This window comes from Blastococcus sp. SYSU D00669, assembly GCF_054050715.1.
In genome coordinates, this window is the sequence record NZ_JBJGZV010000017.1 from 55,748 (window position 1) to 104,873 (window position 49,126).

At 75.0% G+C, this 49,126-nt stretch carries 53 protein-coding genes, 1 rRNA gene, 1 pseudogene and 1 riboswitch (1 of these 56 only partly in view); of the genes and pseudogenes, 41 read left to right on the forward strand and 14 right to left on the reverse strand.

What is annotated here, in order from left to right:
• From ACI8AF_RS13800 to ACI8AF_RS13810, 3 genes are all read left to right on the forward strand, one after another.
• Positions 1–374 carry the end of a tyrosine recombinase XerC gene (locus ACI8AF_RS13800; protein WP_456540289.1) on the forward strand. It extends 562 nt beyond the left edge of the window, so the window shows 374 of its 936 coding nt (coding positions 563–936); the start codon falls outside the window, past its left edge; its stop codon occupies positions 372–374.
• Between the two features lie 79 nt (positions 375–453).
• The gene (gene whiG, locus ACI8AF_RS13805) at positions 454–1,257 is read left to right on the forward strand and encodes an RNA polymerase sigma factor WhiG (protein ID WP_456540290.1); all 804 of its coding nucleotides are present in this window, start codon (positions 454–456) and stop codon (positions 1,255–1,257) included.
• Positions 1,257–1,685: a hypothetical protein gene (locus ACI8AF_RS13810; protein WP_456540291.1), complete on the forward strand. Its 429-nt coding sequence runs from the start codon at positions 1,257–1,259 to the stop codon at positions 1,683–1,685. The genes whiG and ACI8AF_RS13810 overlap by 1 nt, the downstream gene beginning before the upstream one ends.
• A 7-nt stretch (positions 1,686–1,692) precedes the next feature.
• On the opposite strand, the gene ACI8AF_RS13815 is transcribed toward ACI8AF_RS13810, so the two are convergent.
• From ACI8AF_RS13815 to ACI8AF_RS13825, 3 genes are read right to left on the reverse strand one after another with little or no spacing between them, the layout of a single operon-like run.
• Positions 1,693–1,971, reverse strand: coding sequence for a hypothetical protein (locus tag ACI8AF_RS13815; RefSeq protein WP_456540292.1), 279 nt, complete (start codon positions 1,969–1,971; stop codon positions 1,693–1,695).
• 32 nt (positions 1,972–2,003) lie between these two features.
• Complete coding sequence (locus ACI8AF_RS13820; protein WP_456540293.1) at positions 2,004–2,609, reverse strand: TMEM175 family protein; 606 nt, start codon at positions 2,607–2,609, stop codon at positions 2,004–2,006.
• A gap of 9 nt (positions 2,610–2,618) precedes the next feature.
• Positions 2,619–3,134: a M23 family metallopeptidase gene (locus ACI8AF_RS13825; RefSeq protein WP_456540294.1), complete on the reverse strand. Its 516-nt coding sequence runs from the start codon at positions 3,132–3,134 to the stop codon at positions 2,619–2,621.
• A gap of 302 nt (positions 3,135–3,436) precedes the next feature.
• On the opposite strand from ACI8AF_RS13825, the gene rpsB reads away from it, so the two are divergent.
• From rpsB to ACI8AF_RS13850, 5 genes are all read left to right on the forward strand, one after another.
• Positions 3,437–4,357 carry a 30S ribosomal protein S2 gene (gene rpsB / locus ACI8AF_RS13830; protein WP_456540295.1) on the forward strand — a complete coding sequence of 307 codons (921 nt, stop codon included), beginning with the start codon at positions 3,437–3,439 and terminating at the stop codon, positions 4,355–4,357.
• A gap of 42 nt (positions 4,358–4,399) precedes the next feature.
• Positions 4,400–5,215 (forward strand): translation elongation factor Ts, encoded by an 816-nt coding sequence (gene tsf, locus ACI8AF_RS13835; RefSeq protein WP_456540296.1) that lies wholly within the window; start codon positions 4,400–4,402, stop codon positions 5,213–5,215.
• A gap of 188 nt (positions 5,216–5,403) precedes the next feature.
• Positions 5,404–6,183 (forward strand): UMP kinase, encoded by a 780-nt coding sequence (gene pyrH, locus ACI8AF_RS13840; protein ID WP_456540297.1) that lies wholly within the window; start codon positions 5,404–5,406, stop codon positions 6,181–6,183.
• 67 nt (positions 6,184–6,250) lie between these two features.
• A complete protein-coding gene (gene frr / locus ACI8AF_RS13845; RefSeq protein ID WP_456540298.1) occupies positions 6,251–6,808 on the forward strand; it encodes a ribosome recycling factor in 558 nt (185 codons plus the stop codon).
• A 19-nt stretch (positions 6,809–6,827) separates the two neighbouring features.
• Positions 6,828–7,922 (forward strand): phosphatidate cytidylyltransferase, encoded by a 1,095-nt coding sequence (locus ACI8AF_RS13850; protein ID WP_456540299.1) that lies wholly within the window; start codon positions 6,828–6,830, stop codon positions 7,920–7,922.
• Here the strand turns inward: ACI8AF_RS13850 and ACI8AF_RS13855 are convergent.
• Complete coding sequence (locus ACI8AF_RS13855) at positions 7,889–9,022, reverse strand: GNAT family N-acetyltransferase (protein WP_456540300.1); 1,134 nt, start codon at positions 9,020–9,022, stop codon at positions 7,889–7,891. The genes ACI8AF_RS13850 and ACI8AF_RS13855 overlap by 34 nt on opposite strands.
• A gap of 18 nt (positions 9,023–9,040) precedes the next feature.
• On the opposite strand from ACI8AF_RS13855, the gene ACI8AF_RS13860 reads away from it, so the two are divergent.
• Together ACI8AF_RS13860 and ACI8AF_RS13865 are read left to right on the forward strand one after the other, a co-directional pair.
• Positions 9,041–10,024, forward strand: coding sequence for a DUF2332 family protein (locus tag ACI8AF_RS13860; protein WP_456540301.1), 984 nt, complete (start codon positions 9,041–9,043; stop codon positions 10,022–10,024).
• Positions 10,021–10,665, forward strand: coding sequence for a TrmH family RNA methyltransferase (locus ACI8AF_RS13865; RefSeq protein WP_456540302.1), 645 nt, complete (start codon positions 10,021–10,023; stop codon positions 10,663–10,665). The genes ACI8AF_RS13860 and ACI8AF_RS13865 overlap by 4 nt, the downstream gene beginning before the upstream one ends.
• 1 nt (position 10,666) lies before the next feature.
• Here ACI8AF_RS13865 and ACI8AF_RS13870 read toward each other — a convergent pair whose 3' ends face one another.
• Positions 10,667–11,431, reverse strand: coding sequence for a polyphosphate kinase 2 family protein (locus ACI8AF_RS13870; RefSeq protein ID WP_456540303.1), 765 nt, complete (start codon positions 11,429–11,431; stop codon positions 10,667–10,669).
• 143 nt (positions 11,432–11,574) lie between these two features.
• Between ACI8AF_RS13870 and ACI8AF_RS13875 the strand changes: the two genes are divergently transcribed.
• A complete protein-coding gene (locus tag ACI8AF_RS13875) occupies positions 11,575–12,729 on the forward strand; it encodes a hypothetical protein (RefSeq protein WP_456540304.1) in 1,155 nt (384 codons plus the stop codon).
• A gap of 7 nt (positions 12,730–12,736) precedes the next feature.
• Here ACI8AF_RS13875 and ACI8AF_RS13880 read toward each other — a convergent pair whose 3' ends face one another.
• Both ACI8AF_RS13880 and ACI8AF_RS13885 read right to left on the reverse strand, forming a co-directional pair.
• Positions 12,737–13,396 (reverse strand): response regulator, encoded by a 660-nt coding sequence (locus tag ACI8AF_RS13880; RefSeq protein WP_456540305.1) that lies wholly within the window; start codon positions 13,394–13,396, stop codon positions 12,737–12,739.
• Positions 13,393–14,535, reverse strand: a complete 1,143-nt coding sequence (locus ACI8AF_RS13885; RefSeq protein ID WP_456540306.1) for a sensor histidine kinase — start codon at positions 14,533–14,535, stop codon at positions 13,393–13,395. Before ACI8AF_RS13885 ends, ACI8AF_RS13880 begins: the two co-directional genes overlap by 4 nt.
• A gap of 143 nt (positions 14,536–14,678) precedes the next feature.
• Here ACI8AF_RS13885 and ACI8AF_RS13890 point away from each other — a divergent pair, with 143 nt between their 5' ends.
• The 3 genes from ACI8AF_RS13890 (at position 14,679) to ACI8AF_RS13900 (ending at position 17,062) form a co-directional block, all read left to right on the forward strand.
• Positions 14,679–15,086 (forward strand): hypothetical protein, encoded by a 408-nt coding sequence (locus ACI8AF_RS13890; RefSeq protein ID WP_456540307.1) that lies wholly within the window; start codon positions 14,679–14,681, stop codon positions 15,084–15,086.
• Positions 15,087–15,170: 84 nt separating this feature from the next.
• On the forward strand, positions 15,171–16,346 hold the full coding sequence (gene rlmN / locus ACI8AF_RS13895; RefSeq protein WP_456540308.1) for a 23S rRNA (adenine(2503)-C(2))-methyltransferase RlmN: 1,176 nt from the start codon (positions 15,171–15,173) through the stop codon (positions 16,344–16,346).
• Entirely contained in the window at positions 16,343–17,062 is a 720-nt protein-coding gene (locus tag ACI8AF_RS13900; RefSeq protein ID WP_456540309.1) for a VIT1/CCC1 transporter family protein, read from the forward strand. The genes rlmN and ACI8AF_RS13900 overlap by 4 nt, the downstream gene beginning before the upstream one ends.
• 87 nt (positions 17,063–17,149) lie before the next feature.
• On the opposite strand, the gene ACI8AF_RS13905 is transcribed toward ACI8AF_RS13900, so the two are convergent.
• Positions 17,150–17,470 (reverse strand): DUF2631 domain-containing protein, encoded by a 321-nt coding sequence (locus ACI8AF_RS13905; RefSeq protein WP_456540310.1) that lies wholly within the window; start codon positions 17,468–17,470, stop codon positions 17,150–17,152.
• Positions 17,471–17,614: 144 nt separating this feature from the next.
• Here ACI8AF_RS13905 and dxr point away from each other — a divergent pair, with 144 nt between their 5' ends.
• The 6 genes from dxr (at position 17,615) to ACI8AF_RS13935 (ending at position 24,844) form a co-directional block, all read left to right on the forward strand.
• Positions 17,615–18,814 carry a 1-deoxy-D-xylulose-5-phosphate reductoisomerase gene (gene dxr / locus ACI8AF_RS13910; RefSeq protein ID WP_456540311.1) on the forward strand — a complete coding sequence of 400 codons (1,200 nt, stop codon included), beginning with the start codon at positions 17,615–17,617 and terminating at the stop codon, positions 18,812–18,814.
• Between the two features lie 43 nt (positions 18,815–18,857).
• Entirely contained in the window at positions 18,858–20,192 is a 1,335-nt protein-coding gene (locus tag ACI8AF_RS13915) for a M50 family metallopeptidase (RefSeq protein ID WP_456540338.1), read from the forward strand.
• Positions 20,193–20,257: 65 nt separating this feature from the next.
• Positions 20,258–21,418 (forward strand): flavodoxin-dependent (E)-4-hydroxy-3-methylbut-2-enyl-diphosphate synthase, encoded by a 1,161-nt coding sequence (ispG, locus tag ACI8AF_RS13920; protein WP_456540312.1) that lies wholly within the window; start codon positions 20,258–20,260, stop codon positions 21,416–21,418.
• A 7-nt stretch (positions 21,419–21,425) separates the two neighbouring features.
• Positions 21,426–22,277, forward strand: coding sequence for a GNAT family N-acetyltransferase (locus ACI8AF_RS13925; protein WP_456540313.1), 852 nt, complete (start codon positions 21,426–21,428; stop codon positions 22,275–22,277).
• 125 nt (positions 22,278–22,402) lie between these two features.
• Entirely contained in the window at positions 22,403–22,885 is a 483-nt protein-coding gene (locus ACI8AF_RS13930; RefSeq protein WP_456540314.1) for a GyrI-like domain-containing protein, read from the forward strand.
• Between the two features lie 60 nt (positions 22,886–22,945).
• Positions 22,946–24,844 (forward strand): penicillin-binding transpeptidase domain-containing protein, encoded by a 1,899-nt coding sequence (locus ACI8AF_RS13935; protein WP_456540315.1) that lies wholly within the window; start codon positions 22,946–22,948, stop codon positions 24,842–24,844.
• Positions 24,845–24,908: 64 nt separating this feature from the next.
• Here the strand turns inward: ACI8AF_RS13935 and ACI8AF_RS13940 are convergent, their stop codons facing one another.
• From ACI8AF_RS13940 to ACI8AF_RS13950, 3 genes are all read right to left on the reverse strand, one after another.
• Positions 24,909–25,631 carry a hemerythrin domain-containing protein gene (locus tag ACI8AF_RS13940; RefSeq protein WP_456540316.1) on the reverse strand — a complete coding sequence of 241 codons (723 nt, stop codon included), beginning with the start codon at positions 25,629–25,631 and terminating at the stop codon, positions 24,909–24,911.
• Between the two features lie 93 nt (positions 25,632–25,724).
• A complete protein-coding gene (locus tag ACI8AF_RS13945; protein WP_456540317.1) occupies positions 25,725–26,186 on the reverse strand; it encodes a ferritin-like domain-containing protein in 462 nt (153 codons plus the stop codon).
• A gap of 3 nt (positions 26,187–26,189) precedes the next feature.
• On the reverse strand, positions 26,190–26,678 hold the full coding sequence (locus ACI8AF_RS13950) for a hypothetical protein (RefSeq protein ID WP_456540318.1): 489 nt from the start codon (positions 26,676–26,678) through the stop codon (positions 26,190–26,192).
• 258 nt (positions 26,679–26,936) lie between these two features.
• On the opposite strand from ACI8AF_RS13950, the gene rimP reads away from it, so the two are divergent.
• The 11 genes and pseudogenes from rimP to truB all read left to right on the forward strand — a co-directional run bounded on the left by rimP (position 26,937) and on the right by truB (position 36,479).
• A complete protein-coding gene (gene rimP, locus ACI8AF_RS13955; protein WP_456540319.1) occupies positions 26,937–27,542 on the forward strand; it encodes a ribosome maturation factor RimP in 606 nt (201 codons plus the stop codon).
• Complete coding sequence (gene nusA, locus ACI8AF_RS13960) at positions 27,539–28,657, forward strand: transcription termination factor NusA (RefSeq protein WP_456540320.1); 1,119 nt, start codon at positions 27,539–27,541, stop codon at positions 28,655–28,657. Before rimP ends, nusA begins: the two co-directional genes overlap by 4 nt.
• Before the next feature lie 41 nt (positions 28,658–28,698).
• Positions 28,699–29,067 carry a YlxR family protein gene (locus ACI8AF_RS13965; protein ID WP_456540339.1) on the forward strand — a complete coding sequence of 123 codons (369 nt, stop codon included), beginning with the start codon at positions 28,699–28,701 and terminating at the stop codon, positions 29,065–29,067.
• A 59-nt stretch (positions 29,068–29,126) separates the two neighbouring features.
• Positions 29,127–29,267 (forward strand): annotated as a pseudogene (locus ACI8AF_RS13970) (translation initiation factor IF-2 N-terminal domain-containing protein); the annotation flags it as partial.
• 972 nt (positions 29,268–30,239) lie between these two features.
• Positions 30,240–32,072, forward strand: coding sequence for a translation initiation factor IF-2 (gene infB, locus ACI8AF_RS13975; RefSeq protein ID WP_456540340.1), 1,833 nt, complete (start codon positions 30,240–30,242; stop codon positions 32,070–32,072).
• 27 nt (positions 32,073–32,099) lie between these two features.
• Positions 32,100–32,456: a DUF503 domain-containing protein gene (locus ACI8AF_RS13980; protein WP_456540321.1), complete on the forward strand. Its 357-nt coding sequence runs from the start codon at positions 32,100–32,102 to the stop codon at positions 32,454–32,456.
• Positions 32,457–32,537: 81 nt separating this feature from the next.
• Entirely contained in the window at positions 32,538–33,026 is a 489-nt protein-coding gene (gene rbfA, locus ACI8AF_RS13985) for a 30S ribosome-binding factor RbfA (protein ID WP_456540322.1), read from the forward strand.
• Entirely contained in the window at positions 33,023–33,265 is a 243-nt protein-coding gene (locus ACI8AF_RS13990) for a hypothetical protein (protein WP_456540323.1), read from the forward strand. Before rbfA ends, ACI8AF_RS13990 begins: the two co-directional genes overlap by 4 nt.
• Before the next feature lie 3 nt (positions 33,266–33,268).
• Positions 33,269–34,267, forward strand: coding sequence for a DHH family phosphoesterase (locus ACI8AF_RS13995; protein ID WP_456540324.1), 999 nt, complete (start codon positions 33,269–33,271; stop codon positions 34,265–34,267).
• Positions 34,264–35,565 (forward strand): MATE family efflux transporter, encoded by a 1,302-nt coding sequence (locus ACI8AF_RS14000; RefSeq protein WP_456540325.1) that lies wholly within the window; start codon positions 34,264–34,266, stop codon positions 35,563–35,565. Before ACI8AF_RS13995 ends, ACI8AF_RS14000 begins: the two co-directional genes overlap by 4 nt.
• Positions 35,562–36,479, forward strand: coding sequence for a tRNA pseudouridine(55) synthase TruB (gene truB, locus ACI8AF_RS14005; protein ID WP_456540326.1), 918 nt, complete (start codon positions 35,562–35,564; stop codon positions 36,477–36,479). The genes ACI8AF_RS14000 and truB overlap by 4 nt, the downstream gene beginning before the upstream one ends.
• Here truB and ACI8AF_RS14010 read toward each other — a convergent pair.
• On the reverse strand, positions 36,476–37,294 hold the full coding sequence (locus ACI8AF_RS14010; protein WP_456540327.1) for a hypothetical protein: 819 nt from the start codon (positions 37,292–37,294) through the stop codon (positions 36,476–36,478). The genes truB and ACI8AF_RS14010 overlap by 4 nt on opposite strands.
• A gap of 33 nt (positions 37,295–37,327) precedes the next feature.
• Here ACI8AF_RS14010 and ACI8AF_RS14015 point away from each other — a divergent pair, with 33 nt between their 5' ends.
• Positions 37,328–38,188, forward strand: a complete 861-nt coding sequence (locus ACI8AF_RS14015; protein WP_456540328.1) for an ATP-dependent sacrificial sulfur transferase LarE — start codon at positions 37,328–37,330, stop codon at positions 38,186–38,188.
• Positions 38,189–38,249: 61 nt separating this feature from the next.
• Here the strand turns inward: ACI8AF_RS14015 and ACI8AF_RS14020 are convergent, their stop codons facing one another.
• On the reverse strand, positions 38,250–39,374 hold the full coding sequence (locus ACI8AF_RS14020; protein WP_456540329.1) for a LysM peptidoglycan-binding domain-containing protein: 1,125 nt from the start codon (positions 39,372–39,374) through the stop codon (positions 38,250–38,252).
• Positions 39,375–39,382: 8 nt separating this feature from the next.
• Positions 39,383–39,527: riboswitch (cyclic di-AMP (ydaO/yuaA leader) on the reverse strand.
• A 167-nt stretch (positions 39,528–39,694) separates the two neighbouring features.
• Positions 39,695–40,369 carry a nickel pincer cofactor biosynthesis protein LarB gene (larB, locus tag ACI8AF_RS14025; protein ID WP_456540330.1) on the reverse strand — a complete coding sequence of 225 codons (675 nt, stop codon included), beginning with the start codon at positions 40,367–40,369 and terminating at the stop codon, positions 39,695–39,697.
• 51 nt (positions 40,370–40,420) lie between these two features.
• On the opposite strand from larB, the gene ACI8AF_RS14030 reads away from it, so the two are divergent.
• The 9 genes from ACI8AF_RS14030 to ACI8AF_RS14070 form a co-directional block, all read left to right on the forward strand.
• Positions 40,421–40,750, forward strand: a complete 330-nt coding sequence (locus ACI8AF_RS14030; protein ID WP_456540331.1) for an antibiotic biosynthesis monooxygenase family protein — start codon at positions 40,421–40,423, stop codon at positions 40,748–40,750.
• Positions 40,751–40,817: 67 nt separating this feature from the next.
• Positions 40,818–41,957 (forward strand): branched-chain amino acid aminotransferase, encoded by a 1,140-nt coding sequence (locus ACI8AF_RS14035; RefSeq protein ID WP_456540332.1) that lies wholly within the window; start codon positions 40,818–40,820, stop codon positions 41,955–41,957.
• Between the two features lie 2 nt (positions 41,958–41,959).
• The gene (locus ACI8AF_RS14040; protein WP_456540333.1) at positions 41,960–42,937 is read left to right on the forward strand and encodes a bifunctional riboflavin kinase/FAD synthetase; all 978 of its coding nucleotides are present in this window, start codon (positions 41,960–41,962) and stop codon (positions 42,935–42,937) included.
• A gap of 129 nt (positions 42,938–43,066) precedes the next feature.
• The gene (gene rpsO / locus ACI8AF_RS14045) at positions 43,067–43,336 is read left to right on the forward strand and encodes a 30S ribosomal protein S15 (RefSeq protein ID WP_448627413.1); all 270 of its coding nucleotides are present in this window, start codon (positions 43,067–43,069) and stop codon (positions 43,334–43,336) included.
• Between the two features lie 266 nt (positions 43,337–43,602).
• Entirely contained in the window at positions 43,603–45,891 is a 2,289-nt protein-coding gene (locus ACI8AF_RS14050; RefSeq protein ID WP_456540334.1) for a polyribonucleotide nucleotidyltransferase, read from the forward strand.
• 26 nt (positions 45,892–45,917) lie between these two features.
• Positions 45,918–47,252, forward strand: a complete 1,335-nt coding sequence (locus ACI8AF_RS14055; RefSeq protein ID WP_456540335.1) for a M16 family metallopeptidase — start codon at positions 45,918–45,920, stop codon at positions 47,250–47,252.
• A 7-nt stretch (positions 47,253–47,259) separates the two neighbouring features.
• Positions 47,260–47,625, forward strand: a complete 366-nt coding sequence (locus ACI8AF_RS14060; protein ID WP_456540336.1) for a VanZ family protein — start codon at positions 47,260–47,262, stop codon at positions 47,623–47,625.
• A 44-nt stretch (positions 47,626–47,669) separates the two neighbouring features.
• Entirely contained in the window at positions 47,670–48,491 is an 822-nt protein-coding gene (gene dapB, locus ACI8AF_RS14065; RefSeq protein WP_456540337.1) for a 4-hydroxy-tetrahydrodipicolinate reductase, read from the forward strand.
• Positions 48,492–48,861: 370 nt separating this feature from the next.
• Positions 48,862–49,126: ribosomal RNA gene (locus tag ACI8AF_RS14070) — 16S ribosomal RNA — on the forward strand; the annotation flags it as partial.

A 49,126-nucleotide genomic window follows, 5' to 3' on the forward strand; every position in this document is an offset into this window, starting at 1 on the left:
GCAAGGAGCGCAGCGTCCCCTACGGCGTCCCCGCCGAGCGGGCGATCGAGGCCTGGCTGGTCCGCGGCCGCCCGGCGCTGGCCACGGCCGGCTCCGGACCGGCGCTGCTGCTGGGCGTCCGCGGCCGGCGGCTGGACCCCCGGGAGGCGCGGCGGGTGGTGCACAGCGCCGTCCGGGCCGTGCCGGGCGCCCCCGACATCGGACCCCACGGGTTCCGGCACTCGGCGGCGACGCACGTGCTGGAGGGCGGCGCCGACCTGCGGTCGGTCCAGGAGCTGCTGGGCCACGCTAGCCTCGCGACCACGCAGATCTACACGCACGTGACGGTCGAACGGCTCCGTGCGGTCCACGCGCAAGCGCACCCCAGAGCCTGAGAGGACGGTCGAGTGCGGGACGTACGGGGAATCCTCCCGACCGAGGCAGCAGCACACGCAGGACCGAGGAGCGCAGATCGTGCCTGAGGCGACCATCCACCGGCTGGACGAGCACAGCGAGGACGCCGACGCGGCCCTGGCCGACCTGTGGGAGCGGTACGTCGCCGACCGCGCCCCCGAGCTGCGGGACCGGCTGATCCTCCACTACGCGCCGCTGGTGAAGTACGTCGCCGGCCGGGTGGGCAGCGGTCTGCCCTCGCACGTCGAGCAGGCCGACCTCGTCTCCTACGGCACCTTCGGGCTGATCGACGCGATCACCCGCTACGAGCCCACCCGCGAGGTGAAGTTCGAGAGCTACGCGATGGCGCGCATCCGCGGCGCGATCATCGACGAGCTGCGCAGCACCGACTGGATCCCGCGCTCGGTGCGCATGAAGGCGCGCCAGTTCGAGCGGGCCGTCGCCGAGCTGGAGACCCGGCTGCAGCGCACGCCCACCGACGAGGAGGTCGCCGAGCAGATGGGCATGGAGGTCGAGGAGGTCCGCAAGTTCCTCGGCCAGCTGTCCCTGGTCAACGTCGTCGCGCTCGACGAGCTGCTGGTCGACGAGGACGGCGGCGGCTCGCCCCGCCTGGTCGACACCCTGCAGGACTCGACCGCCCTCGACCCGCAGGCCATGGCCGAGCACGGCGAGGCCCGCCAGCTGCTCGCCCGTGCCGTCGAGCAGCTGCCCGACCGGGAGAAGGTCGTGGTCAGCCTCTACTACTTCGAGGGGCTCACCCTCGCCGAGATCGGCCGGGTCCTCGGCGTGACCGAGAGCCGGATCTGCCAGCTGCACACCAAGGCCGTCCTGCACCTGCGCACCAAGCTCGCCGACATCGCCTGATGGGGCTCCGGGACCGCGCGGGCGGCAGCGCGCGGGTCGTGCCGGTGCCGCTCGAGGACGGCGAGACCGAGCTGGCCCGCGCGGTCGCCGCGGTGCACCCGGGCACGCTCTCGTCGATCCCCGGTGAGCTGCTCCTGACCAGCGCACGGCTGGTGTTCGCGCCGGTGCCGTCGAGCCGGACGCAGCTCGTGGTCTGGCGGTTCACCCCCGGGAAGAGCCGGACCCGGGCGCCCGACGCGCTCGCCGCGGTCCGCACCGGCGCCGAGCCGGGCCTGATGCGCCCGCCCACGCTCGTCCTCACGACCGGCGACGGCACCACCTGGGAGATCGGGGTGCTCGCCGGGCGCCGCAAGCCGAACCGCTCGCCCGACAACGCGACCGCCCGCGACCGCATGGTCGAGGCGATCCACGGCCGCCTGGCCGGCTGAGGCGGCCTCAGCCGGGCGTCGCCCCGGGCCGGGTGGGCTCGCGCGCACCGATCACCCCGCCCACGAGGCCGAGCACGACCACGCCCGCGCCCAGTGCCCACTCACCCGGGGTGTCGGGCAGCCGGTCGAGATCGGGCGGGGTCACCCCGACCGTCGCGTCGAGCCCGGCCAGCACCAGGGCGGCGAGCAGCCCGCAGACAGCGGCGCCGACGACCGCGCCGCAGGCCGCGCCGACGACGCACATGACCCGGTACTCGACCCAGTCGCCCCGCGTGGGCTCCGCCATCCCCGCCTCCCGGTCCCCGACGCCGGCGGACCCTAGCCGGGCCACCGGCGGCGCAGCCAGGCCTCCAGCGGCGAGGTGAGGAACAGCAGGAACATCGCCCAGTAGCTCACCGCGGGGACCGCGGTCCCCAGCACCAGCGCGACGACGAGCAGACCGGTCGTGGCCAGCCCCTCCCGCGGCGGCTCGGCCGGCCCGGCGTCGCCCCGGCGCAGCGCGGGACGGCGCCACAGCAGGAGCGACACCCCCGAGAGGCAGGCCGAGCTCACCGTGATCGTGCCGATGTAGAGCAGCACCGCCAGCCGCTCCCTGCCGTACTCGCTGCTCACCACCTGCGTCGCGAACGGCAGGAGCACGATGGTGAGGATCCAGGCCAGGTTCAGCAGCAGGAACGCCCGGTCGTAGGCGCCCACCGACTCGACCAGCCGGTGGTGGACCAGCCACAGCTGCGCGATGACGGCGAAGCTGAGGAAGAACGCCCCGAACTCGGGCGCCTCCTCGACCAGCACGGCCCGCAGGCCCGCCTCCTGCGCCTCCCCGGCGAACAGCTCCGCCAGGGGGAGGACCAGCAGCGTGATGGCGATCGCCACGACCGCGTCGAGGAAGGTGACGAACCGGTCGAGCCCGCGTTCGGTGCGCACCCGCGCAGGCTAGGGACCCCGCGCCCACGGCAGCAGCCGAACCCGCACCGGGTGCAGCAGCGCGAGCGGGTCGAGGTAGGCCTCGCCCCGGCGGACCCCCCAGTGCAGGCAGGCGGCCACCGGGCAGCCGGTGTGGCCGGCCAGCAGGGCGCCGATCGGCTCGCCGCGGGTGACCGCCTGCCCCGCGGCCACGACGGCGTCGACCGGCTCGTACGTCGTCCGCAGCCCGCCGGGGTGGTCGACGCTGACCACCGGCCGTCCGGCCACCATCCCGGCGAAGGCGACCACCCCGTCGCCGGCCGCCAGCACCGCCGCCCCCGGGGCAGCGCCGAGGTCGAGCCCGCGGTGGCCGGGACCGTACGGCCCGGCCGGCGGCGCGAAGGGCCGGGTGACCGGGGGCGGGCCGGCCAGCGGCCACCACCACGCCCCGGCCGGGACGGCGGGGGTCTCCGGGGCGGCCGCCGCCCGCGCAGGCGCCAGGACGGCGAGGGCGAGGACGGCGACGAGCAGGACGCGGGCGGGCACGGGGTCACCGTCCCCGCCGGCGGCCACGGAGCACAGGCCGGACGGGTGGTTGTGGACGACGCGACGCCCGGGGAGGGCGGCCCGCGGGGGCGGGTATGCTGGTCGTGCGATCCGTCTGCGACGGGTCGACTTCGCGCGTTCTCCATCCCGCCGCACGGCGGGGCAGTCGCCACCTCGGTCCCTGCGGGCAACCGCCGGGGGAGTGGCGCCGCGGAACGCCAGGGCGGCGCACCACCCGGTGCCCGCGTCAACCGAGGAGCGCGGTCCAGCGGGCCGCGCGCAGACAGAAGGGCTGCACTGCGATGGCAGTCGTCAGCATGAAGCAGCTGCTCGACAGCGGCGTCCACTTCGGGCACCAGACCCGCCGCTGGAACCCGAAGATGAAGCGCTACATCTTCACCGAGCGCAACGGCATCTACATCATCGACCTGCAGCAGACGCTCGGGTACATCGACAACGCCTACGAGTTCGTCAAGCAGACCGTCGCGCACGGCGGCTCGATCCTGTTCGTCGGCACCAAGCGCCAGGCGCAGGAGGTCGTCGCCGAGCAGGCGCAGCGGGTCGGCATGCCCTACGTCAACCAGCGCTGGCTGGGCGGCATGCTCACCAACTTCCAGACCGTGCACAAGCGGCTGCAGCGGCTCAAGGAGCTCGAGGACATGGAGCAGACCGGTGTGCTGGTCAGCCTGTCCAAGAAGGAGCAGCTGGGCCTGACCCGCGAGAAGGCCAAGCTGGAGCGCTCGCTCGGCGGTATCCGCGACATGCAGAAGGTGCCCAGCGCCATCTGGATCGTCGACACCAAGAAGGAGCACATCGCCGTCGGCGAGGCCCGCAAGCTGGGCATCCCGGTCGTCGCGATCCTCGACACCAACTGCGACCCCGACGAGGTCGACTACAAGATCCCGGGCAACGACGACGCGATCCGCAGCATCACGGTGCTCACCCGCGTCATCGCCGACGCCGTCGCCGAGGGCCTGATGGCCCGGTCCGCGCAGCAGGCCAACGCCGGCCGCGAGGGCGGCGGCGAGCCCGTCATCGGCGGCGACGAGCCGCTGGCCGACTGGGAGCGCGAGCTGCTGACCGGTCAGCAGGAGGGCGCCACCCCGCTGCCGGAGACCCCGGCCGAGGCGCCGGCGGTCACCGCCGAGCAGGTCGCCCCGGTCGAGGGCGTGCCCGCCACCGGCAGCACCGAGACCGGCACCCAGGGCGCCCAGAACGGCTGATCGCCGTCCCGGACCAGTACCGAACACCAAAGGGATAGAGACATGCCTGCCTTCACCGCTGCCGACGTCAAGCGTCTCCGCGACGCCACCGGCGCCGGCATGATGGACGCCAAGAAGGCCCTCACCGAGGCCGACGGCGAGTACGACAAGGCGATCGAGCTGCTGCGCATCAAGGGCGCCAAGGACGTCGGCAAGCGCCTCGAGCGCTCGACGACCAACGGCGTCGTCGTCAGCAAGGGCGGCGCGCTGCTGGAGCTGGACTGCGAGACCGACTTCGTCGCGAAGAACGCCGACTTCGTCGCCCTCGCCCAGCGGCTGCTCGAGATCGCCATCGAGCAGAACCCGGCCGACGTGGCGGCCCTGCTGGCCGTCGAGGTCGACGGCCAGACCGTCGAGAAGCTGATCGAGGCCGAGTCGGCCCGCATCGGCGAGAAGCTGGTCCTCTCGCGGTTCGCCCTCTTCGAGGGTCCGACCGCGGTGTACCTGCACAAGCGCGCCACCGACCTGCCCCCGGCCATCGGTGTCGCGGTGCAGTACCGGGGCGGTGACGAGGAGGCCGCGCGGAGCCTGGCGATGCACATCGCCGCGGCCCGCCCCCGGTACCTCTCCCGCGAGGAGGTCCCGGCCGAGGCCGTCGAGACCGAGCGCCGGGTCGCCGAGCAGACCGCCAAGGAGGAGGGCAAGCCCGAGCAGGCGATCGTCAAGATCGTCGAGGGTCGGGTCAACGCCTACTACAAGGACTTCGTCCTGCTCGAGCAGCCGTCGATCACCGAGCCCAAGCGCACGGTCAAGCAGATCCTGGACGAGGCCGGCCTGCAGGTCGACCGCTTCGCCCGGTTCGAGGTCGGCCAGGCCTGATCGGGCCGTGCTGCAGGGTCCCGCCGCGAGCGTGCGAGCGGTGGGGGCAGCATGGTCCTCTCTCACCGGCCCCGTCTCCTCTTCTCCGAGGGACGGGGCCGGTGGCGCGTCCGGGCACGGTCCGACGCGCCCGCGGCCGCTGACGTGCGGCAGGATTCCACCGAGCCCGACCGAGTGAGGATGAGCCCTTGACCGACATCGCCGACCGGGAAGCACCGCTGTCCGCCCCCACCGCCTTCGCCCCCGCCGACGGCGGCGGCTACAAGCGGGTGCTGCTCAAGCTCTCCGGCGAGACCATGGGCGGCGGCAAGGTGGGCGTCGACCCCGCCGTCGTGAGCGGGATCGCCCGCCAGCTGGCCGAGGTGGTCGCGAACGGCACCCAGGTGGCGGTCGTCATGGGCGGCGGCAACTTCTTCCGCGGCGCCGAGCTCTCGCAGGCCGGCATGGACCGCACCAAGGCCGACTACATGGGCATGCTCGGCACCGTCATGAACTGCCTCGCGCTGCAGGACTTCTGCGAGAAGGAGGGCCTGCAGACCCGCGTCCAGACGGCGATCACCATGGGCCAGGTGGCCGAGCCGTACATCCCGCGCAAGGCGATCCGGCACCTCGAGAAGGGCCGGCTGGTCATCTTTGGTGCCGGCGCGGGCATGCCGTACTTCTCCACCGACACCGTGGCCGCGCAGCGGGCGCTGGAGATCGAGTGCCAGGTGCTCCTGATGGGCAAGAACGGGGTGGACGGCGTCTACGACTCCGACCCGCGCACCAACCCGGGCGCCCGCATGTACCACCAGCTGGAGTACGCGACCGTGCTGGCCGAGCAGCTCAAGGTGGCCGACGCGACGGCCATCAGCCTCTGCATGGACAACGCCATGCCGATCGTCGTGTTCAACCTGCTGCAGGACGGCAACATCGCCCGTGCGGTCGCAGGTGAGAAGATCGGCACGCTGATCAGCCAGCCGACCTGACCGACCGGCCGCTCAGCACCCGCACACGACACCCGGCGGGACGTCCCGCCGGCAGGAGGAGAGACCCGTGATCGACGACACCCTGCTCGACGCCGAGGAGCGGATGGACAAGGCCCTGTCGGTCGCGCGCGAGGACCTCGGGTCGGTGCGCACCGGCCGCGCCGCTCCGTCGATGTTCAACAAGATCCTCGTGGACTACTACGGCGCCCCGACCCCGGTGCCGCAGATGTCCTCGATCACCGTGCCCGAGGCCCGCATGGCCGTCATCAAGCCCTACGACAGCGGGCAGCTCGGGGCGATCGAGAAGGCGATCCGCGACAGCGACCTCGGCGTCAACCCGACCAACGACGGCCAGATCATCCGCGTGGTCTTCCCGCAGCTGACCGAGGAGCGCCGCCGCGACCTGGTCAAGATGGCCCGCAGCAAGGGCGAGGACGCCAAGGTCGCCATCCGCAACATCCGCCGCCGCTCCAAGGAGGAGCTCGACCGCATCGCCAAGGACGGCGAGGCGGGCGAGGACGACGTGCGCCGCGCGGAGAAGGAGCTCGACGACCTGACCTCGCAGCACGTCCACCAGATCGACGAGGCCGTCAAGCACAAGGAGGCCGAGCTCCTCGAGGTCTGAGCCGGCCGGTCCTCTTCCCATGACCTTCCCGCCCGCGCGCCGACCCGGCCCGCCCGAGCCGGGCACCGTCGAGCTGCCCGTGCCCGGGCCGGGGCGCGCCTCGCAGCCGCCGTCCGCCGACACCGGTCCCGTCCCGATCGTCGGCGCCCGGCCGGGTCCGCCCCCGGTCCCGCCCGTGCCGCCGCCGGTCGGCGACGGCACCGCGGAGCTGGCGGTCGCCGACCAGGCGCTGCCGCCCCCGCCGGAGCCGGCGGCGCCGGAGCCGGCGCCGGAGCCGGGGCCGGAGGCGCCCGCGCCGCCGTCGTCCGGGCGGGCGGGCCGCAACCTCGGCGCCGCCATCTCGGTGGGGCTCGGCCTGGGCGCGGTCATCCTGGTCTCGCTGCTGGTCTACCGCCCGGCGTTCCTGCTCGTGGTGACGGCGGCGGTGCTCGTCGGCGTCGTCGAGCTCACCCGCGCCCTGCGGGCCGGCGGCTTCCGCGCGCCGATGGTCCCGGTCGTGGTCGGTGCGGTCGCCATGCTGGCGCTGGCGTGGACCCGCGGCCCGTCCGGACTCGTGGTCGGGTTCCTGCTCACCGTCCTCGCCGTCGTCCTCTGGCGGCTGGGCGACGGGCCCGACGGCTACCTGCACGACGCCGCCGCGGGCGTGCTCGTCGCCCTCTACGTGCCCTTCCTCGCCGGCTTCGCCGTCCTCCTGCTCGTCCCGGACGACGGCGTGGCCCGCGTGCTGGTCTTCATCGGCACCGTGGTCTGCAGCGACGTGGGCGGTTACGCCGCCGGCGTCCTGTTCGGCAAGCACCCCATGGCGCCGTCGATCAGCCCCAAGAAGTCGTGGGAGGGGATGGCCGGCTCCATCGTGGCCTGCGTCGCCGTCGCCACGGCCGTGCTGACCCTCGCGTTCGACGCCCCGTGGTGGACCGGGCTCGTCTTCGGGACCGCGATCGCGGCCTCGGCGACCATCGGCGACCTCGGCGAGTCGCTCATCAAGCGCGACCTGGGCATCAAGGACATGGGGCACCTGCTGCCCGGCCACGGCGGGATCATGGACCGGCTGGACTCGCTGCTGCCCTCCGCCGCGCTGGCCTACCTGCTGCTGTCGGTCTTCGCCCCGGTGTAGGGCGCCGACACGTCCCACGTCGAGCCGACCGGCTCGAAGCCGCGCCGGGCGTACCAGTGCTGCGGCCAGTCGTCGCCGGCCGCCTCCAGGACGACCAGGTCGCAGCCGGCCTCGGCGGCCAGGGTCAGGATCCGGGCGAGGACGGCGTCGGCGTGGCCCCGGCCGCGCGCCGACCGGTCGGTGAGCACCGACTCGACGGCCGCGGTCGCGCCGTCGACCCGCAGCTGACCGGCGGCCACGACCCGGCCCTCCTCCCGCACCACGACGTCGGTGACGGCGACGACGGCGTCGTTGCGCGGCTCCCGGCCGATCAGCTGCGCGACGATCTCGTCCAGGCCGTCGCCCAGGCGGGCGAGTTCCTCCCGCCAGGAGCGGTCCCACAGCTCGTGGACGTCCTCCTGCGGCACCACCTGGGCCCGCTCGCCGCCGGCGACCGGCCCGGCCGGCCGGGCCATGAGCACCAGCTCGTCGGCCGACCAGCCCTGTGCCGCGAGGGCCTTGGCGGCCTGCTCGGCGCCGGGCCAGCGCAGCGTCGCGGCCCGGGTGGCCCAGCCGGCGTCGGCGGCCAGCTCCGCGGCCGTGGCGGCGACGGTGTCGGCGTCCACCGGATCGGACAGCAGCAGCCGGTTGTCGTCCCTCGAGTGCGGGAAGCGGCCGTCGAGGACCGCGACGCCGCCCGGGACGTCGCGGACCTCGGCCGCCCGGCGCACCGGGACCGAGAGCTGGAGCGCCAGGGCGCGGCCCAGTGCGTCGTCCGGGCGCGGCAGCACCGGGGGGACCGGTGGGCGCCAGGGTGCGACGGCGACCACGGCACCGACCGGCAGCGGCCCGTACAGGTGCGGGAAGCGCATCGCCGCCGGGTCGCCGTGCACGCCGGGCTCCCAGCGCACCGCGTCGGCGAGGCGTGCCGGGTCGACGACGAGCAGGGCGAGGTCGCGCCGGCCGGGGAACAGCCGCTCGGCCGGCAGGTGGACCTGCTCGGGGCTCGACAGGTGGACGAACCCCTGCGCGGCCAGGGACGCCGGCCGGACGGCCCCCGCCGCGAGGGCCGCCCGCCAGTCCGCCGGTTCGATCAGGTGCACCAGGACGCCGTCGCTCACGGCGGGCATCCTGCCCGGGTGAGCCACGACGAGCGTGACCGGATCGTCCGGGGCTTCCGGCACTTCGCCGAGGTCGACGCCCCCGTCTCGTCGCCGCGCTACGCCGAGCTGGCCGCGGCCGTGGCCCGGGACCCCGCGGTCCTGGACTTCCTGGCCGGGCTCCCCGACGGGAAGGGCCGCCAGCCGCCGCTGCTGTTCGCCGCCCTCCGCTTCCTGTTCGGCGACGTGCGCGACCCGGCCGAGCTGCACCGGCTCGTCGTCGGGCACGCCGACCGGCTCCGGCGCACCGTGCTCAGCCGGTCGACGCAGACGAACGAGCCCGCCCGCTGCGCCGCGCTGCTCCCCGTGCTCGCCGCCCTGCCGGGGCCGCTGTCGCTGGTGGAGGTGGGGTCCTCGGCCGGGCTGTGCCTGTACCCCGACCGGTACAGCTACGAGTACGACGGCCGGCCGGTGGGGCTGCGCAGTCCGGTCCACCTGCGCTGCACCACCTCGGGGGAGGGACCGGTGCCGGAACGCGTGCCGGAGGTGGTGGCCCGGATCGGCATCGACCTCGACCCGCTCGACCCGGCGGATCCCGACGACCTCGCCTGGCTGCGCACGCTCGTCTGGCCCGGCCCACCCGCCGCCGAGCGGCTGGCCCGGCTCGACGCGGCCGCCGCGATCGCCGCCGCCGAACCCGCGCAGGTGCTCCGCGGTGACCTCGTCGACCGGCTGCCGGACGCGCTGGAGCTCGTCGCCCCGGGCAGCACCGTGGTCGTCTTCCACACCGCGGTGCTGCTGTACCCGCCGCGCGAGCGCCGGGCGGCCTTCGTGGACCTGGTGCGGTCGCTGCCGGTGCGCTGGCTCGCCCAGGAGGCGAGGGGCGTGCTGCCCGAGCTCGAGGTGGGCCCGGACGACGGCCGATTCGTGCTCGCGCTGGACGGCCGGCCACTGGCCCGGACCGCACCCCACGGCGGCCGGCTCGACTGGCTGCCCGGGGCGCAGGAGATCATGGCCGGGTGAGCGGTGAGCCGGGCCCGACGGAGTGGGGGACGACGGTCGGCGTCGGACCCTGGCCGGGACCGTGGCCGGCGGACCCGCACTTCGACCCCGAGCTGCTCGCGCACGGCGACCGGCGCAACGTCGCCGACCGATACCGGTACTGGACCGTCGAGGCGATCGTCGCCGACCTCGACACCCGCCGGCACCCGTTCCACGTCGCCATCGAGAACTTCGGGCACGACCTCAACATCGGGACCGTCGTGCGGACGGCGAACGCCTTCCTGGCCGCCGAGGTGCACGTCGTGGGCCGGCGTCGCTGGAACCGGCGCGGCGCCATGGTGACCGACCGCTACCAGCACCTGCGCCACCACCCCGACGTCGCCGGGCTGGCGGCGTACGCCGCCGCCGAGGGCCTCGCCGTGGTGGCGGTCGACAACGCGCCGGGCGCGGTGCCGCTGGAGACCGTGGAGCTGCCCGAGCGGTGCGTGCTGCTCTTCGGCCAGGAGGGGCCGGGCCTCACCCCCGAGGCGCGGGCCGCGGCGGCGCTGACCGTCTCGATCGCCCAGTTCGGCTCGACGCGCTCGATCAACGCCGGCGTCGCGGCCGGGATCGCCATGCACGCCTGGATCCGGCAGCACGCCGACCTGGGCGCGCCGCGCTAGCTCACCCCAGCGGCGGGTCCGGGTCGATGCCGCGGGCCCGCAGCGCCGCCTCCACCGCCTCGCAGACGGTGCGCACGACCGCCACCCGCGCCCAGCGCTTGTCGTCGCCGGCGACCACGTGCCACGGCGCCACGACGGTGTCGGTGCGCTGCAGCATGTCCTCGACGGCCGCCTCGTACTGCTCGCGCCTGCCGCGGTTGCGCCAGTCCTCGTCGGTGAGCTTCCAGGCCCGGTAGGGGTCGTCGCGCCGGGACTCGAAGCGCCGCAGCTGCTCCTCCGGCGAGACGTGCATCCAGAACTTGACGATCACCGTGCCCTCGGCGGCGAGCGTGTCCTCGAGGTCGACGATCTCGCCGTAGGCCCGCTGCCACGCCTCCTCCGGGGCGAAGCCCTCGACCCGCTCGACCAGCACCCGGCCGTACCAGGTGCGGTCCAGCACGGCCATGCCGCCCCAGCCGGGCAGCACCGGCCAGAACCGCCACAGGAAGTGGTGCCGCTTCTCGTCGTAGGTGGGCGCGGCGAACTGCGCGACCCGCACGTGCCGCGGGTCGAGCTCCTCGACCAGCCGCTTGATCGCCCCGCCCTTGCCCGAGGCGTCCCAGCCCTCGAACAGCACCAGCAGCGGCGGGCCGATCTCCCCGGGCCCGATCTGGCCGCCCAGCAGCAGCCGCAGGTGGACGAGGCGGCGCTGTGCCGCGGTGAGCTCCTTCTTCGCCTCGGACTTGCCCAGTCGGACGCTCATGTCGACGTCGGAGAGCCGGCTCATCCCCCGAGCTTGGGCCGAACGCACCGGCCGCGCCTGCCGGGAGGCGGCGGCATCGTCCTGCACCATGGCTGTCTGAACACAGCGCGTCAGGGATCAATCACTGCGCGTCGAGCTCATCACGGGGGTGGTGAGGAGGGAACGGCATGGGCACGACCCGCCCGGACGACGCCGCGGCGTCGACGGAGCCGGGGACGGAGGAGACCCCTGCGCCACCGGAGGAGACGGGGGAGTGGGACTCCGACTGGCTGCCCGGGTGGCTGGACGAGGCCGAGGAGGCCCCGGAGCCGACGCCGGTGGACGACCCCGAGCCGGTGCCCGCGGAGGAGCCGGGACCGGAAGACCCCGCGGTCGACGGGACATCGGCCGACGTCCACGAGGACGACGAGCCCGGGGACGACGAGCCCGGGGACGACGAGCCCGGGGACGACGAGCCCGGGGACGACGAGCCCGGGGACGACGAAGCCCAGCCCAACCAGCCTGAGGACGACGAGTCCGAGGACGCCCCCGAGGACATCGAGGCCGAGGACGTCGCCTCCGAGGACGACGCCTCCGAGGAGGGCGACGAGGGGTCCGCCGGGGTCCGCCATGAGCCCGTTCCCGCCGTGCCCGTCGCGGTCCCCGCGTCCGCCGTCGCCGGGGTCGCGCCGGCCGTCGTCCCGCACGTCGTCGTCACCGCCCGTCCGCGGCCCCACCGGCGCGCCCGGCTCTCGATCGCCGTCGGCCTGCTGGTCGCCGGCGTCCTGACCGGTGCCGCCCTGGTGGCCGGGCGGTCCGACGACCCGCGCCCGGCCGCCGGCACCGCGACTTCGACGGTGACCCCGAGCCGGACCTCCACCCCGACGCCGCCGCGGGCCCCGACGCGGCCCACACCCTCGCCCTCGTCGACGGCGCCGTCGACGTCGGTCGCCCCGGTGGGGGTGCCCGTGGTCCCGGCCGCCGTCCCGGCGCGCGTGCCGGCCCCGACGCCGCGCAGCACGGCGACCGCCGCCCCGGCGCCGCCGCCGGCCCCCGTCGTCCCCGTGCCGCCGGCCCCACCGGTCGTCCCGGAGGGACCGGTCGACGTCGACCCCGGTGACCCGACGGTCGAGCCGGGACCGACGCCGACGCCGCCTCCCACCGACGAGCCCGACCCCACGACGACGCCGATCCCCACGCCGCCGCCGACCGACGACCCGGACGGCGGCGGCGACGAGGGAGAGGACGACGGGGAGGAGGGCGGCGACCCCGCGACGCCCACCGCGACGCCCACCGCGACGCCCACACCCACCGCCACGCCCACGCCGACCGGGGGCGCCTGACCGCCGGTCAGCCGCGGGGCAGGGCCTCGACCAGTCCGCACTCGTGCGCGAGCACGATCGCCTGGGCGCGGTCGCGCAGGTCCAGCTTGGCCAGGATGTGCCGCACGTGGCTCTTCACCGTGGCCAGCGAGATGAACAGCTCCTCGGCGATCTCGGGGTTGGAGCGCCCGGCGCCGATCAGGCCCAGCACCTCCGTCTCCCGCTCGCTCAGGGGCGCCAGGCGGTCGGTCGCGGCCGGCGGCGCCTGCGGGGTGCGGACGTAGTGCGCCACCAGCCGCGCCACGATCGCCGGCGCCAGCGGCATCTCGCCCGCGGCGGCCGACTCCACCGCGGCGACCAGCCGGTCGCCGCCGACGTCCTTGAGCAGGTACCCGGTCGCACCGGCGCGCAGCGCCTGGTAGGCGTGCTCCTCGCCGTCGAAGGTGGTCAGCACGAGGACGCGGCTGGCGCAGCCGGCCGCCACGAGGCGCCGGGTGGCCTCGATGCCGTCCATCCGGGGCATCCGCAGGTCCATCAGCACGACGTCGGGACGGCGGTCCAGCACCACCGCGACGCCCTCCTCGCCGTCCGCCGCCTCGCCCGCGACCTCCACGCCGGCGAGCTCGAGGATCAGCCGCAGCCCGTCGCGCACCAGGGCCTGGTCGTCGACGAGCACCACCGAGGTCACGGCGCGGCCTCCAGCACGAGGGGCAGCCGGGCCCGGACGACGAAGCCGTCGGCGGTGGGGCGGGCGTCCACCGAGCCGCCGTGCATCCGCGCCCGCTCCCGCATGCCGACCAGGCCGTGGCCGCCGCCCGGCTCCCCGGCGGTGCGACCGGTGCGGTTGCGCACCTCGACGCACAGGCCCTCCGGACCCGTCTCGACCCGCACGCGGACGGGCGCGCCGGGGGCGTGCCGCCGGGCGTTGGTGAGCGCCTCCTGGACGATCCGGAAGACGGTCAGCTGCAGGCTCGGCGGGGGAGCCGCCGCGGGCAGGCCCAGCAGCAGCTCCACGTCGGCGCCGCCGGCGCGGGCGTCCTCGACCAGCGTGGGCAGGTCGGCCAGCCCCGGCTGCGGGCGCAGGTCCTCGTCGTCGTCGGCCGGGTCCCGCAGCAGGCCGACCACCCGGCGCATCTCGGTGAGGGTGCGGGCCGCGGTGGCGCGGATGCGGTCGATCGGCACCGCGGCCCGCTCCGGTGCGCGCGCCAGCGCGGCCGCGGCGGCGTCGGCCTGCAGCGCGATCACGGTGATCTCGTGACCGATCACGTCGTGCAGCTCGCGCGCGATGCGGGTGCGCTCCTCGGCGGCGGCGACCCGCTCGGCGGCGTCCCGCTCGCGCACCAGCTCGGCGGTCAGCTCCCGCAGCCGCGCGTTCTGCGCCCGGTCGTGGGCCACCAGCCGGCCGGCGACCGCGGGGCCGGCGATGGCGAGGGCGGCGCCGATGGCTGCCTGCCAGATCTCCGGTCCCAGCAGCGTGACGACCACGCTGACCGTCAGGGACACCGCGGTGACCAGCACGACCCGCCAGGTGTTCAGGTCGTAGAGGGCGAGGGAGAAGAAGAGCAGCCCGGCGATCACGTAGCCGAGCAGCAGGTAGCCGCCGGGCGTGGGGATGGTCCACGCCGCCGTCACCACCAGGGCCGCCGCCGCCGGCTGCACCCGCCGCCAGGCCAGCGGCACGGTGATCGCGAAGGCGACCAGCACCGAGACGGCTGGGGACGCGATGGGCGCGATCGCCACCTGCGCCAGGGACGCGGCCAGGAAGGCCGCCGCCACGAGCACGTCGGCCCGTGGCGGCACGACCGACGGGTGCGCGAACCGGCTCACGGACCGGAAGCGTAGGGCGGATCCAGCCCGCCGCCATCAGCCCGAGGGCTGAGCGCGGAAGCCGCCCGCGGGTCGATGCCCGCCGGTCGCGGCGTCCCTAGCGTTCCCGCCGCACTCGTCGACATCCGTCCAAGGAGCCCCCCGTGACCACCACCGCTGCCCGCCCCGCCCCGCCGGCCACCGCCCGCCCGGCCCTCGTGACCGCCACCCGGGTCCTCGCCGCCCTCTTCGGCGCCCTGAAGCTGGGCGCGACCGCCTACTTCCTGTTCGTCGCCACGGCCGAGCAGGGAGGCGACCCGCAGGGCGTCGGCGACTGGTCGGTGGGCGTGTGGTCGGTCGTGCTCGGCGTCGGCTACCTCGTCATCGCCGCGCGGCTCGGCCGCGACCCCCGGGTGCTGCCGTTCACGGTCGGCCTCGCCGTCGCCGACGTGGCGTTCAGCTTCGTCAAGTTCTTCGTCTACGACGAGCCGGAGGCCATCGCGTTCACGGTGACGACGCTGGTCCTGCTGGCCCTGGTCGCCGCCACCACCCGCACGCGCCGCAGCGCGTGATCCGCTGCCGGCCGGGCCCCGGGGAGTGAGCTTCCCCTCGGGGCCCGTCGCCGGCGGCCGGCGGGTGGGACCATGGACGACGCCATGACTGCCCTCCCGCTCGTGTTCGACGCCCCCCGCCGGGGCAAGCCGCCGCGCCACCTCGCCGACCTGACCCGCGAGGAGGCGCGCGCCGCCGTCGCCGAGCTCGGGCAGCCGCCGTTCCGCGCCGACCAGCTGGCGCGGCACTTCTTCCGCGGCGTCACCGACCCCGCGCAGATGACCGACGTGCCGGCCGCCGCCCGCGAGGACCTCGCGCAGGCGCTGCTGCCCGGTCTGCTGACGCCCGTGCGGCACCTGTCCGCCGACGGCGGCCGCACCCGCAAGACCCTCTGGCGGCTGCACGACGGGGCGCTGGTCGAGAGCGTGCTCATGCGCTACCCCGACCGGGCGACGGTCTGCATCTCCAGCCAGGCCGGCTGCGGTATGGCCTGCCCCTTCTGCGCCACCGGCCAGCAGGGCCTGACCCGCAACCTCTCGGCCGCCGAGATCATCGGCCAGGCGGTCGCGGCCGCGGCGGCGATGGCGGGCGGCGAGCTGCCCGGCGGCCCCGGGCGGCTGTCCAACGTCGTCTTCATGGGCATGGGCGAGCCGCTGGCCAACTACGCCCGGGTGCGCCGCACCCTCGACGCCCTCGTCACGCCGGCGCCGCACGGCCTCGGGCTCTCGCAGCGGTCGGTCACCGTCTCGACCGTCGGCCTCGTGCCGGGCATCCGCCGGCTCACCGAGGAGGGGCTGCACGCCACCCTCGCCGTCAGCCTGCACGCCCCCGACGACGAGCTGCGCGACACCCTCGTGCCGATCAACACCCGGTGGAAGGTCGCCGAGGTCGTCGAGGTCGCCGACGAGTACGCCCGCCGCACCGGCCGGCGCTACTCCGTCGAGTACGCCCTGATCCGCGACGTCAACGACCAGCCCGAGCGGGCCGACCTGCTCGGCCGGCTGCTGGCGGGCCGGCTCGCGCACGTGAACCTCATCCCGCTCAACCCGACGCCGGGCAGCCCGTGGGACGCCAGCCCGCTGCCCGCGCAGCGCGAGTTCGTGGCCCGCCTGCGCGCCGCCGGGGTGGCGACGACGGTGCGCGACACCCGCGGCCAGGACATCGACGGCGCCTGCGGCCAGCTCGCCGCCGCCGACCGCGTCGACGGCGTCCCCGCCGTCGCGCTGCCCACCCCCGCGGTGGAGCCGGCGGTGCCGCTGGGCGCGGAAGCCGACCAGTGAGTGACGCCGTCCTGCCGGCACCCGAGGCGCACGGGCACACCCACGCCGATGTCTCCGGAGGGTGGCTGCGCGCGGCGGTGTTCGGCGCGATGGACGGGCTGGTGAGCAACACCGCCCTGGTGGCCGGCGTCGGCGGCGGGGGTGTCTCCCCGCGGGCGATCGTGCTCACCGGGTTCGCCGGGCTGATCTCCGGCGCGATCTCGATGGCGCTCGGCGAGTACACGTCGGTCAAGACGCAGAACGAGCAGCTCGACCTCGAGGTCGACAAGGAACGCCGGGAGATGGAGCGCAACCCGGCCGGCGAGGTGGAGGAGCTGGCCGACATGATGCGCGCCCGCGGCGTGGACTCCGCGCTCGCGGACGAGGTGGCCGAGCAGCTGCACCGCGACCGGGAGGCGGCGCTGCGGCTGCACATCGTCGCCGAGGTCGGGATCAACCCCGCCGACAAGCCGTCGCCGCGGGTCGCCGCGTTCTCGTCGCTGCTGACCTTCTCGATCGGCGCGGTCTTCCCGCTGCTGCCGTACCTGTTCGGCTTCCCGCTGCTGTGGGTGGCGCTGCTCTCCGGGGGCGTCGGCCTCTTCGTCGCCGGCGCGCTGTCCTCGCGCTTCACCCCGCGGCCGTGGTGGTACGCCGGGCTGCGCCAGCTGCTGTTCGGTGCGGTCGCGGCGGGCGCGACCTACCTCATCGGCCTGGCGATCGGCACGACGGTCAGCTAGCGCCGCGGCCGGTCAGGCCCGGCTCGGACGGCCTCGTCGCAGGGCCCCACGGCGAGCGTGCGAGTCCTGGGGGGGCGACGAGGTCCTTCACTTCGCGCGCCAGGCGTTCTTCCGGCGCACCCGGTCCAGCAGGAAGATCAGCACCATCAGGGCGGCCGTGCCGATCAGCCAGACGTTCTCCACGTTGCCCTCGTGGTTGCCGATCAGCAGGGCGAGGATGAACGCCGCGGCCAGCCACCAGGTGCGGCGGCCCCACTTGCCCATCTCGCCGTGCCAGCCCCAGTCCTCGGGCCGCTCGTGCTCCACCGGGTGCTCTCCGGCACGGACGACGGCCTCCTCGCGGCCGGGCTGGTTCACCCGGGTCGTCGCGGGGCTGTGCGAGCGCGATTCCTGGACCACGGTCGTCATCTTGCCAGTACCGGCGCTCGGGAAACCGCCCGGGACGGCCGCGCGCGTCGTCGGGGAGACTTCGGGTGTGAGCGGACAGGGGCGTGAGCATCGCAGCGAGGAACGAGCGAGGAGCGGAGCGCCCCGCGGGAGCGAACCGGGGGCATGGTGAGTGCTCCCCGTGAGGTCACCGTGCTGGGCTCGACCGGCTCGATCGGCACCCAGGCGATCCAGGTGGCGCGGCAGAACCCCGACCGGCTGCGGATCACCGCGCTGGCCGCCGGCGGTGGCGACGTCGGGCTGCTGGCCGAGCAGGCGCTGACCCTCGGCGTGCGCACCGTCGCCGTCGCACGCGCGACCGCCGCGCAGGACCTCCAGCTGGCGTTCTACGCCGCGGCGCAGCAGCGCGGCTGGGCCTCGGGGGAGTACGCGCTGCCGGAGATCCTCGCCGGGCCGCGGGCCGCCGAGGAGCTGGCCGCCCGCCCGGCCGACGTCGTCCTCAACGGGATCACCGGCTCGATCGGGCTCGGGCCCACGCTGGCCGCGCTGCGGGCGGGGAACACCGTCGCGCTGGCCAACAAGGAGTCGCTGGTCGCCGGCGGCGACCTGGTGACCGCCGCCGCGAAGCCGGGGCAGCTGGTGCCGGTGGACTCCGAGCACTCGGCGCTGGCCCAGTGCCTGCGCGGCGGGCACGTGAGCGAGGTGGCGCGGCTGGTGCTCACCGCCAGCGGCGGGCCGTTCCGCGGCCGCACCGCCGCCGAGCTGGCGGACGTGACCGTCGAGGACGCGCTCGCCCACCCCACCTGGGCCATGGGACCGGTCGTGACGGTCAACTCCGCGACCCTGGTCAACAAGGGCCTCGAGCTGATCGAGGCGCACCTGCTCTTCGACGTCCCCTACGCCGACATCGACGTCGTGGTGCACCCGCAGTCGATCGTGCACTCGATGGTCACCTTCACCGACGGCGCGACGATCGCCCAGGCCAGCCCGCCGGACATGCGGCTGCCGATCGCGCTGGCGCTGGCCTGGCCGGACCGGCTGCCCGACGTGCAGCCGGCGCTGGACTGGTCGACGGCGAGCACCTGGGAGTTCGCGCCCCTCGACGCCGACGCCTTCCCCGCGGTCCGGCTGGCCCGGCGGGCGGGGGAGGCCGGCGGCGTCGTCCCGGCGATGTTCAACGCGGCCAACGAGGAGGCCGTCGCGGCCTTCCTGCGGCGCGAGCTCGCGTTCACAGCCATCGTGGACGTCGTCGCGCGTACCCTCGACGCCGCGCCGGAGCTCGGCGCACCCACGTGCGTGGAGGACGTGCTGGCCGCGGAGAAGTGGGCCCGGGGGCACGCCCGCGCCGCCATCGCCGGAGGCTGACCTGTCCGCACTGCTGACCGTCCTGGGGATCGTCGCCTTCGCGATCGGCCTGCTGTTCTCCATCGGCTTCCACGAGTACGGCCACTTCTTCTGGGCGCGGAAGTTCGGCATGCGCGTGCCCCAGTTCATGGTCGGGTTCGGCCCGACGGTGTTCTCGCGCAGGAAGGGTGAGACCGAGTACGGCGTCAAGGCGGTGCCGCTGGGCGGCTACATCCGCATCGTCGGCATGATCCCGCCCGCCGAGGAGGGCGAGAGCAAGCGCGCCACCCGCATGCGCCGGTTCATCGCCGAGGTGCGCGGGCAGGCGCTCAACGACATCCGCCCCGGCGACGAGGGCCGCGTGTTCTACGCCAAGCCCTGGTGGCAGCGCGTGATCGTCATGTTCGCCGGGCCGTTCCACAACCTGGTGCTCGCGGTCGTGTTCTTCACCGTCGTCCTGACCGCCGTCGGCACGAACGTGTTCACGACCACCCTCGGCAGCGTCCCCGCCTGCGTGCTGCCCGCGGGGGCGGTGACCGCCGGCGACGAGGACCCGTGCTCCGAGCCGATCGTCACCTCCGGTGCCGACGCCGGGCAGCGGTGCACCGAGGGGACGGCGGGCTGCGCGCTGCCGCAGGAGAGCCCCGCGGCCGCGGCCGGCCTGCGCCCCGGCGACACGATCGTGGCGATCGACGGCAGCCCCCTGGAGACCGACGCGTTCGACAGCTGGACGACGGTGCAGGAGGCGATCCGCAGCGCCCCGGGCCAGGACGTCGTCCTCACCGTCGAACGGGACGGCGAACGGCGGGATGTGACCGTCACCCCCATCGAGAACACCGTCTACGTCGAGGCCGGCAGCGACGAGACGACCACCGCCGGCTACCTCGGGGTCAGCCCGACCGCCGGGTTCGCGCGGCAGTCGTTCGCGGACGTGCCCGGCTACTTCGGGATGGTGATCTCGCAGTCGGTCGAGAAGCTGGTGCAGATCCCCGAGCGGATCCCGCAGCTGTTCCGGGCGGCCTTCCTCGGCGAGGAGCGCGACCCGAACGGCCCGATCGGCGTGGTGGGGGTCGGCCGCATCTCCGGGGAGGTCTTCGCCCAGGAGGACTGGACCGGGCAGCAGAAGGTCAGCCTGTTCCTCAGCCTGCTGGCCTCGATCAACCTGGTGCTGTTCCTGTTCAACCTGCTGCCCATCTACCCGCTCGACGGCGGGCACATCGCCGGCGCGCTGTACGAGAAGGCCCGGTCGACCGTCGCGCGGCTGCGCGGCAAGCCCGACCCGGGGCCGTTCGACATCGCCCGGCTGATGCCCGTCGCGTACGCGGTCGCCGGGGTGTTCCTCGTGCTCTCGGCGCTGCTGTTCATCGCCGACGTGGTCAACCCGATCACCCTGGGCTGAGGCAGCGCAGCAGGTCACAGGGCGGTCGGCGGCACCCGGCGCGCGGGCGGGCGATACTGGGAGCCATGGCGATCCCCGTCAGCCTCGGCATGCCCGCGGCGCCTCCGCCCGTGCTCTCCCCGCGACGCAAGACCCGGCAGCTGGACGTCGGAGGGGTCGGCGTGGGCAGCGACTTCCCGGTCAGCGTGCAGTCGATGACGACGACGAAGACCGCTGACATCAACGCCACGCTCCAGCAGATCGCGGAGCTGACCGCCGCCGGCTGCCAGATCGTGCGGGTCGCCGTCCCGGACACCGACGACGCCGAGGCGCTGCCCGCGATCGCGAAGAAGTCGCAGATCCCGGTGATCGCCGACATCCACTTCCAGCCGCGCTACGTGTTCGCGGCGATCGACGCCGGGTGCGCGGCCGTCCGCGTGAACCCGGGCAACATCAAGAAGTTCGACGACAAGGTCGGCGAGATCGCCAAGGCGGCCGGGGACGCCGGCATCCCGATCCGGATCGGCGTCAACGCCGGCTCGCTCGACAAGCGGCTGCTCGCCAAGTACGGCAAGGCCACGCCCGAGGCGCTGGTCGAGTCGGCGCTGTGGGAGTGCTCGCTGTTCGAGGAGCACGGCTTCCGCGACATCAAGATCTCGGTCAAGCACAACGACCCGGTCGTCATGGTGCGGGCCTACGAGCTGCTCGCCGCGCAGTGCGACTACCCGCTGCACCTGGGCGTCACCGAGGCCGGGCCGGCGTTCCAGGGCACGATCAAGTCCGCCGTCGCCTTCGGCGCCCTGCTCAGCAAGGGCATCGGCGACACCATCCGCGTCTCGCTCTCCGCCCCGCCGGTCGAGGAGGTCAAGGTCGGCACCCAGATCCTGGAGTCGCTGAACCTGCGCGAACGCGGCCTCGAGATCGTCAGCTGCCCGTCCTGCGGCCGCGCGCAGGTCGACGTCTACAAGCTGGCCGACGAGGTCACCGCCGGCCTCGACGGGCTCGAGGTGCCGCTGCGCGTCGCCGTCATGGGCTGCGTCGTCAACGGGCCGGGCGAGGCCCGCGAGGCCGACCTCGGCGTGGCCTCGGGCAACGGCAAGGGGCAGATCTTCGTCAAGGGCGAGGTCGTCAAGACCGTCCCCGAGTCGCAGATCGTCGAGACCCTCATCGAGGAGGCCGTGCGTCTGGCGGGGGAGCAGCCCGTCGAGGGTGCGGCCCCCGGCTCGCCCGTCGTCACCGTCTCCTGACGGTCCCGTGCTCGGCACCCCGACCGCCCGCGTCCTCGACGGTTCCGACGAGCGCGCCGTCACCCGGCTGCTCGCCACCGACCCGGTCGCGGCCTGCGTGATCGCCGGCCGGGTGGAGGCCGCGGGCACCGACGCCGCCGCGCTCGGGGCGCCGCTGTGGGGGATCGGCAGCGGCAGCAGCCTGGACGCGGTGTGCCTGGCCGGGGCCAACCTCATCCCGTTCGCCGTGCCGGGGGCCGAGCGCGCCGCCGCGACGGCGTTCGCCGAGCGGGCCCGGCGGGCCGGCCGCCGCTGCTCGACCATCGTCGGCCCGGCGCCCTCCGTCGACCCGATGTGGGACCTGCTCGCGCCGTTCTGGGGCCCCTGCCGCGACCACCGCCCGCGCCAGCCGCTGATGGCCATCGACGGCCCGCCCGCCGTGCCCCCCGAGCCGCGGGTGCGCCCGGTCCGGCTGTCGGAGCTCGACCTGCTCATGCCGGCCGCGGTCGCGATGTTCACCGAGGAGGTCGGGGTCAGCCCGCTGCGCACCGACGGCGGCGTCGGCTACCGCGCCCGCGTCTCGGAGCTGGTGCGCGCCGGGCAGTCGCTGGCCTGGATCGAGGGCGGCGAGGTGCTGTTCAAGGCCGAGATCGGCGCGGTCTCGCGGGCCGCCTGCCAGATCCAGGGGGTCTGGGTGGCGCCGGCCTACCGCGGCCGGGGGGTCGGCACGGCGGGGACGGCGGCGGTCGTCGAGTACGCCCGCGCCTCGATCGCGCCGGTGGTGAGCCTCTACGTCAACGACTTCAACACCGCCGCGCGCGTGGCTTACCAGCGGGTCGGCTTCCGCGAGGTCGGCCGGTACGCCAGCGTCCTGTTCTGACCGCTGCTCCTGACTGCGGTCGTCCGCGCCGCAGGGGGTGTCGGGCGCCGCGCCCTCGGGCCACCATGTGCACTGCCCGCACCGGGGCAGCCGTCCCACGGCGGGCCGTCCTCCCGGGAGCCGCGATGACCGCAGGGCTGATCGAACTGGTGGAGCACGAGCCGCAGCGCGTGGCGGTGGTGCACGGGCACGTGGGGAACTCCGAGTTCGACGAGTTCCTCACCCGCGCGTACGACGAGGTGCGGGCGCTGCTGGCCCGACAGCACCTGACCGCCGTCGGGCCGCCCTTCGCCCGCTACCGCGCGACCGGGCGGGGCCTGGACGTCGAGGCCGGGCTGCCGGTCGAGGACGACGTCCGGCCGGCGGGGCGGGTGACCGTCGAGACCCTGCCCGGCGGCCCCATGGTGACCGCGGCGCACGACGGCGACCACAACACCGTCGGGTTCACCTACGAGACCCTGCGGGAGTGGCTGGCCGGCAACGAGTACGTGGCGACCGGCGAGCCGTGGGAGTCCTACGTCGACCTGCCGGGCGCCTCCGCGGTCACCGTGGTGACCGTGCCCTGCCGCCGCCTCCCGCCGGTGCCGCCGCCCCCGCCGCACGTCTGACCGGCGGCCCCTCCGCGGGTCCGGACGGATCCGGTCCGCGGGTCTGCGACAGTGACCGGCGTGCACATCCGTCGGCGCTCGGGCCTCCTGCTGACCGCGGCCGTCCTCGCCGCACCCCTGCTCACCGCCTGCTCCGGCGGCTCCGAGGACGACGTCCGGGCGGCGGCGCAGGAGTTCCTCGACGCGTGGTCCGGCGGGGACACCGCCGCCGCGGCCCGGCTCACCAGCGACCCCGACGCCACGACCGCGCTGCTCGACCAGGCCGCCCAGGACCTGCCCGACGCGACCCTCACCGGCGAGCTCGGGCAGGTCACCGTCGACGGCGAGGACGCGACCGTGGCCTGGACCGCCACCTGGGACCTCGCCGCCGCCCCCGACTGGACCTACGAGGCGACGCTCGGCCTGCGCGAGGCCGAGGACGGCTGGCAGGTGGTCAGCGCGCCGACGGTCGTCAACCCCGAGCTCGCGGAGGGCCAGCGCCTGCAGCTGACCCGGCTGCTGCCCGAACGCGCGCCGATCACCGACGCGACCGGCGCCCCGCTGTTCACGCCCACCGAGGTGGTCAACGTCGGCGTCGACCCCGGGCAGGTGACCGACCTGCCGGCGCTCGCGGCCGCGCTCGGTGCCGCCACCGGGGTCGACCCGCAGCAGATCGTCGCCGACGTCCAGGGCGCGCAGCCCGGCCAGTTCGTCCCCGTCATCACGCTGCGCCGGCCGGACTTCGAGGCGATCCGCGCGCAGGTGTTCGACCTGCCCGGCGCCGTCTTCCCCACCGAGACCCGGCTGCTCGCGCCGACGTCGCGCTTCGGCCTCGCCCTGCTCGGCCGGGTCGGCCCGGCGACCGCCGAGATCCTCGAGGAGTCGCAGGGCGAGGACGGCGAGGCGGCCTACGCCGCCGGTGACCAGCTCGGCCTCTCCGGTCTCCAGCGGGCCTTCCAGGAGGAGCTCACCGGCACGCCCGGCTTCACCGTCGACGTGGTCAGCCTCGACGAGAGCACCGGCGACGAGGGCCGCGAGATCGCCTCGGTCGCCCCCGCGGCCGGGACGCCGGTGCAGACCCCGCTGGTGCCGGCTGTGCAGCTGGCCGCCGACGCCGCGGCGGCGACGCAGACCCTGCCCACGCACGTCGTCGTCGTCCGCCCCGGGACCGGGGAGATCCTCGCCGTCTCCTCCAACGCGGCCGCCGACCCCGGCAACGCCCTGCGCGGCCAGTTCCCGCCCGGGTCGAGCATGAAGGCCATGACGGCGACCGCCCTGCTGTCGGCCGGCGCAGTCACCCCCGACACCCCCGTGCCCTGCCCGGGCACGACCACCGTCGAGGGCCGCGAGTTCGAGAACGAGGACCGGTTCGACCTCGGTACCGTGCCGTTCACCGAGGCGTTCGCGCAGTCCTGCAACACGACCTTCATCCAGCTCGGGCTCCAGCTGCCCGACGACGCCCTGGCGCAGGCCGCGGCGGCGTACGGCGTCGGCACCGAGTGGGACCTGCCGATCGGCATCTTCAGCGGGGCGGTGCCCGCCGACGCCACGGGCACGACCAAGGCCGCCGACCAGATCGGGCAGGGCGAGGTGCTCATGAGCCCGGCGCAGATGGCCCTGGTCGCCGCCGGCATCGCCAGCGGCACCCCGGCCCCGCCGGTCGAGGTGGTGGGCGGCGACCCGGCCGGGACGGCGCCGACCGGTCCGCCGGCCGGGGTGCTCGACGCGCTGCGGCCGCTGATGCGGCAGGTCGTGCTCAGCGGCACCGCGACGGCGCTGGCCGACCGCGGCGAGGTCTACGGCAAGACCGGCACGGCGGAGTTCGGCAGCGGCGACCCGCCTCCCGCGCACGGCTGGTTCGTCGGCTACCAGCTGGGCGGGCCGCAGGGCGACATCGCCTTCGCCGTCCTCGTCGAGGGCGGCGGGTCGAGCAGCGCCGCCGTCGCGATCACCGACACCTTCCTGGGCAACCTCGGCTGACGGGCCTGGCCCCGGTGCAGGGGCCCGCCGCGAGCGTGCGAGCGGTGGGGGGCACCGGGGTCCTTCACCAGATGTGGCGGAAGCACCGGGCCTCGTTGCGCTGGTAGCGGGCCCTGGTCATCGTCAGCACGACGTTGAGCACCGGGTTGGCCGCCCGGGCGAACTGGTCGAACACCGGCTCGGGGAGCCCGTCGGCCAGCCACGGCACCAGGAAGGCGACCTTCCGCGGCGACCGCTCCGAGCTCGCCATGCGCTCGGCCGCCCTCCAGCCCGTCGCGGAGAGGTGCCGCTGCAGGATGGGCAGCGCCTCGGTCTCCTCGTGCGACAGGTGCCACGAGATGCTGTCGCCGGCGGCGTGGACGACCTCGGCGAGGTGGTCGCGCGCCTGCGGGGTGGGAGCGGCGGCCATCTCGGCGAAGGCTGCCGCGCAGGCGGCCAGCATCGGGTCGACGACGTCGTGCTCGGCCTCCATCTCGTCGAGCGTGAGGTGCGCGCCGCGATCGCCCTGGGCGTCGACGGCGGCGAACAGCTCCGGCCAGATCGCCGTGTCCTCGGTGACGTGGTGGTGGTGCAGGATCTCGCCGAACCGCTCCCAGCGGGCGGCCAGCGCCGCCCAGGTCTCCGCGTCGTCGACCGGGGTGGCGCGGCTGGCGGCGGCGAACCGGGACAGGTCGCGGCGGAAGCCGTGGTGGGCGACGAACATGCCGCTCAGGTCGTGCCGGCCGGGTGCGGCGTGCACCTGACCGGGCAGGGCGAGCTGCGGCGGAGCGGACAGGGTGGCGGTCACGGGGTCCTCCTCGGGTGCCTGGTCCCGGGAGCGGTGCGTCCCGGGCAGGGAGGAGGTTTCGGGCGGGCGCTGAAGAAGCGCTGAAGTCGGCCGCTATCCCGCGGGGAGGCCGGGGAACGGGGTCGTCGTCGGGGCCCGGCCGGTCGCGGTGCGCCAGCCGACGGCCCGCAGCTCGGCGGCGCTCAGCTGCTCGACGGCGAGCAGCCGCACCTCTCGGTCGGCGGCCCCGGCCAGCACCCGCACCCACGCGCCGGCGACGCCGTCCTCGAGGACGACGGCCAGCGCCGCGGCGTCGGTGCCGGAGAGCACCGGGAACGGCAGCGCGTACGCGGCCTCGGGCGGCACCGGGTCGGCCCCCCGCTCGTCGAGGAGCGCCACCAGGCGGTCGCGGGCGTCGCGGTGCGCGGTCTCGCCGGCGGCGGCCGGGCCCCGGGCGTCGGGCGGCAGCGCGGCGCCGACGACGCCGTAGCCCCACACGGCGGTGTGCTCGGCGGCCAGCGCCTCGCCCAGCGCCTCGGTCTCGGTGCGCTCGTCGACCTGCAGATCGTCGGCCATCGGCTACGCCAGCCTCCCGCCCATGCCGCGCAGCCCCGCCGCGACGGACCCCAGCAGCGCCGCCCGCGCCCCGTGCTGGTCGAGGCAGGCGGCGGCGTGCGAGTCGGCGGCCGTGCCCACCTGGGTGCGCAGCCAGGCGCGCGCCTCCCCGGGCGAGGGAGGGGTGACCCCCGCGGACCCGCTCGCCGGGGAGGGAGCCCCGGGCGCCGCGGCGCGCAGCCGGTCCAGCTGCTCCCCGGCCTGCGCGGCGAGGTCGGCCACCTGCCCACCGAGGGCCGGGTCCGCGGTCGACGCGGCGGCGAACGCGGCGACCAGCGCCTCCTGCACCGCGACCTGCCCGGCCAGCTCGTCGGCCTGCTCCGGGGTGACCGGCGTCCCGCCGTCGTCGGACGAGGTGCAGCCGACGAGCAGCACCCCGAGCCCCGCGGCGGTGCCCGCGAGGAGGGTGCGCCGGGAGAAGGCCGGGGGGCCGGAGACGGGGAGCGGGACCATCACCGCCATCCTGACAGCCCCTCCCGCGGGAGGCCGGGACGACGCCGGGAGCGCGCCGCGCCGTCCTCCCCGGGCGCGTCACAGACGTCCCGCCCGGCACGTCCGCCGGGTTCCCGGCTCCCCGCCCCGGCGGCACGGCCGGGCGGTAGCCTGGCCTCTTCCCGCCGTCCGCGGCCGGACCGCACCCGGACCGCCCGGGCGGCGGGCCGCGCCGTGCCCGCACCAGCCCCGCAGGCGGCGATCGAGGAGGAGGAGCCCGTGCCCGCGTCCCGCGGCAGCCGACGGCCCGACCCGGCGACCGAGCGGCTGACCGGCTGGATCCAGCCGGTCGTCGACGCGGCCGGGTTCGAGCTCGAGGAGCTCGTGGTCACGCCGGCCGGCCGGCGCAGCGTCGTCCGCGTGGTGGTCGACCACGACGACGGCGTGACCCTCGACGACATCGCGGAGGTCAGCCGCGCCGTCTCCGCGGCCCTCGACGAGAACGACGGCGACCTGGGCCGCGCGCCCTACGTCCTCGAGGTCACCAGCCCCGGCGTCGACCGGCCGCTCACCGAGCCGCGGCACTGGCGCCGCAACACCGGCCGCCTGGTCACCGTCGCCGTCGGCCCGGCCGGCGCCGCCGAGCAGGTCACCGCGCGGGTCACCGGCGTCGACGGGGACGGCGTCACCCTCGCCGTCGAGGCGCAGGGCAAGCCGGGGGCGCGGAAGCGGGCGCCGGTGCCGCGGCAGGTGCCCTGGGCGCTGCTGGGCACCGGCCGGGTGCAGGTCGAGTTCGGCCGGCCGGTCCCGGGGACGGCGGAGGACGCGACGGCGGAGGACGACGCGCGGGAGGATGACGCGGGGGACGACGGAGGAGAACGGTGAACATCGACGTGACCGCGCTCAAGGCGGTCGAGCGCGAGAAGGGCATCCCCGCCGACACGGTGATCGAGGCCATCGAGTCGGCGCTGGTGACGGCGTACCGGCACGCCGACGGCGCGGCCAAGCACGTCCGCGTGCACGTGGACCGCAAGACCGGCGAGGTCGCCGTGCTGGCCCAGGAGCTGGGGCCCGACGGCGAGGTGGTCCGGGAGTGGGACGACACCCCGTCGGACTTCGGCCGGATCGCCGCCAGCACCGCCAAGCAGGTCATCGTGCAGCGGCTGCGCGACGCCGAGCACGAGCAGACCTTCGGCGAGTACGCCGGCAAGGAAGGCGACATCGTCAGCGGCATCGTGCAGGCCGACCAGCGCCGCAACGCCAGCGGCGTGGTGATGATCGACATCGGCAAGGTCGAGGCCGTGCTGCCCGCGGCCGAGCAGGTGCCGGGGGAGACCTACGCCCACGGCACCCGGATCAAGGCCTACGTCGTCTCGGTCTCGCGCACGTTCCGGGGACCGCAGGTCACCGTGTCGCGCACCCACCCGAACCTGGTGCGCAAGCTGTTCGCCCTCGAGGTGCCCGAGATCGCCGACGGCAGCGTCGAGATCGTGGCCGTCGCCCGCGAGGCCGGCCACCGCTCGAAGATCGCGGTCCGGACCAAGGTCGCCGGGCTCAACGCCAAGGGCGCCTGCATCGGCCCGATGGGGCAGCGGGTGCGCAACGTCATGAGCGAGCTGCACGGCGAGAAGATCGACATCGTCGACTGGTCCGACGACCCCGCCACGTTCGTCGCCTCGGCCCTGAGCCCGGCGCGGGTGAGCAGCGCCCGGGTCGTCGACCCGACGGCCAAGGCGGTGCGGGTGATCGTGCCCGACTACCAGCTGTCGCTGGCGATCGGCAAGGAGGGGCAGAACGCCCGCCTGGCCGCCCGGCTGACCGGCTGCCGGATCGACATCCGCAGCGACGCGCAGCCCGACGACCCGGCCACGCCCTCGCCGGGCGTCGGCAGGCCGCCGCTGCGCACCGGGGCTCCCCCCGGCCAGGCACAGCCCCCGAGAGGGGCAGGTCACCGACCCCCGCCACGCCGGGCGGAACATCCGGGACCTGCCGCGCGCTAGAGTTACCGGTGGCCGAATCGTCGATCCCGGTGCGCACCTGCGTGGGCTGCCGGAAACGTGTTCCGGTCACCGATCTGCTGCGTGTCGTCGCCCGGAGCGGGACCCTGGTCCCGGATCCGCGGCGCCGGCTCCCCGGCCGGGGTGCCTCCCTGCACCCCACACCGGAGTGCCTGCACGCAGCGGAGCGACGCCGGGCCTTCGGGCGGGCGCTGCGCTGCAGCGTCCCGCTGGAGGCCGGTCCGCTCCGAGCCCACGTCCTCGGCGCCTCCCCGGAGTCGCTCGCGGGTGCGGACCGGGACGGGCGCAGCACCGCAGGACCAGCAGCACCCCGGGCGAACCGGCACCAGGCCGGTGAGCACATCGAAGTCAGGACGTCGTCGGATGAGTCAGCCGTGAAGTCCCAGCGATGACCATGCACCACTAACGACCAGGTCGAGCGGGTGAGCCGCCGGCCTCGAAGAGGAGATCCGTGCCAGGCAAAGCCCGCGTACACGAACTCGCCAAGGAGTTCGGTGTCGACAGCAAGGCCGTGCTCGCCAAGCTCAAGGAGCAGGGCGAGTTCGTGAAGTCCGCTTCCTCCACCGTCGAGGCCCCCGTGGCCCGGCGGCTGCGTGAGGCCTTCGTCGCCGGTGGCTCCGGCGGCTCCAACGGCGGTGGCGCGCCCGCTCCGGCGCCCGCCCGTCCCTCCGCCCCGGCTGCTCCCGCGCCGCGTCCCGCGGCCGCGGCGCCGTCCCCGTCGGCCCCGGCCGCCCCGCCGGCCCCGGCGGCGCGCCCCGCGGCCCCCACGCCCGGCCCGCGTCCGGAGCCCCGTCCCGCCGCGCCCCAGGCACCGGCGGCCTCGGCCCCGTCCGCCCCGGCGCCGTCCCCGGCCCGTCCGGCGCCGGCTCCGGGTGCCCCGCGTCCGGGTGCCCCCGGTCCGCGTCCGGCCCCGGCCGGCGGCGCCGGGGTGGGCGGGGGAGCGGCAGCTCCGCGGCCCGGCGCTCCCGGCCCGCGGCCGGGTCCCCGTCCGGCTCCGCGGCCGGGCAACAACCCCTTCAGCAGCACCCCGCGGCCGGCTCCGTCGGCCGGTGGCCCGCGACCGGGCCCCGCGGCCGGTCCGGGTGGTCCCCGTCCGGGTGCGCCCGGCGGTCCCCGCCCGGCTCCCGGTGCGGCTGGTCCGCGTCCCGGCGGCCCGCGTCCGGGTCCCGGCGCGGGCGGTCCGCGACCGGCCGCCGGTCCCGGCGGTCCGCGCCCGAACCCGGGCATGATGCCGCCGCGGCCCTCGCCCGGCATGATGCCGCCGCGTCCGGCCGGTGCCGGGCGTCCCGGCGGCGGCCCCGGCGGTGCCGGTGGCCGGGGCCGTCCGGGCGGTGGCCCGGGTGGCGGTGGCGGCGGCTTCCGCCCCGGCGGTGGCGGCGGCGGTGGCGGCGGCGGTGGCGCCCCGGCCGGTGCCGGCGGCGGTTTCCGCGGTGGCGGCGGTGGCCGTGGCCGTGGTCGCGGCGGTTCCGGTGCGGGTACCGCGGGTGCCTTCGGGCGTCCGGGTGGTCGCGGTCCGGTCCGCGGTCGCAAGAGCAAGAAGCAGCGGCGTCAAGAGTTCGACCAGATGGCCGCGCCGAGCATGGGCGGCGTCAGCCTGCCCCGCGGCAACGGCCAGACCGTCCGGCTGCCGCGCGGTGCCTCGCTGACCGACCTGGCCGAGAAGATCGGTGCCCAGCCGGCCGCGCTCGTGACCGCCCTGTTCCACCTGGGCGAGATGGTCACCGCGACGCAGTCGGTGAACGAGGACACGCTGCAGCTGCTCGGTGCCGAGATCGGCTGGGACATCCAGGTCGTCTCGCCGGAGGACGAGGACCGCGAGCTCCTCGAGACCTTCGACCTCACCTTCGGCGACGAGGGCGACGAGGAGGACTGGGAGACCCGTCCGCCGGTCGTCACCGTCATGGGTCACGTCGACCACGGCAAGACGAAGCTGCTCGACGCCATCCGCAACACCAACGTGGTGGCGCGGGAGGCCGGCGGCATCACCCAGCACATCGGCGCGTACCAGATCGACACCGAGCTGGACGGCCAGGAGCGGGCGATCACCTTCATCGACACCCCGGGTCACGAGTCGTTCACCGCGATGCGTGCCCGCGGCGCGAAGGTGACCGACATCGTCGTCCTGGTCGTGGCCGCCGACGACGGCGTCATGCCGCAGACGATCGAGGCGCTCAACCACGCCCAGGCGGCCGAGGTGCCGATCGTGGTCGCGGTGAACAAGGTGGACAAGGAGGGGGCCAACCCCGCCAAGATCCGCCAGCAGCTCACCGAGTACGGGCTGGTGGCCGAGGAGTACGGCGGCGACACGATGTTCGTCGACGTCTCGGCGGTCACCCGCCAGGGCCTCGACGACCTGCTCGCGGCGATCCTGCTCACCGCCGACGCCGCGCTCGACCTGCGGGCCAACACCGAGATGGACGCGCAGGGCGTCGTCATCGACGCCAAGCTCGACCGCGGTCGCGGCCCCGTGGCCACCGTCCTGGTCCAGCGCGGCACCCTGCGGGTCGGCGACTCGCTGGTCGCCGGCGACGCCTTCGGGCGCGTCCGGTCGCTGCTCGACGAGCACGGCACCCGGCTCAAGGAGGCCCTGCCGGCCCGGCCCGTCCAGGTGGTCGGTCTCACCTCGGTGCCGCGTGCCGGTGACACCTTCCTCGTCGTCGAGGAGGACCGCGTCGCCCGGCAGATCGCCGACCGGCGCCAGGCCCGCATCCGCAACGCGCAGAACGCGCAGATGCGCAAGCGGATCAGCCTGGAGGACCTCGACGCGGCGCTCAAGGAGAACCGTCAGCTCAACCTGATCATCAAGGGCGACAACTCGGGCACCGTGGAGGCGCTCGAGGACGCGCTCATGAAGATCGAGGTGAGCGACGACGTCTCGCTGCGGGTCATCCACCGCGGTGTCGGTGCGATCAGCAAGAGCGACATCGACCTGGCGCTGGCCGACGACGTCATCGTCATCGGCTTCAACGTCCGGGCCGAGGGGCAGGCCACCGAGCTGGCCAACCGCGAGGGCGTCGACGTCCGGTACTACTCGGTCCTCTACTCGGCGATCGAGGAGATCGAGGCGGCCCTCAAGGGCATGCTCAAGCCGGAGTTCGAGGAGGTCGAGCTCGGCACGGCGGAGATCCGCGAGGTCTTCCGGGTGCCGCGCATCGGCAACGTCGCCGGTTCGATCGTCCGGTCCGGCACGATCAACCGGAACTCGAAGGCCCGGGTCATCCGCGACGGCGTCGTCATCGCGGACAACCTGACCGTCGAGTCGCTGCGCCGCTTCAAGGACGACGTCACCGAGGTCCGCGAGGGCTACGAGTGCGGTATCGGCCTGGGGTCGTTCAACGACGTCAAGGTCGAGGACGTCATCGAGACCTTCGAGGTCCGCGAGAAGCCGCGCGCCTGACGTAGGAGGCCCCTGCAGGAGAGCCCGATGGCCCTCCTGCAGGGGCCCGCCGCGAGCGTGCGAGCGGTGGGGGGCAGGAGGGTCCTCATCTTCACCGGCACGCTCTCCGCAGACCTGCTGCTGGGCGACGTCCACTCGCTCAAGGGCAAGCGCGCCGTGGTCCGGCCCATCGTGGCCGAGCTGCGGCGCCGCTTCGCCGTCTCCGCCGCCGAGGTCGGCGACCAGGACCTGCACCGTCGGGTGCAGATCGGCGTCGCCACGGTGGCGGGGGACGCCGGTCAGGTGACCGACGTCCTCGATTCGTGCGAGCGGTTGCTGGCCGAGCGGCCGGAGGTGACCCTGCTGTCGACGCACCGGCAGTTGTTCTCCGACGAGGACGACTGAACCGCTCCGACCGGCGCAGCCCTCGCCGTCCCCCTGTCCGTCCGGGCGCACGTGGCGTGCGCCCCGTCCCGAGGAGGGTCCATGGCCGATCCGGCCCGCGCCCGCAAACTGGCCGTCCGCATCCGGCAGATCGTCTCGGCCGCGATCGAGACCCAGATCAAGGACCCCCGGCTGGGCATGGTCACCGTCACCGACGCCCGGGTCACCAACGACCTGCGCGAGGCGACGGTCTTCTACACCGTCTTCGGCGACGAGACCCAGGTCGCCGACTCCGCCAAGGCCCTCGCCAGCGCCACCGGGGTGCTGCGCTCCACCGTCGGCCGGCAGACCGGCGTCAAGTTCGTCCCCACGCTCACCTTCGTCGCCGACGCCGTCCCCGACACCGCCCGCGAGCTCGACGCCGCCATCGAGCGGGTCAAGCACGCCGACGCCGAGCTCGCCCGCGCCCGGGAGGGCGCCAGCTACGCCGGGGACGCCGACCCGTACCGCCGTCCCGCCGAGGACCCTGACGACGACGAGACTGCCGATGAGATCGCTGACGAGACCGCCGACTCCGGGAGCCGTTCATGAGTGAAGTGGATCCGGACCCGAACCTCCCCGACGAGGGCCAGGGCCGCGCGGAGCTGGGCGGCCGCGGCGAGCCCGCCGGCGGTGACCCGACGGAGGGTGGCAAGCGGGGCGAGATCGGCGAGGCGCCGAGCATCGCCGCCGACCAGCCCGACGACGGCAGCACCTTCCCGCCCGGTGGTGGGCGGGTCGAGGACGAGGGGAACGCCCCGCCGGTCGCCGACCCCGGTCGGGATGCCTGACCCATGAGCGTTCCCCTGCGCAAGGTCGCGCGGCGGACCGTCGCCTCCGTCCTCGACGAGGCGGCGGCCGCGCGCGCCACCGTGGTCCTCTCCGGTCACGTCCAGCCCGACGCCGACGCCCTCGGCAGCACCCTGGCCCTGGCCGAGGGGCTGCGCCGCCGCGGCGCCCGCGTGCTGCCGACCTTCCCCGACCCGTTCGTACTGCCGGCCTCGCTGGGCTGGCTGCCCGGCGCCGAGGCGCTGGTGCCGTCGTCGGAGCTGCCGTCCTCGCCGGACGTCTTCGTCAGCCTCGACGCCGCCTCGCCCGGCCGGCTGGGGGAGCTGGTCGGGCTGCTGGGGTCGGCGGGCACGGCGGTCGTCATCGACCACCACGCGAGCAACCCCGGCTTCGGCGACGTGTCGCTGATCGACCCGGCGGCCCCGGCCACGGTGACCCTGGTGGCCGAGGTGCTCGACGGCCTCGGGGTGTTCGTCGACCGCACCATCGCCACCTGCCTCTACGCGGGGCTGGCCGCCGACACCGGGTCCTTCCGCTTCGGCAGCACCCGCCCCGAGACCCACGAGCTCGCCGCCCGGCTGCTGTCCACCGGCATCGACCACGCGGCGATCAGCCGGCGGTTGTTCGACACCGCACCGTTCGGCTGGCTCCGGCTGCTCTCCGCCGTCACCGGCCGGGCCGTGCTGGAGCCCGCGGTGGGCACCGGCCTGGTCTGGACCTGGTCGAGCACCGCCGAGGCGGCCGAGCACGGCCTGCCCGGCGAGCAGCTCGAGGCGCTCGTCGACGTCGTCCGGTCCACCGAGGAGGCCGACGTCGCCTGCGTGCTCAAGGGCCAGGACGACGGCTCGTGGTCGGTCTCGCTGCGCTCCCGCGGGGCCACCGACGTCGCCCGCGTCGCGATGGCGCTCGGCGGGGGCGGGCACCGCGCCGCTGCCGGCTACACGAGCTGGCTCGACCGCGAGGCGACGATCGCCGCGTTGAGGGCCGAACTCGCCCCGGAGTGACCGCCCCGCCGCAGCGGGGCGTCCTCGCGCTCGCCGTTCCCGCGCTCGTCGTCCTCGCGGCCGAGCCGCTGTACCTGCTGGTCGACACCGCCGTCGTCGGCCACCTCGGCACCGTGGCGCTCGGCGGCCTGGCCGTCGGCGGCGGGCTGCTGGCGTGGGCCACCGCGCTGCTGAACTTCCTCGCCTACGGGACGACGGCCCGCGCCGCCCGCCGGGCCGGGGCCGGCGACCGCGCCGGCGCCGTGGCAGAGGGCGTGCAGGCCACCTGGCTGGCGCTCGCCCTGGGCGCCGCGGTCCTGCTGCTGTTCCAGCTGCTGGCCGGGCCGCTGTCCCGGCTGCTGGCCGGCGGCGCCGGACCGGTGGCCGAGGCGGGGGAGACCTGGCTGCGGATCGCCTCCCTCGGCGCCCCGCTGCTGCTGCTCTCGCTGGCCGGCAACGGCTGGCTGCGCGGTGTGCAGGAGCTGCGCAGGCCCGTGCGCTACGTGCTGGCCGGCAGCGCCGTCAGCCTCGTGCTGTGCCCGCTGCTGGTCCACCCGGTCGGGCTGGGCCTGCCCGGCTCGGCGCTGGCCAACGTCGCGGGCCAGGCGGTCTCGGCCGCGCTGTTCCTCCGTGCCCTGCGGCGCGAGGGGCTGCCGCTGCGCCCCCGGCCGGCGGCCATCCGCGCCCAGCTCGGCATCGGCCGCGACCTGCTGCTGCGGGCGGCGGTGCTGCAGGTGTCGTTCCTCGTCGCCGCCGGCGTCGTGGCACGGGAGGGCGCCGCCCCGCTCGGCGCGCACCAGATCGCGCTGCAGCTGTTCTTCTTCCTGGCCCTGGTGCTCGACGCCTACGCCATCGCGGCGCAGACGCTGGTCGGCTCCGCGCTCGGCGCCGGCCGGCCCGACGAGGCGCGGGCGACCGCCCGGAGGGTCACGCGCTGGGGCCTGGGCACCGGCGCGCTGGTCGCGGTCGTCCTGCTCGCGCTCCGCGACGTCCTCCCGCCGCTGTTCACCTCCGACCCCGCCGTCCTCGATCGGGCCGCGCTGGTCTGGTGGTTCCTGGCGCTGATGCAGCCGCTGGCCGGTGTCGTGTTCGCGCTCGACGGGGTGCTGATGGGCGCCGGCGACGTCGGCTACCTGCGCACCACCACGATCGGTGCGGCGCTGGTCGGGTTCCTGCCGCTCTCGCTGCTCTCGCACCCGCTGGGCTGGGGGCTGGCCGGGGTCTGGACCGGGCTGGACCTGTTCATCGCCCTGCGGCTGGTGGCCGTCCTGGCCCGGGTGGCCGGCCGGCGGTGGCTGTCTGCTGGGGTGGTCGCATGAGCCCGAGACGGCCCGACGCCGACGTCCCGCCCGGTCTGCTGCTGGTCGACAAGCCCGGCGGCATGACCTCGCACGACGTCGTCGCCCGGGCCCGCCGGGCGCTGTCGGTGCGCAAGGTCGGGCACGCCGGCACGCTGGACCCGATGGCCACCGGGCTGCTGGTCCTCGGGGTCGGCGCCGCCACCCGGCTGCTCGGGTACGTCGGCGGCCACGACAAGACCTACGACGCGACGATCCGCCTCGGCCAGGCCACCGTCACCGACGACCGCGAGGGCGAGGTGCTCACCAGCACGCCGGCGGGGCACCTCACCGACGACGACGTGCGGACGGCGCTGGCGGCCCAGACCGGCCCGCTGCAGCAGGTGCCGTCGTCGGTGAGCGCGGTCAAGGTCGCCGGCCGGCGCTCCTACGACCGCGTGCGCGCCGGCGAGGAGGTCGAGCTGGCCCCCCGGGCGGTGACCGTGCACGCCCTCGTCGTCCACCGGGTGACCCGGCCCGGGCCCGACCTGGTCGACGTCGACGTGACCGTCACCTGCTCGGCCGGCACCTACGTCCGGGCGATCGCCCGCGACGCCGGGGCGGCGCTCGGCGTGGGCGGCCACCTCACGGCGCTGCGCCGCACCGCGTCGGGGCCGTACACCGTCGCCGAGGCCGCTCCGGTGGAGGACGCCGCCGCGGCGCTGGTCGCCGGCGGGGGCGCGGGGTTCCTCCCGCTGACCCGGGCCGCGACGACCGTCTTCCCCGCCCGGCCGGTCGGCGCCGAGGAAGCGAAGGCGCTGGTGTTCGGGCAGCGCATCCCCGCCACCGGGGCGCCCGGGCTGCACGCCGCCGTCGACCCCGACGGCCGGCTGGTCGCCCTCGTCGAGGACGCCGGCCGCTCGGCCCGTGTCGCCGTCGGCTTCCCGCCCGGCTAGCGCGTCCCGACCCGGCCGCCCGCCGGCGTCCGGGCCAGCACGACGACCGCGACGACGGTGAGCAGCCACCCCGCCACCAGGGCCGGCGCCCACCCGGGCCGCACCCGGTCGCCGAGCAGCGCGAGCCCGACCAGGCCCGGGAGCACCACCTCCGTCACGGTCAGGACGGCGACCACCGTCGCGACGGCGCCGGCGCGCATGGCGCGGGCCAGCAGCACCGTGCCGGTAGCGCCGAACACCACGACGGCGTAGGCGAGCGGTTCGGCGAGCAGCTCCAGCACCGAGGACCAGCCCGCCGAGCGCACGTGCACGGCCCGGACCGCCAGCGACACCCCGCCGAAGGCCGCCCCCGCCGCTCCCGCCAGGGCCAGCGGACGGCCGGAGCGCAGCAGCGGGACGGCGGCGAGCACGAGGACCCCGGCCGCGGCCAGCAGCACCGGCGTGGCCGGCGCGGGCAGCCGCGGCGCGCGCCCGGGGGCGGCGGCCGCCGCGACCAGCGCGATCCCCAGCACCACGCCCGCCAGCGCGAGCAGCCGGGCGCGGGACCACCCGCGCAGCCCCCGGGAGGCCGCCGCCGCGGTGACCGGCACGGTGCCAGCCAGCACCGCCTGGACCGCGAACACGGGCAGGAAGCGCAGGGCGACCACGGACAGCAGCCAGCCGGCCCCGTCGAGGACCAGGCCGACGAGGTAGCGCGGCTGGCGCCACAGCGGCCGACCGGCGGCCGCCCGCCGGCTGCCGTCGGACTCCAGCAGCGAGGCCGCGCTGTTCGAGAGCATCGCCGCGAGGGCGGCGAGCAGCGCGAGCGCGGTCATGGGTCTCCCGTGGGATGTGGCAGCCTCGGACACGTGGTCGCCGCCATCTCACCGGATCAGCAGCTCGACGAGCGCCTCACGGCCCTCACCGGGCTGCTGCGCCCGCTGCCGGGCGTGCTGGTGGCGTTCTCCGGCGGCGTGGACTCCGGCGTGCTGCTGGCCGCCGCCGTCCGGGTGCTCGGTGCCGGCCGGGTGGTCGCGGCGACCGCGGTCTCGCCGAGCCTGCCGGCGGCCGAGCGGGCGGGTGCCGAGGCCTTTGCCGCCGGGCTCGGCGTCCGGCACGAGCTGCCGCGCACCGACGAGCTGTCGCGCCCGGGTTACGTGGCCAACGCCGGCGACCGCTGCGCCTTCTGCAAGACCGAGCTCGTCGACGTCCTGGTGCCCGTGGCCGCCCGGCTGGGCATCGCCGACGTCGTCACCGGCACCAACGCCGACGACGTCGTCGCCGGTTTCCGGCCCGGCATCGCCGCGGCCGCCGCGCGCGGGGCGTGGGCGCCGCTGGCCCGCGCCGGCCTGACCAAGGACGACGTCCGCGCCGCCGCCCGGCGCTGGGGGCTGCCGCTGGCCGACAAGCCGGCCGCGGCGTGCCTGGCCAGCCGGATCGCGTACGGCGTCCCGGTGAGCGCCGAGGGCCTGGCCCGCGTGGAGGCGGCCGAGGCGTCGTTGCGGGCCGCGCTGACCGGTGCCGGGCTGCCGGTGCGCGACCTGCGGGTACGCGACCTCGGTGCCGACGTCGCACGGGTGGAGGTCGACGCCGCGCTGGTGCTGGCCGTGCGGGCGCGACCGGACCTGCTGGCCGCCGTCGGCGGGTTCGCGCGGGTGGAGCTGGACCCGCGCGGTTTCCGCTCCGGCTCGATGAACGAGCTGCTGCCGGACCCCGTCCGCTACCGCTGACACGCGACAGCGGCCCCTCCCCGGTCGCCGGGGAGGGGCCGCTGTCGCGTGCCGGTGGGGCTCAGCCCACGTAGTTGACGTGCACGTGGTCGAAGTGGTTGGCCGTGGCGCTGCCGCGGTCCTCCATCGCCTTCCACGCGGCGCCCGGCGAGGTGATGATCCGCTGCTGCCAGATGATGTACTCCACGCCCAGCTCGGCCCAGTGGTCGATGTGGTACTGGGCGATCGCGTCGCCGAGGGCGGCGTCGGACATCACCATGTAGTCCAGCGCCAGGCCGGACGGGTGGCCGTGCGGGTCCACCGCGCTGGCGCGGGTGCCGCCGATGGTGATGCCGGCGGCCCCGGCGACGTTCGTGACCACGTTGTCGGCCGCGGCCTGCGCCTGGGGCTTGGTGGCGCCGGCGGTGTTCGTGATCTGCGCGGTGACGGAGGCCGGCGCGGGCGCCGGGGCCGGGGCCGGAGCCGGCGCGGGGGCCGGGGCCGGCGCGGCCGGGGCCTCGACCGGGGCCGAGTCGCCGACCGAGCCCGAGGGGGCCGGGGCGGTGTCGACCGTCGCCGACACCAGCAGCACCTGACCCGGGAAGATCAGGTTCGGGTTGCTGCCGATGACGTCGACGTTGCGCTGGTAGAGGTCGCGCCACGCCTGCCCGTGGGCGGAGGCGATCTTCGCGACGGTGTCGCCGCGGACGACGGTGTAGTCGCCGGCCGGGGCGGCGTGCTGCCCGTGGCCGTCGGCCTCGGTGGACTCGGCGGCCGGGGCGGGGGCCGGGGCCGGCTGGGCCTCGGGGGCGGCGGGGGCCTGGGCGGCGGCCGGGGTGGTGCCCTCGGTCAGGTGCTTGCCGCAGGTCGGCCAGGCGCCGATGCCCTGCCCGACGAGGACCTTCTCGGCGACGTCGATCTGCTGGGCCGGGGTGGCCAGGTCGGCGCGGGGCGCGTAGCCCGTGCCGCCGTAGGCCTCCCAGGTCGACTGGCTGAACTGCAGGCCGCCGTAGTAGCCGTTGCCGGTGTTGATGCTCCAGTCGCCGCTCGACTCGCACTGGGCCACGCCGGTCCAGTCGTGCGTGGTGGCGGCGTTGGCCGGGGTGGTGAGTATGCCGAGCCCGACGGCCGTGGCTCCGGCGGCGACGGGGGCCTTGACGAGGGCCTTCTTGGTGCGGACGTAGCGGGGCGCGCGATGCTTTGCCATGGGGATGTGTGATCTCCGATCACCGCCGGCGAGGTGAGCTGTCGGGTTCGGGCGATCGGTGCCCGGCCGCGCAACGCGGCTTCACCCCCAGGCGCGCCCCCCGCGCGCCGCGAACGTGGGTCCCCCACCCCTGTCCTGAAGCTGTTCCGGATGACGCGAGCCGGTGGACAGGGTTTGGCGGACCGGCGCGTCACGCTCTCCGTTTGCTGAGCGCAGCCAAAACGCTACGAGCGGTTATGTGAACTGTCGCCGTGACGGCGGTCACACCTCGGCGTGTCGCCTGCGAACGGACTGGTCAGCCGCAACCTGTGAAAGCCGGCTCACACGTCCGGCCGACGGGCGATGCGGGCAGCGGCCACGCCCGCCCCGAAGCCGTTGTCGATGTTCACGACGAGCACCCCCGGAGCGCACGCGGTGAGCATCGTGAGCAGGGCGGCGAGCCCCTCGAACGCCGCGCCGTACCCCACCGACGTGGGCACCGCGACGACCAGCCGGTCGGTCAGCCCGGCCACCACGCTCGGCAGGGCGCCGTCCATGCCGGCGACGACGACCACCACGTCGGCCGCCGCGATGTCCGGGGCGACCTCGAGCACGCGGTGCACCCCGGCCACCCCGACGTCGTCGACCCGGTGGCAGCGCACACCGGCCGCCGCCAGCGTCGCCGCCACCTCGGCCGCGACCGGAGCGTCGGAGGTGCCGGCGGTGAGCACCAGCACGTCACCGGACGGCTCCGGCAGGGTGCCGACGAAGGCGCAGCGGGCCTCCGCGTCGACGACGGCGTCGGGCCAGCGGGCCGCCACGGCGGCGGCGGTGGCGTCGTCCACCCGGGTCGCCCAGGCCAGCGGGGCGCCGGCCTCGAGCAGACCGGCCAGGCAGGCGACGGTCTGCTCCGGCGTCTTGCCCGCGGCGTAGACCACCTCCGGCGTCCCGGTCCGCTCGGCCCGGTCGACGTCGAGCCGGGCGAACCCCAGGTGTGCGGTGCGCTGCGAGTCCACGCCTAGAGCATGCGGGATTGATCACCAGCCGCGACGGGAAGGGCACCGGCCATGAGCATCGTCAAGATCAACGCGATCACCGTGCCCAAGGACAAGCAGGAGCGCTTCGAGGAGCGCTTCCGCGGCCGGGCCGGGGCCGTCGAGGAGACCGACGGCTTCGAGTGGTTCGAGCTGCTGCGCCCGCAGGAGGGCACCGACCAGTACCTGGTCTACACGCGGTGGAGCAGCGAGGAGGCCTACCGGGCCTGGGAGAGCGGCCAGGACTTCGCGCGCGCCCACTCCGGCGGCGGCAGCGAGCTCGCCCCCGCGGCCAGCGACTCCCACCACCTGTGGAGCTACGAGGTCATCGAGAGCACGGGTCCGAAGTCGGGCACGGCCTGACGAGCGGGATACTGTGACGAGGCGGGCCGGTGCGCCCGCCTCGCCCCCGCACGTGCAGGTAGGAGCCATGACCGACACGCTCGCCGACAGCCGCACCACCGACCGGGTGTTCTCCGAGGGCGTGCCGGTCGTCGTGGAGGACGTGCCGCGCCGCCCCGCCGCCGAGCGCACGCAGGTGCTGGCCGACCCTGGGTTCGGCAAGCACTTCACCGACTCGATGTTCGTCGCGCGCTACCGCACCGGGCAGGGCTGGTACGACGCCCGGCTCACCGCGTACGCGCCGCTGCAGATGGACCCGAGCACCGCGGCGCTGCACTACGCGCAGTCGATCTTCGAGGGGCTCAAGGCCTACGCCCAGCCCGACGGCAGCGTGGCCACCTTCCGGCCGGAGTCCAACGCCGCCCGCTTCGTGCGGGGCGCGAAGCGGCTGGCCATGCCGCCGGTGCCCGAGTCGGCCTTCATCGCCGCCGTCGACGCGCTCGTCGACGCCGACCGCGACTGGGTGCCCACCGGCCCCGACCAGACCCTCTACATCCGGCCCTACCAGCTGGCCACCGAGCCGTTCCTCGGCGTCCGGCCGGCCAACGAGTACCTGTTCCTGGTCATCGCCAGCCCCGCCGGCCCGTACTTCGCCCGCGGCGTCCAGCCGGTGTCGGTCTACCTCTCCGAGGACTACATCCGCGCGGCGCCCGGCGGCACCGGCGACGTCAAGTGCGCCGGCAACTACGCGGCCAGCCTGCTGGCGCAGGAGCAGGCCATCGCGGCCGGCTGCGACCAGGTCGTGTGGCTCGACGCGGTGGAGAAGCGCTACGTCGAGGAGATGGGCGGGATGAACCTGTTCTTCGTCCTCGGCTCCGGCGCCGACGCCGAGCTGGTCACCCCCGAGCTCACCGGCACCCTGCTGCCCGGCATCACCCGCGACTCGCTGATCACCCTCGCCCGGGAGAAGGGCCACCGGGTCACCGAGCGGCGGTTCAGCGTCGAGGAGTGGCGCAAGGGCGTCGCCGACGGCACCGTCACCGAGACCTTCGCCTGCGGCACCGCCGCCGTCATCACCCCGGTCGGCGAGGTGCGGGCCCGCACCGGCGACTTCGTGATCGGCGACGGCAGCCCCGGTCCGCTCTCGATGGAGCTGCGCGCGTCCCTCCTCGACATCCAGCACGGCCGGGTGCCCGACACCCACGGCTGGCTGCACCGGGTCTCCTGAGCGTGCAGCGCTGGCGGGGGCTCGACGCCACCCCGGCCGACCTCGGCCGCACCGTCGTCACCATCGGGATGTACGACGGGGTCCACCGGGGGCACCAGAAGCTGATCGGCACAGCGGTCGAGCGTGCCCGCGCGCTCGGCCGGCCCAGCCTGCTGCTCACCTTCGACCCGCACCCGGCGGAGGTGATCCGGCCCGGCTCGCACCCGGCGATCCTCACCTCGATGGACCGCAAGGCCGAGCTGGTCGCCGAGCTCGGCGTGGACCTGATGTGCGTGCTGCCGTTCACCCAGGAGTTCATGCGGCTCTCGCCGGAGACCTTCACGCACACCGTGCTCGTCGAGCACCTGCACGCGGCCCAGGTCGTCGTCGGCCAGAACTTCACCTACGGGCACAAGGCCGCCGGCACCGTGGAGAGCCTCGCCCAGGAGGGCCGGCGCTTCGGCTTCACGGTGGAGGGCCTGCCGCTGGCGGCCGTCGGCGGGAACGGCGGGGAGGACGACGTCACGATCTCCTCCACCTACATCCGCGCCTGCGTGGCGGCGGGGGACGTGGAGACCGCGGCGAGGGCGCTCGGCCGGCTGCACCGGGTGGACGGCGTCGTCGTCCGCGGGGACCGCCGGGGCCGGGCGATGGGCTACCCGACGGCGAACGTCGAGACCCCGCCGTTCACGGCGATCCCGGCCGACGGCGTCTACGCCGGCCACCTGGTGCTGCGCGACCCGCGCAGCGGGGCGAGCAAGGAGCGCTACCCCGCCGCGATCTCGGTCGGCACCAATCCGACGTTCCAGGGCAGCCGTCGCACGGTGGAGGCGTTCGTCCTCGACTACGACGGCGACCTGTACGGCGAGCACGTCGGGGTCGAGTTCGTCTCGCGGCTGCGCGGCATGGCGGCCTTCGCCGACGTCGCCTCCCTCGTCGCGGCCATGGACGACGACGTGCGCCGGACCCGGGTGCTGCTGGACGTCCCCGAGCCGGGCTGACCCGCGCCCCGGAGGGGGTGATCGGCCCGCTGGTACCGTGGACCCGGCGTCGGCGAACCCGACGTGTGTGCAGGCTGCCCCCGTGACCCAGACCGGGGGCCACACGTGACCTGGCCAGGAGGCCGTCCTATGGCGCTCGAGAGCGCTGTCAAGAAGCAGATCATGACCGAGTACGCGACGGTCGAGAACGACACCGGTTCGCCGGAGGTCCAGGTCGCGATGCTGACCCGCCGGATCAGCGACCTGACCGAGCACCTCAAGCAGCACAAGCACGACCACCACAGCCGGCGGGGCCTGCTCCTGCTGGTCGGCCGCCGCCGGCGGCTGCTGAACTACCTGGCGAAGACCGACATCAACCGCTACCGCTCGCTCATCGAGCGGCTCGGGCTGCGCCGGTAAGCACGACGAGGGGACCGTCCACCGGGCGGTCCCCTCTCTCGTGCGGCACCCGCCGCACGGGACGCGACGACCCGCCGCCGTCCGCAGACGCCGCCGGTCCTCGGTAGTGGCTCCCGGGCATGCGCCCCCCGGAGCGGGGAACACCGTTCCCGGGAGCTTCGATCGAAGACCGGTCGCTCCGGATCCGCAGTCGGCGCCAGGTCGCCACGAAAGAGGAGAGCGCACGACGGCCACGAGGGCCACGTGCGACGACGAGAGAAGGACACGTGTCCGCACCCACCACCCAGAGCAGCGGGATCACCGCTGAGTTCGACCCCGAGGACGGGGTCACCACCGCCACCGCGGTCATCGACAACGGCAGCTACGGCAGCCGCAGCATCACCTTCGAGACCGGCCGGCTCGCCCGCCAGGCCGCCGGCTCGGTCACCGTGACCATGGGCGACACCATGCTGCTGTCGGCCACCACGGCCGGCCGCCAGCCCAAGGACCAGTTCGACTTCTTCCCGCTGACGGTCGACGTCGAGGAGCGGATGTACGCCGCCGGGCGCATCCCCGGCTCCTTCTTCCGCCGCGAGGGCCGGCCGTCGGAGGACGCGATCCTCACCTGCCGGCTGATCGACCGCCCGCTGCGGCCCACCTTCGCCAAGGGCCTGCGCAACGAGGTCCAGGTGGTCATCACCGTCCTGTCGCTGGACCCCGACCACCTGTACGACGTGCTGGCCATCAACGGCGCCTCGGCGTCCACGCAGCTGTCCGGCCTGCCGTTCTCCGGCCCGGTCGGCGGCACCCGCGTCGCACTGGTCAACGGCCAGTGGATCGGGTTCCCGACCCACAAGGAGCTCGAGGACGCCGTCTTCGACATGGTCGTGGCCGGTCGCGTCCTGCCCGACGGCGACGTCGCGATCATGATGGTCGAGGCCGAGGCGACCGAGAAGACGATCCAGCTGGTCGCCGGCGGCGCCACCGCGCCGACCGAGGAGGTCGTCGCGCAGGGCCTCGAGGCCGCCAAGCCGTTCATCAAGGTGCTCTGCGAGGCGCAGAGCGCGCTGGCCGGGAAGGCCGCCAAGCCGGTCGCCGACTTCCCGCGCTTCCTCGACTACCAGGACGACGTCTACGCCGCCGTCGAGGCCGAGGCCGCCGCGGAGCTCGCCACCGTCCAGGCGATCGCGGGCAAGCAGGAGCGCGAGCAGGCCACCGACGAGCTCAAGGAGAACGTCAAGGCGAAGCTGGCCGACCAGTTCGCCGGCCGCGAGAAGGAGGTCTCCGCGGCCTTCCGCGCGGTGACCAAGAAGGTCGTGCGGCAGCGCATCCTGCGCGAGAAGGTCCGCATCGACGGCCGCGGCGTCACCGACATCCGGCCGCTGTCGGCCGAGGTCGAGGTCGTGCCGCGGGTGCACGGGTCGGCGCTGTTCGAGCGCGGCGAGACGCAGATCCTCGGCATCACCACGCTGAACATGCTGCGCATGGAGCAGCAGCTCGACACGCTCTCACCCGAGACCCGCAAGCGCTACATGCACAACTACAACTTCCCGCCGTACTCCACCGGTGAGACCGGCCGCGTCGGCTCGCCGAAGCGCCGCGAGATCGGCCACGGCGCGCTCGCCGAGCGGGCGCTGCTGCCGGTGCTGCCCGACCGCGAGGAGTTCCCCTACGCGATCCGGCAGGTCTCCGAGGCGCTGGGCTCCAACGGCTCGACGTCCATGGGTTCGGTCTGCGCCTCCACGCTGGCCCTGCTCAACGCCGGTGTGCCGCTCAAGGCCCCCGTCGCCGGCATCGCGATGGGCCTGGTGTCCGACGAGGTCGACGGCAGGACCCAGTACGTCGCGCTGACCGACATCCTCGGCGCCGAGGACGCCTTCGGTGACATGGACTTCAAGGTCGCCGGCACCCGGGACTTCGTCACCGCCCTGCAGCTGGACACCAAGCTCGACGGCATCCCGTCCGACGTCCTGGCCCAGGCGCTGACCCAGGCCCGCGCTGCCCGGCTGCACATCCTCGACGTCATGAACGAGGCCATCGACGGCCCCGACGAGATGAGCCCGTACGCCCCGCGCGTGACCACGGTGCGCATCCCGGTCGACAAGATCGGCGCGGTCATCGGCCCCAAGGGCCAGATGATCAACGCGATCCAGGACGAGACCGGCGCCGACATCACCATCGAGGACGACGGCACGATCTACGTCGGCGCCTCCGACGGCCCGTCGGCGCAGGCGGCGGTGGACCGCATCAACGCCATCGCCAACCCGCAGATGCCCAAGGTGGGCGAGCGCTTCCTCGGCACGGTCGTGAAGACCACGCCGTTCGGCGCCTTCGTCTCGCTGCTGCCGGGCAAGGACGGCCTGGTGCACATCAGCAAGCTGGGCGGCGGCAAGCGCATCGCCAAGGTCGAGGACGTCGTCAACGTCGGCGACAAGCTGCAGGTCGAGATCACCGACATCGACGCCCGCGGCAAGATCAGCCTCGTCCCCGTCGCCGCCGACGGCTCGAACGACGGTGACGCCTCCGGCACGCCGGCCGCGCCCGCCGAGGCCGCTGCCGCCCCCGCGGGTGAGTGACCACGGCTGAGGTTCTGGGCGACGGGGTGGGTGCGACCGCACCCGCCCCGTCGCTCGTCGGGAAGACCGAGCTGCTCGACCTCGACGAGGTCGGCGGCCGGGTGGAGCGCACCGAGCTCCCGGGGGGCCTGCGGGTCCTGACCGAGACCATGCCCGGCGTCCTGTCGGCGACGCTGGGGATCTGGGTGGGCGTCGGCTCGCGCGACGAGTCGCCGGCCCTGGCCGGGTCCTCGCACTTCCTCGAGCACCTGCTGTTCAAGGGGACGGCGACCCGCAGCGCCCTGGAGATCGCGACGGCCATGGACGCCGTCGGCGGTGAGATGAACGCCTTCACCGCCAAGGAGCACACCTGCTACTACGCGAACGTGCTCGCCAGCGACCTGCCGCTGGCCGTCACGCTGCTCTCCGACCTGGTCACGGAGGCGTGCAACACCGCCGCGGACCTGGAGTCGGAGCGCACGGTGGTGCTCGAGGAGATCGCCATGCGCGACGACGAGCCCTCCGACGCCGTGCACGACCTCTTCGCCGAGACGCTGTTCGGCACGACGCCGCTGGGGCGCTCGGTGCTGGGTTCCGTGGAGTCCATCGAGAACCTGAGCCGCGACGACGTCGACGGGTGGTACCGGCAGCGGTACACGATGCCCTCGATCGTGGTCACCGCCGCCGGCCGGGTGGACCACCAGCAGGTCCTCGACCTGGTGACGGCGGCCTTCGCCGACCGGCTGGGCGGCGAGGCCCGGCCGGCCGAGCTCCGGCGCGGGGACGACGTCAGCCTCGCCCAGCCGGCCAGCTCCACCGGCCTGATCCAGCGCCGCACGGAGCAGACGCACCTGCTCTACGGCGGCCTCGGCATCGGGCGGCTGGACGACCGGCGCTACGCCGCGTCCGTCCTCGAGGCGGCCGTGGGCGGCGGCATGAGCTCGCGGCTGTTCCAGGAGATCCGCGAGAAGCGGGGCCTGGTGTACAGCGTGGGGTCGTCGCTGACCCACTACGCCGGCACCGGCACGTTCTCCGTCTACGCGGGCTGCTCGCCCAAGCGGGTGCCGGAGGTGCTGCGCCTGGTCCGCGAGGAGCTGGCGCGGGTGGCCGCCGACGGTCTGACGGCCGAGGAGGTCGTCCGCGGGCGGGGCCAGCTCAAGGGCGGGCTGGTCCTCGGCCTCGAGGACACCGGCTCCCGCATGAGCCGGCTGGGCAAGAGCGAGCTGTCCTACGGCGAGTACCTGCCGGTGCGCGAGGTCCTCGCCCGGCTCGACGCCGTCGACGAGCAGCAGGTGCGGGCGGTCGCCGCCGACCTCCTCACCAGGGAGACCTGCCTCGCCGTCGTCGGGCCCTACCGCGCGTCCGACCTGGACCGCCTGTAGCGGTCGGGTGGAGACCGAGGTCATGCACGAGCACGGCGCGCTGGCGCGGCTGGTGTTCGCCGTCGCGGTGCTCGTCTCGCTGGCGGTGCTGTTCGCGCCGTCCGGCGACGTGCCGTCGGCGCCACCCGGCGTGGACAAGGTGATCCACCTGGTGCTGTTCGGCGTCCTCGCGTTCACCGGGCGGTGGGCGGGGTTGCCGCGCGCACCGCTCGCCGGGCTGCTCGTCCTCTACGCCGCGGTCAGCGAGCTGCTGCAGGCGCTGCCCGTCGTGGCCCGCTCGTCGTCGGTGGCCGACTGGGTGGCCGACGTCGCCGGGGTGCTCCTCGGGCTGCTCCTCTGGGGTGTCCTCGCCCGGCGGCTCGCAGCGCGCTGACCGGCGGTGTTGCGCCGGAGGCGCCGCTTGGGAAATCTGACGCGGTGACCACGAGCACCCCCGACACCGGCCGGCAGGCGAACCCCACCGCGAGCCCCTCCGCGAGCGACGAGTCGCCCGTCCTCACCGTCGGTGTGCTCGGCGCCCGGGGTCGGATGGGCACCGAGGTGGTCAAGGCGGTCAACGCCGCCGAGGACCTGGAGCTGGTCGCGATGGTCGACGCCGGCGACTGGCTGTTCAACGTCGCCGACGCCGGCGCCCAGGTGGTCGTCGACTTCACCCGCCCGGACGTCGTCATGGACAACATCCGGTTCTGCATCGACAACGACATCCACTGCGTCGTGGGCACGACGGGCTTCGACGAGGAGAAGCTCGCCACCGTCGCCGAGTGGTTGCAGCCCAAGCCGGACCTCGGCGTGATCATCGCGCCGAACTTCGGCATCGGCGCGGTGCTGCTCATGCGCTTCGCCCAGGAGGCGGCGCGGTTCTTCCCGTCGGTCGAGGTCGTGGAGCTGCACCACCCGCACAAGGTCGACGCCCCGTCGGGGACCGCCGTCCGCACCGCCCGCCTGGTGGCCGCAGCCCGGCGGGCTGCCGGGCTCCCGCCGGCGCCGGACGCCACCGAGGACTCCCTCGCCGGGGCCCGGGGGGCCGACGTGGAAGGCATCCCGGTGCACGCCGTCCGGCTCTCGGGGCTGGTCGCGCACCAGGAGGTACTCATGGGGGCGCCGGGGGAGACGCTCACCCTGCGCCACGACTCCTACGACCGGGCGTCGTTCATGCCCGGCGTGCTGCTCGCGGTCCGCGAGATCGGCCGTCGTCCCGGCCTGACCGTGGGCATCGAGAGCTTCCTCGGCCTCACCTGAGCCGCGGGAACACCCGCGCCCGCCGGTGGGACGGGGAGGGTGAGGACGGCAACTCCTGGAGGGTCCTGCACGGGCCCTGCGGGATGGTGTACAGTCTTCTCTGCGCCGCGCGGGCCGAGAGGCCGGCCGGAGGAACCCCCCGGGGTGAACCCGATGCGCAGCACGGCGTAACATAGAGAAGCCGCCGACGACGACGCCCGGAAGGGCTGGTTTGTTGCGCGTCCGCTCCTTGAGAACTCAACAGCGTGCCGAAAGTCAGTGCCAAGTAACAAACCCCCGATGCCCGGGTTCTCGGATCCGGGTGGGGATTCCTTTGGTTGATTGACATCGCGATCTGTCAGGTCGCGGTTCTCAGCCGGTTTCGAATTCATCTACGGAGAGTTTGATCCTGGCTCAGGACGAACGCTGGCGGCGTGCTTAACACATGCAAGTCGAACGGTGAACCCGCTTCGGTGGGGGATCAGTGGCGAACGGGTGAGTAACACGTGGGCAACCTGCCCCCGGCTCTGGGATAACTCCAAGAAATTGGGGCTAATACCGGATATGTCCGCTGACCGCATGGTCTGGTGGTGGAAAGGTTTTTCCGGCTGGGGATGGGCCCGCGGCCTATCAGCTTGTTGGTGGGGTAGTGGCCT

Excerpts from the sequence above, each read along its gene's own strand:
- ACI8AF_RS13810 (WP_456540291.1), top strand. The coding sequence starts at position 1,257 with ATGGGGCTCCGGGACCGCGCGGGCGGCAGCGCGCGGGTCGTGCCGGTG.
- ACI8AF_RS13815 (WP_456540292.1), bottom strand. The coding sequence starts at position 1,971 with ATGGCGGAGCCCACGCGGGGCGACTGGGTCGAGTACCGGGTCATGTGC.
- rpsB (WP_456540295.1), top strand. The coding sequence starts at position 3,437 with ATGGCAGTCGTCAGCATGAAGCAGCTGCTCGACAGCGGCGTCCACTTC.
- tsf (WP_456540296.1), top strand. The coding sequence starts at position 4,400 with ATGCCTGCCTTCACCGCTGCCGACGTCAAGCGTCTCCGCGACGCCACC.
- ACI8AF_RS13850 (WP_456540299.1), top strand. The coding sequence starts at position 6,828 with ATGACCTTCCCGCCCGCGCGCCGACCCGGCCCGCCCGAGCCGGGCACC.
- ACI8AF_RS13870 (WP_456540303.1), bottom strand. The coding sequence starts at position 11,431 with ATGAGCCGGCTCTCCGACGTCGACATGAGCGTCCGACTGGGCAAGTCC.
- ACI8AF_RS13875 (WP_456540304.1), top strand. The coding sequence starts at position 11,575 with ATGGGCACGACCCGCCCGGACGACGCCGCGGCGTCGACGGAGCCGGGG.
- rlmN (WP_456540308.1), top strand. The coding sequence starts at position 15,171 with ATGACTGCCCTCCCGCTCGTGTTCGACGCCCCCCGCCGGGGCAAGCCG.
- ACI8AF_RS13905 (WP_456540310.1), bottom strand. The coding sequence starts at position 17,470 with ATGACGACCGTGGTCCAGGAATCGCGCTCGCACAGCCCCGCGACGACC.
- dxr (WP_456540311.1), top strand. The coding sequence starts at position 17,615 with ATGGTGAGTGCTCCCCGTGAGGTCACCGTGCTGGGCTCGACCGGCTCG.
- ispG (WP_456540312.1), top strand. The coding sequence starts at position 20,258 with ATGGCGATCCCCGTCAGCCTCGGCATGCCCGCGGCGCCTCCGCCCGTG.
- ACI8AF_RS13930 (WP_456540314.1), top strand. The coding sequence starts at position 22,403 with ATGACCGCAGGGCTGATCGAACTGGTGGAGCACGAGCCGCAGCGCGTG.
- ACI8AF_RS13945 (WP_456540317.1), bottom strand. The coding sequence starts at position 26,186 with ATGGCCGACGATCTGCAGGTCGACGAGCGCACCGAGACCGAGGCGCTG.
- ACI8AF_RS13950 (WP_456540318.1), bottom strand. The coding sequence starts at position 26,678 with ATGGTCCCGCTCCCCGTCTCCGGCCCCCCGGCCTTCTCCCGGCGCACC.
- infB (WP_456540340.1), top strand. The coding sequence starts at position 30,240 with ATGGCCGCGCCGAGCATGGGCGGCGTCAGCCTGCCCCGCGGCAACGGC.
- ACI8AF_RS13980 (WP_456540321.1), top strand. The coding sequence starts at position 32,100 with ATGGCCCTCCTGCAGGGGCCCGCCGCGAGCGTGCGAGCGGTGGGGGGC.
- rbfA (WP_456540322.1), top strand. The coding sequence starts at position 32,538 with ATGGCCGATCCGGCCCGCGCCCGCAAACTGGCCGTCCGCATCCGGCAG.
- ACI8AF_RS13990 (WP_456540323.1), top strand. The coding sequence starts at position 33,023 with ATGAGTGAAGTGGATCCGGACCCGAACCTCCCCGACGAGGGCCAGGGC.
- ACI8AF_RS13995 (WP_456540324.1), top strand. The coding sequence starts at position 33,269 with ATGAGCGTTCCCCTGCGCAAGGTCGCGCGGCGGACCGTCGCCTCCGTC.
- truB (WP_456540326.1), top strand. The coding sequence starts at position 35,562 with ATGAGCCCGAGACGGCCCGACGCCGACGTCCCGCCCGGTCTGCTGCTG.
- ACI8AF_RS14010 (WP_456540327.1), bottom strand. The coding sequence starts at position 37,294 with ATGACCGCGCTCGCGCTGCTCGCCGCCCTCGCGGCGATGCTCTCGAAC.
- ACI8AF_RS14020 (WP_456540329.1), bottom strand. The coding sequence starts at position 39,374 with ATGGCAAAGCATCGCGCGCCCCGCTACGTCCGCACCAAGAAGGCCCTC.
- ACI8AF_RS14030 (WP_456540331.1), top strand. The coding sequence starts at position 40,421 with ATGAGCATCGTCAAGATCAACGCGATCACCGTGCCCAAGGACAAGCAG.
- ACI8AF_RS14035 (WP_456540332.1), top strand. The coding sequence starts at position 40,818 with ATGACCGACACGCTCGCCGACAGCCGCACCACCGACCGGGTGTTCTCC.
- rpsO (WP_448627413.1), top strand. The coding sequence starts at position 43,067 with ATGGCGCTCGAGAGCGCTGTCAAGAAGCAGATCATGACCGAGTACGCG.